At 67.1% G+C, this 55,908-nt stretch carries 51 protein-coding genes, 7 tRNA genes and 1 pseudogene (1 of these 59 only partly in view); 32 read left to right on the plus strand and 27 right to left on the minus strand.

The window, feature by feature from the left end:
- Positions 1-389: the 3' portion of a VOC family protein gene (locus ACZLIB_RS13965; protein ID WP_021204492.1), read on the plus strand. The gene continues 46 nt to the left of window position 1, outside the view; the window shows 389 of its 435 coding nt (coding positions 47-435); its start codon lies off the left edge, out of view; the stop codon is at positions 387-389.
- Positions 390-668: 279 nt separating this feature from the next.
- Complete coding sequence (locus ACZLIB_RS13970) at positions 669-1,373, plus strand: helix-turn-helix domain-containing protein (RefSeq protein WP_478467934.1); 705 nt, start codon at positions 669-671, stop codon at positions 1,371-1,373.
- A gap of 9 nt (positions 1,374-1,382) precedes the next feature.
- Here the strand turns inward: ACZLIB_RS13970 and ACZLIB_RS13975 are convergent, their stop codons facing one another.
- Positions 1,383-2,273: a sterol desaturase family protein gene (locus tag ACZLIB_RS13975; RefSeq protein ID WP_478467936.1), complete on the minus strand. Its 891-nt coding sequence runs from the start codon at positions 2,271-2,273 to the stop codon at positions 1,383-1,385.
- Between the two features lie 135 nt (positions 2,274-2,408).
- Between ACZLIB_RS13975 and ACZLIB_RS13980 the strand changes: the two genes are divergently transcribed.
- From ACZLIB_RS13980 to ACZLIB_RS14010, 7 genes are all read left to right on the plus strand, one after another.
- On the plus strand, positions 2,409-3,359 hold the full coding sequence (locus tag ACZLIB_RS13980) for a LysR family transcriptional regulator (protein ID WP_180862776.1): 951 nt from the start codon (positions 2,409-2,411) through the stop codon (positions 3,357-3,359).
- Between the two features lie 92 nt (positions 3,360-3,451).
- Positions 3,452-4,102: a DsbA family oxidoreductase gene (locus tag ACZLIB_RS13985; RefSeq protein ID WP_121503545.1), complete on the plus strand. Its 651-nt coding sequence runs from the start codon at positions 3,452-3,454 to the stop codon at positions 4,100-4,102.
- 35 nt (positions 4,103-4,137) lie between these two features.
- The gene (locus ACZLIB_RS13990) at positions 4,138-5,145 is read left to right on the plus strand and encodes a cyclase family protein (RefSeq protein ID WP_121503546.1); all 1,008 of its coding nucleotides are present in this window, start codon (positions 4,138-4,140) and stop codon (positions 5,143-5,145) included.
- Between the two features lie 296 nt (positions 5,146-5,441).
- Positions 5,442-6,056 (plus strand): translesion DNA synthesis-associated protein ImuA, encoded by a 615-nt coding sequence (imuA, locus tag ACZLIB_RS13995; protein WP_065724547.1) that lies wholly within the window; start codon positions 5,442-5,444, stop codon positions 6,054-6,056.
- A 9-nt stretch (positions 6,057-6,065) separates the two neighbouring features.
- The gene (locus ACZLIB_RS14000; protein ID WP_329914901.1) at positions 6,066-7,475 is read left to right on the plus strand and encodes a Y-family DNA polymerase; all 1,410 of its coding nucleotides are present in this window, start codon (positions 6,066-6,068) and stop codon (positions 7,473-7,475) included.
- Positions 7,476-7,481: 6 nt separating this feature from the next.
- Positions 7,482-10,592, plus strand: a complete 3,111-nt coding sequence (locus ACZLIB_RS14005; protein ID WP_478467938.1) for an error-prone DNA polymerase — start codon at positions 7,482-7,484, stop codon at positions 10,590-10,592.
- An 81-nt stretch (positions 10,593-10,673) separates the two neighbouring features.
- Positions 10,674-11,180 (plus strand): hypothetical protein, encoded by a 507-nt coding sequence (locus ACZLIB_RS14010; RefSeq protein ID WP_006373615.1) that lies wholly within the window; start codon positions 10,674-10,676, stop codon positions 11,178-11,180.
- 134 nt (positions 11,181-11,314) lie between these two features.
- Here the strand turns inward: ACZLIB_RS14010 and ptsJ are convergent, their stop codons facing one another.
- A complete protein-coding gene (gene ptsJ / locus ACZLIB_RS14015; RefSeq protein ID WP_478467939.1) occupies positions 11,315-12,601 on the minus strand; it encodes a MocR-like B6 salvage transcription factor PtsJ in 1,287 nt (428 codons plus the stop codon).
- Positions 12,602-12,677: 76 nt separating this feature from the next.
- Here ptsJ and ACZLIB_RS14020 point away from each other — a divergent pair, with 76 nt between their 5' ends.
- The 9 genes from ACZLIB_RS14020 (at position 12,678) to ACZLIB_RS14060 (ending at position 20,560) form a co-directional block, all read left to right on the plus strand.
- Positions 12,678-13,451 carry a YggS family pyridoxal phosphate-dependent enzyme gene (locus tag ACZLIB_RS14020; protein WP_478467941.1) on the plus strand — a complete coding sequence of 258 codons (774 nt, stop codon included), beginning with the start codon at positions 12,678-12,680 and terminating at the stop codon, positions 13,449-13,451.
- Positions 13,448-14,149: a glutamine amidotransferase gene (locus tag ACZLIB_RS14025; RefSeq protein WP_478467942.1), complete on the plus strand. Its 702-nt coding sequence runs from the start codon at positions 13,448-13,450 to the stop codon at positions 14,147-14,149. The genes ACZLIB_RS14020 and ACZLIB_RS14025 overlap by 4 nt, the downstream gene beginning before the upstream one ends.
- Complete coding sequence (locus ACZLIB_RS14030) at positions 14,146-14,370, plus strand: hypothetical protein (protein WP_032129370.1); 225 nt, start codon at positions 14,146-14,148, stop codon at positions 14,368-14,370. Before ACZLIB_RS14025 ends, ACZLIB_RS14030 begins: the two co-directional genes overlap by 4 nt.
- Before the next feature lie 98 nt (positions 14,371-14,468).
- Positions 14,469-14,975 carry a hypothetical protein gene (locus ACZLIB_RS14035; protein ID WP_049398490.1) on the plus strand — a complete coding sequence of 169 codons (507 nt, stop codon included), beginning with the start codon at positions 14,469-14,471 and terminating at the stop codon, positions 14,973-14,975.
- A gap of 123 nt (positions 14,976-15,098) precedes the next feature.
- On the plus strand, positions 15,099-15,608 hold the full coding sequence (locus ACZLIB_RS14040; protein ID WP_049398430.1) for an RNA polymerase sigma factor: 510 nt from the start codon (positions 15,099-15,101) through the stop codon (positions 15,606-15,608).
- The gene (locus ACZLIB_RS14045; protein ID WP_032129372.1) at positions 15,605-16,531 is read left to right on the plus strand and encodes a FecR family protein; all 927 of its coding nucleotides are present in this window, start codon (positions 15,605-15,607) and stop codon (positions 16,529-16,531) included. Before ACZLIB_RS14040 ends, ACZLIB_RS14045 begins: the two co-directional genes overlap by 4 nt.
- A gap of 64 nt (positions 16,532-16,595) precedes the next feature.
- Entirely contained in the window at positions 16,596-19,067 is a 2,472-nt protein-coding gene (locus ACZLIB_RS14050) for a TonB-dependent receptor (protein WP_253145304.1), read from the plus strand.
- Positions 19,054-19,854, plus strand: a complete 801-nt coding sequence (locus ACZLIB_RS14055) for a ChaN family lipoprotein (RefSeq protein WP_478467945.1) — start codon at positions 19,054-19,056, stop codon at positions 19,852-19,854. Before ACZLIB_RS14050 ends, ACZLIB_RS14055 begins: the two co-directional genes overlap by 14 nt.
- The gene (locus ACZLIB_RS14060) at positions 19,847-20,560 is read left to right on the plus strand and encodes an energy transducer TonB family protein (RefSeq protein ID WP_277778532.1); all 714 of its coding nucleotides are present in this window, start codon (positions 19,847-19,849) and stop codon (positions 20,558-20,560) included. The genes ACZLIB_RS14055 and ACZLIB_RS14060 overlap by 8 nt, the downstream gene beginning before the upstream one ends.
- Here ACZLIB_RS14060 and ACZLIB_RS14065 read toward each other — a convergent pair.
- The 8 genes and pseudogenes from ACZLIB_RS14065 to ACZLIB_RS14100 all read right to left on the minus strand — a co-directional run bounded on the left by ACZLIB_RS14065 (position 20,557) and on the right by ACZLIB_RS14100 (position 30,615).
- Positions 20,557-20,991: a RidA family protein gene (locus tag ACZLIB_RS14065; RefSeq protein ID WP_107432351.1), complete on the minus strand. Its 435-nt coding sequence runs from the start codon at positions 20,989-20,991 to the stop codon at positions 20,557-20,559. The genes ACZLIB_RS14060 and ACZLIB_RS14065 overlap by 4 nt on opposite strands.
- A gap of 180 nt (positions 20,992-21,171) precedes the next feature.
- The gene (locus ACZLIB_RS14070; RefSeq protein ID WP_478467946.1) at positions 21,172-22,074 is read right to left on the minus strand and encodes a cation diffusion facilitator family transporter; all 903 of its coding nucleotides are present in this window, start codon (positions 22,072-22,074) and stop codon (positions 21,172-21,174) included.
- Between the two features lie 28 nt (positions 22,075-22,102).
- Positions 22,103-24,391, minus strand: a complete 2,289-nt coding sequence (locus ACZLIB_RS14075) for an Orn/Lys/Arg family decarboxylase (RefSeq protein ID WP_049398423.1) — start codon at positions 24,389-24,391, stop codon at positions 22,103-22,105.
- 20 nt (positions 24,392-24,411) lie between these two features.
- Entirely contained in the window at positions 24,412-25,764 is a 1,353-nt protein-coding gene (gene adiC, locus ACZLIB_RS14080; protein ID WP_006461445.1) for an arginine/agmatine antiporter, read from the minus strand.
- A gap of 76 nt (positions 25,765-25,840) precedes the next feature.
- Positions 25,841-27,273: pseudogene (locus tag ACZLIB_RS14085) on the minus strand (DcaP family trimeric outer membrane transporter).
- A 517-nt stretch (positions 27,274-27,790) separates the two neighbouring features.
- Positions 27,791-28,633, minus strand: coding sequence for a thiol:disulfide interchange protein DsbG (dsbG, locus tag ACZLIB_RS14090; protein WP_478467948.1), 843 nt, complete (start codon positions 28,631-28,633; stop codon positions 27,791-27,793).
- Positions 28,634-28,663: 30 nt separating this feature from the next.
- Positions 28,664-29,467, minus strand: coding sequence for a TlpA disulfide reductase family protein (locus ACZLIB_RS14095; protein ID WP_032129380.1), 804 nt, complete (start codon positions 29,465-29,467; stop codon positions 28,664-28,666).
- Positions 29,468-29,547: 80 nt separating this feature from the next.
- Positions 29,548-30,615 (minus strand): GlxA family transcriptional regulator, encoded by a 1,068-nt coding sequence (locus ACZLIB_RS14100; RefSeq protein WP_032129381.1) that lies wholly within the window; start codon positions 30,613-30,615, stop codon positions 29,548-29,550.
- 186 nt (positions 30,616-30,801) lie between these two features.
- Between ACZLIB_RS14100 and ACZLIB_RS14105 the strand changes: the two genes are divergently transcribed.
- The 7 genes from ACZLIB_RS14105 to ACZLIB_RS14135 all read left to right on the plus strand — a co-directional run bounded on the left by ACZLIB_RS14105 (position 30,802) and on the right by ACZLIB_RS14135 (position 32,139).
- Entirely contained in the window at positions 30,802-31,215 is a 414-nt protein-coding gene (locus ACZLIB_RS14105; RefSeq protein WP_049461605.1) for a heavy metal-responsive transcriptional regulator, read from the plus strand.
- 89 nt (positions 31,216-31,304) lie between these two features.
- Positions 31,305-31,380 (plus strand) — tRNA-Ala (locus tag ACZLIB_RS14110).
- Positions 31,381-31,434: 54 nt separating this feature from the next.
- Positions 31,435-31,510, plus strand: a tRNA-Glu gene (locus ACZLIB_RS14115).
- Positions 31,511-31,693: 183 nt separating this feature from the next.
- A tRNA-Ala gene (locus ACZLIB_RS14120) sits at positions 31,694-31,769 on the plus strand.
- Between the two features lie 49 nt (positions 31,770-31,818).
- Positions 31,819-31,894 (plus strand) — tRNA-Glu (locus tag ACZLIB_RS14125).
- Positions 31,895-31,940: 46 nt separating this feature from the next.
- Positions 31,941-32,016: transfer RNA gene (locus ACZLIB_RS14130), tRNA-Ala, on the plus strand.
- Positions 32,017-32,063: 47 nt separating this feature from the next.
- Positions 32,064-32,139: transfer RNA gene (locus ACZLIB_RS14135), tRNA-Glu, on the plus strand.
- Between the two features lie 165 nt (positions 32,140-32,304).
- Here the strand turns inward: ACZLIB_RS14135 and ACZLIB_RS14140 are convergent.
- On the minus strand, positions 32,305-32,721 hold the full coding sequence (locus ACZLIB_RS14140; RefSeq protein WP_010484960.1) for a GNAT family N-acetyltransferase: 417 nt from the start codon (positions 32,719-32,721) through the stop codon (positions 32,305-32,307).
- A 77-nt stretch (positions 32,722-32,798) separates the two neighbouring features.
- On the opposite strand from ACZLIB_RS14140, the gene ACZLIB_RS14145 reads away from it, so the two are divergent.
- Positions 32,799-33,755, plus strand: coding sequence for an SOS response-associated peptidase family protein (locus ACZLIB_RS14145; protein WP_049399994.1), 957 nt, complete (start codon positions 32,799-32,801; stop codon positions 33,753-33,755).
- Positions 33,756-33,800: 45 nt separating this feature from the next.
- On the opposite strand, the gene ACZLIB_RS14150 is transcribed toward ACZLIB_RS14145, so the two are convergent.
- Together ACZLIB_RS14150 and ACZLIB_RS14155 are read right to left on the minus strand one after the other, a co-directional pair.
- Positions 33,801-33,998, minus strand: coding sequence for a hypothetical protein (locus ACZLIB_RS14150; RefSeq protein WP_010484956.1), 198 nt, complete (start codon positions 33,996-33,998; stop codon positions 33,801-33,803).
- A 69-nt stretch (positions 33,999-34,067) separates the two neighbouring features.
- Positions 34,068-34,448: a response regulator gene (locus tag ACZLIB_RS14155; protein WP_032129385.1), complete on the minus strand. Its 381-nt coding sequence runs from the start codon at positions 34,446-34,448 to the stop codon at positions 34,068-34,070.
- A 132-nt stretch (positions 34,449-34,580) separates the two neighbouring features.
- Here ACZLIB_RS14155 and ACZLIB_RS14160 point away from each other — a divergent pair.
- From ACZLIB_RS14160 to ACZLIB_RS14170, 3 genes are all read left to right on the plus strand, one after another.
- Positions 34,581-34,666 (plus strand) — tRNA-Leu (locus ACZLIB_RS14160).
- Positions 34,667-34,736: 70 nt separating this feature from the next.
- Positions 34,737-35,279 (plus strand): GNAT family N-acetyltransferase, encoded by a 543-nt coding sequence (locus tag ACZLIB_RS14165; protein ID WP_478467949.1) that lies wholly within the window; start codon positions 34,737-34,739, stop codon positions 35,277-35,279.
- Between the two features lie 115 nt (positions 35,280-35,394).
- Entirely contained in the window at positions 35,395-36,831 is a 1,437-nt protein-coding gene (locus ACZLIB_RS14170; RefSeq protein WP_032129387.1) for a GGDEF domain-containing protein, read from the plus strand.
- Here ACZLIB_RS14170 and ACZLIB_RS14175 read toward each other — a convergent pair.
- Both ACZLIB_RS14175 and ACZLIB_RS14180 read right to left on the minus strand, forming a co-directional pair.
- Positions 36,828-38,654, minus strand: a complete 1,827-nt coding sequence (locus ACZLIB_RS14175) for a methyl-accepting chemotaxis protein (RefSeq protein WP_478467950.1) — start codon at positions 38,652-38,654, stop codon at positions 36,828-36,830. The two genes, ACZLIB_RS14170 and ACZLIB_RS14175, sit on opposite strands and share 4 nt — an antisense overlap.
- Before the next feature lie 255 nt (positions 38,655-38,909).
- A complete protein-coding gene (locus ACZLIB_RS14180) occupies positions 38,910-39,512 on the minus strand; it encodes a GNAT family N-acetyltransferase (protein ID WP_478467952.1) in 603 nt (200 codons plus the stop codon).
- 95 nt (positions 39,513-39,607) lie between these two features.
- On the opposite strand from ACZLIB_RS14180, the gene ACZLIB_RS14185 reads away from it, so the two are divergent.
- Positions 39,608-40,696 (plus strand): DUF5694 domain-containing protein, encoded by a 1,089-nt coding sequence (locus tag ACZLIB_RS14185; RefSeq protein WP_478467954.1) that lies wholly within the window; start codon positions 39,608-39,610, stop codon positions 40,694-40,696.
- 64 nt (positions 40,697-40,760) lie between these two features.
- Positions 40,761-41,720 (plus strand): right-handed parallel beta-helix repeat-containing protein, encoded by a 960-nt coding sequence (locus tag ACZLIB_RS14190; RefSeq protein WP_257472475.1) that lies wholly within the window; start codon positions 40,761-40,763, stop codon positions 41,718-41,720.
- Here ACZLIB_RS14190 and ACZLIB_RS14195 read toward each other — a convergent pair.
- From ACZLIB_RS14195 to ACZLIB_RS14240, 10 genes are all read right to left on the minus strand, one after another.
- Complete coding sequence (locus ACZLIB_RS14195; RefSeq protein WP_257472476.1) at positions 41,694-41,978, minus strand: hypothetical protein; 285 nt, start codon at positions 41,976-41,978, stop codon at positions 41,694-41,696. The two genes, ACZLIB_RS14190 and ACZLIB_RS14195, sit on opposite strands and share 27 nt — an antisense overlap.
- Positions 41,979-42,040: 62 nt before the next feature.
- Complete coding sequence (locus ACZLIB_RS14200; RefSeq protein ID WP_164081376.1) at positions 42,041-44,230, minus strand: PAS domain S-box protein; 2,190 nt, start codon at positions 44,228-44,230, stop codon at positions 42,041-42,043.
- Positions 44,231-44,437: 207 nt separating this feature from the next.
- Entirely contained in the window at positions 44,438-46,825 is a 2,388-nt protein-coding gene (locus ACZLIB_RS14205) for a Tex family protein (protein ID WP_478467956.1), read from the minus strand.
- Between the two features lie 207 nt (positions 46,826-47,032).
- Positions 47,033-47,248 carry a hypothetical protein gene (locus ACZLIB_RS14210; RefSeq protein ID WP_005410085.1) on the minus strand — a complete coding sequence of 72 codons (216 nt, stop codon included), beginning with the start codon at positions 47,246-47,248 and terminating at the stop codon, positions 47,033-47,035.
- 833 nt (positions 47,249-48,081) lie between these two features.
- Complete coding sequence (locus ACZLIB_RS14215) at positions 48,082-48,534, minus strand: hypothetical protein (RefSeq protein ID WP_285303613.1); 453 nt, start codon at positions 48,532-48,534, stop codon at positions 48,082-48,084.
- Complete coding sequence (locus tag ACZLIB_RS14220) at positions 48,531-48,734, minus strand: PspC domain-containing protein (protein WP_006452007.1); 204 nt, start codon at positions 48,732-48,734, stop codon at positions 48,531-48,533. Before ACZLIB_RS14220 ends, ACZLIB_RS14215 begins: the two co-directional genes overlap by 4 nt.
- Positions 48,735-48,799: 65 nt before the next feature.
- Positions 48,800-49,171, minus strand: coding sequence for a YfeK family protein (locus ACZLIB_RS14225; protein WP_429000102.1), 372 nt, complete (start codon positions 49,169-49,171; stop codon positions 48,800-48,802).
- Between the two features lie 54 nt (positions 49,172-49,225).
- The gene (gene phaC / locus ACZLIB_RS14230) at positions 49,226-50,293 is read right to left on the minus strand and encodes a class III poly(R)-hydroxyalkanoic acid synthase subunit PhaC (RefSeq protein WP_478467957.1); all 1,068 of its coding nucleotides are present in this window, start codon (positions 50,291-50,293) and stop codon (positions 49,226-49,228) included.
- Complete coding sequence (phaE, locus tag ACZLIB_RS14235) at positions 50,290-51,366, minus strand: class III poly(R)-hydroxyalkanoic acid synthase subunit PhaE (protein ID WP_478467958.1); 1,077 nt, start codon at positions 51,364-51,366, stop codon at positions 50,290-50,292. The genes phaC and phaE overlap by 4 nt, the downstream gene beginning before the upstream one ends.
- A gap of 22 nt (positions 51,367-51,388) precedes the next feature.
- Entirely contained in the window at positions 51,389-52,003 is a 615-nt protein-coding gene (locus ACZLIB_RS14240) for a CDP-alcohol phosphatidyltransferase family protein (RefSeq protein WP_032130352.1), read from the minus strand.
- 344 nt (positions 52,004-52,347) lie between these two features.
- On the opposite strand from ACZLIB_RS14240, the gene ACZLIB_RS14245 reads away from it, so the two are divergent.
- Complete coding sequence (locus ACZLIB_RS14245) at positions 52,348-52,998, plus strand: class I SAM-dependent methyltransferase (RefSeq protein ID WP_478467960.1); 651 nt, start codon at positions 52,348-52,350, stop codon at positions 52,996-52,998.
- A 702-nt stretch (positions 52,999-53,700) separates the two neighbouring features.
- Here ACZLIB_RS14245 and ACZLIB_RS14250 read toward each other — a convergent pair.
- Positions 53,701-55,065: an MATE family efflux transporter gene (locus ACZLIB_RS14250; RefSeq protein WP_478467962.1), complete on the minus strand. Its 1,365-nt coding sequence runs from the start codon at positions 55,063-55,065 to the stop codon at positions 53,701-53,703.
- 118 nt (positions 55,066-55,183) lie between these two features.
- Entirely contained in the window at positions 55,184-55,813 is a 630-nt protein-coding gene (locus tag ACZLIB_RS14255) for a DUF2239 family protein (RefSeq protein WP_478467963.1), read from the minus strand.
- Between the last annotated feature and the right edge of the window lie 95 nt (positions 55,814-55,908).

The following is a 55,908-nucleotide window of genomic DNA, read 5'->3' on the forward strand; positions in this document are numbered from 1 at the left end:
ATACCTCCAGCCAGCGCGCGCCGCGCGTGCTGATCCGGGTGTTCGTGGCCCCCGGTGAGCTGGAGCGCAGCGTGGCGTTCTACGAGCAGTTGCAGGGCGTGGTGGCCGATGCCGGGTTCCCGTTTCCGGAGGCCGGCCTGCGCCTGGCGATGGTCGGTGCGTTCCTGTTGATCGAGGGCAGCGAGGCGGCGCTGGCGCCGTTCACTTCGACCACGGGGACGCTGCTGGTCGATGACGTTCGGCCCTATCACGACAAGCTGGTGGCGGCTGGCGCTGAAATCATCTTCCCGCTGCAGGTGGTACCGACCGGGGCGGCGTTCAATGCGGTGCATCCCGATGGCACCGTGGTCGAGTACGTACATCACCGGCCCGACCCGCACGGGCGGTGAGGTGACGGCCGGGCTGCGCCCGGCACCCGCAGAGGCAACGGCCAACGCTACAGCAGAATCAAATGCCGCATTCCGTGGGATGGCGGGGCACTGTGGGTCTGCGGGGACGGCGCAAGTACGTCCATGTAGCCTTGGTCGCCGCATCCATGCGGCTCACACCCCGCAAACCCACAGTGCCCCGCCTTCGACAGCTGGCTGGTGGCCAGTAGATCCACGCCATGCGTGGATGCTTTTCAAATCAACACGAGATATTCGATTCCGGTGGAGGTCCATCCACGCATGGCGTGGATCTACAATTCCTCCATGTCCTCTCCCGTCCTGCCCTGGAATGGCACGCTGCTGCTGGATGCTCACGTGGCCGTGCTGCAGGGCCACGCTGGTGGCAGCGATACGCACGCGCACTACGCCCATCAACTGTTGCTGAGCGACGGCGCGCCCTGGCAGGTCGAGGTCGATGGCGTGCAGCAGCAGGGCCAGCGGCTGTGGCTGCCCTCATTCCAGCCGCACGCAATCCTGTCGGCGCCGGAAGCGGGCTGTACGGTGTTCCTCGAGCCCGCACATGCCGATCCCGGGCAGATCGAGCAGCACCTGCACGCGCTGCCGGGCAACGCGCTGGCGCTGCACGACTGGCTGCCACGGCTGAGTCGCCCGCAACCACTGGACCGCCGCGTGCAGGCCGCGCTGTCCCGTATCGCCCAGCACCTGCCCGGGCCGGTGCCAGCCGCCGATATCGCCGAGGCGGCACATCTGTCGACCAGCCAGCTGCATCGACGCTTCCAGTCCGATCTGGCGGTGACCCTGCGCGGCTGGGTGCTGTGGCAACGGCTGCGCCGCGCACTGATGCATCATCTGCGCGGGCACAGCCTGACCGACAGCGCGCACGCGGCCGGATTCGCCGACCTGGCCCATCTGTCGCGCAGCCTGCGCCGCATGTTCGGCATCGGTGCCGCGCAGCTGCAGGGCCTGCAGCTGCACGCGGCCTGACACGCCCCATCATCCGCGCCTGCGTAGACCTTCCGGCAGCTCCGGCACCTCGCCATGCGGCAGTTCGCGGAACGGCGCCAGCAGCTGTCCGGAATAATCGCGCGGATAGTCCGGCTGGCTGCCGATGCCGAGGTCGCGTTGCTGCAGCCGATAGCCGGGCGCATCGAAGGCGGTCCCCAGCAGGTGATCCCAGACAGTCAGGAACAGGCCGAAGTTGACGTCGCCGGCGGTGCCGTAGCGCATGTGGTGGAAGCGGTGCAGCGGCGCCCAGGCCATCACCCGGCCCAGCACGCCGGGACGCATGTCCACGTTGGAATGCTGCAGCAGCAGCTGGATGGCAATGGCGAACGCCAACACCGCGGCTACCGGCATCGGCAGGCCCAACAGCAGCAGCGGCAGCACGCCGCCCACCGCTTCGGCCGCCTGGTGCAGCGGGTGTTTCATCAGACCGTTGAAGCCATACATGCGGGTCACGCTGTGATGCACCGCGTGCAACCGCCACAGCCAGCCGATGCGATGGCTGGCGTAGTGCACCAGGGTGATGCCAAGGTCGGCGCAGATGACGGCCAGCAGCACCTGCAGCGCGAATGGCCACTGCAGCGGCCAGGCCTGCCACGGAATGATGGCTGCCAGCAGTGGCACCGCCGCGATCGACAGCAGGTTCAGGCTCTCGTTGACCAGCGCATGCAGGGTGTCACGCAGGCTGTCGCCGTGATCGTGGTTGAACGCGGGGTCATACGGCCAAGCACGTTCGGCAGCGAACGAGACCGCGATGGCAACTGCCAGCAAGGCCAGCAGCCATAGCGGGTCGCCGTGGAGGTGGCCGACCCAGGCGACGGCGGCGGCAACGAAACCCAGCAGGAACAACGGGGCATACAGGCGGAGCATCCAGTGCTTCATGGGCAATCCGGAAAGTAAGGGGCCTGCATGCTGGCGCGGCGTATGGGGTGCCGGCTTGAACAAACGGCGCAACCCGTGCCCCTGGTAGATGCCCACCTTGGTGGGCACCGCACTTGCCACATCCACGCATCACGCATGGCCTGGATCTACAATGGCGCCCTCATCGCGCCCGGGACCGGCATGGATTCCTTCAACCTGATGCGTGCCTTCCGCCGCATCGTCGAACGCGGCGGGCTGGCCCGCGCCGCCGAAGACCTGGGCATGTCACCGGCCGGGCTGAGCAAGCAGCTGCGCACCCTGGAAGCGCACCTGGGCGTGGTGCTGCTGCAGCGGACCACGCGGCGCATGAGCCTGACTGAGACCGGCCACGCCTATTACCGCGAATGCTGCCGGCTGCTCGACGAGCTGGATGCATTGGAACGCGGCATCGCCGAACAGCGCGGCGACGTGGCCGGGCGCCTGCGCGTCAATGCACCGCAATCATTCGCGCTGAGCACGCTGTCGCCGCTGCTGCCACGCTTCCTGCAGCAGCATCCGCAACTGTCGCTGGACCTTGTGATGGAAGACCGCCTGCTTGATGCGGTAGGCGAAGGTTTCGATGTGTCGCTGCGGTTGCGTGCCGAGCTGGACGACTCGCGACTGGTAGCGCGCCGCCTGGCCTCGTTGCAGCAGGTGCTGTGCGCGGCTCCGTCCTACCTTCAGCAGCATCCGGCACCGCAGGCAGTGGACGATCTGCAGGCGCACAGCGTGCTGGCCTACAGCCTGTCCGACTCGCCCGGCAGCTGGCCGCTGCTCGGCCCCGACGGCCAGGTGACGATCACCCTGCCGGCGCGCGTCACCGTCAACAACAGCCTGCTGCTGCGCGACCTGCTGGTGGCCGGCATGGGCATCGGCGCCCTGCCCTCGTTCCTGGCGGCACCGGCGCTGGCCCGTGGCGAGCTGCAGCAGGTGCTGCCCGACCATCGCTATCCGCCACGTTTCGTGCATGCGGTCTATCCCACCTCGCGCCACCTGCAGCCCAAGGTGCGTGCCTTCATCGATTTCCTGCACGCCGAGCTGCCCGGCTGCGCCGGCCTGGATTCGTAACCGCCAGCGAAAACTGAGCTGCCCGCGGCGTGCTGTTTCAGACGCGCCGCGCTGCCTAATCTGCCGCCTCCCCTCTCACCGATGGCAGGCAGATGTCTTCCGTTCCTTCCCCCGCCACCGCCGCGCCGGTGGTCGATTTCTTCCACGACGTGGTCTGCGGCTGGTGCTTCGTGCTGGCCCCGCGCCTGCAGCAGGTCTCCGCCGAACTCGGCATCCAGGTGCGTCACCGCAGCTTCGTGCTGCAGGACTCGCGCGCGCAGATGGTCGAGGTGTTCGGCTCGATGGAGCGCGCCAAGGCGATCATCCTGCGCCACTGGACCGACTGCGCCGCGCATGAAGACACCGCGCGCATCGATATCGAAGGCATGCGTGCACAGGACTTCGAGTATCCGTCCGGCTGGCTCGGCGCACTGGCCTGCCAGGCCGCCGGCATGCTCGGTGGCAACGACGCCCATGGCGCGATGTTCGATGCCGTGCAGTGGGCGCACCTGCACCAGCACCGCAACATCGGCGACGCCGAAGTACTGCTGGATATCGCCGAAGCACTGGGCCACCCGCGTGGCGCCTTCGCTGACCACATGCGCAGCGACGCAGTGCGCCAGCGCGTGCAGGCCGACCGTGCCGAAGCCGCGACCCTCGGCATCCGCTCCATTCCCACCGTGATCGGCGGCAACGGCCTGCGCCTGCAGACCCTGCCGCTGCCGCAACTGCGCCAAGCCCTGGCGCACCTGGTCGCGGCCTGAGCCGCACCGTCCCCCACCCTGCAAGGAGATTCCCCATGACCTCACGTACCCTGGCCACCGCGCTGGCCCTGCTGCTGGCCGGCACCGCCGCTTCCACCACCGTATCCGCGCACGAACGCGTTCCCTCCGGCCAGCAGGTCGGCACCAGCCCCTGGGGGCCGAAGGACGAGATCGGCCGCCTCAACCTGATCACCGACGCCTCGCGCGCAGCGATCCTGTCGCGGGTCAGTGGCGGCAAGGCCTATGACCTGGCCACCGAATACTACGTCGGCATGCCCAGCTGGCAGGATGCCGGCGACCCGCACTACCAGTTCTGGATGACCCACACCCCGCGCGGCACGGTGATGGATGATCCGATGGGCGTGGGCGAGACCATGAACCTCACCCGCAGCTACACCGGCACCGCATTCTCGATGTACAGCCACACCGGCACCCACATCGATGCGCTGAACCACTTCGGCATCCACGGAAAGATCTGGAACGGCTTCGAGGCCGACAAGCACCTCGGTGACCGTGGCTGGAATGTCACCGGCATCGAGAAATTCCCGCCGCTGATCGCGCGTGGCGTGCTGATCGACGTGGCCGGCGCCAAGGGCGTGGACATGCTGCCGGACAGCTACCGCGTCACCCGCCAGGACCTGAAGGATGCGCTGGCACGCCAGCAGGTGAAGCTGCAGCAGGGCGACGTGGTGCTGATCCGCACCGGCCGCATGCGCCTGTTCGAACAGCCCAAGGCCTACATGGCCAACCCGCCGGGCATGGGCCTGGACGCGGCGCGCTTCCTGGTGGAGGACAGCGGCGCGATGATCGTCGGCGCCGACAACCTCAGCTTCGAGACCTTCCCCTCGGAGGTGTCCGACGACTACGTGCCGCTGCACACCTACCTGCTGGCCCAGCAGGGCGCGCCGATCATCGAGCTGGTGGCGCTGGACGAACTGGCCCGCGACAAGGTCTATGAGTTCGCCTTCATCGGCGGCCCGCTGAAGATCCGCGGCGGCGATGCCGCGCCGCTGCGCCCGGTGGCGCTGCCGGTGCGCCCGTAACCGGGAGTGCCCGTGCCTGTAGGTGCCGACCCTGGTCGGCACCGTTTTCCCATCCACGCATGGCGTGGATCTACTGGAGAGAACCCTGGTAGATCCACGCCATGCGTGGATGCTTTAGCCCTTCAGCAACCTGAAACCCGACCTTCCGATTTCATTAGTAATTCTACTCACAACGCGAGTAGCATGTCCGGTCTCAGCCCCTGATACCGGCCCGTCGATACTCGCGCCATGCCTGCCGTTTCCGCCCGTTCCTGCCGCTTCAAGCCAACCCGGCGCCTCCCTTGGAGGATCGGCTGATGGGTGCTGTCGTCGCCCTCGACCGGCTGCTGGACGGGCGCCAGCTGTGGCGCGGCCCAGCCCGCCAGGGGCCGGCCAGCGACCACCTGGCCAGTGGCCATCCGGCGCTGGACGCACGCCTGCCCGGCGGTGGCTGGCCGGCCAGCGGGCTGTGCGAGGTGCTGCAGGCCGCGCCCGGCGTCGGCGAGCTGGCGCTGGTCTGGCCGGCGCTGGCGAAGCTGAGCCAGCGCGACCGCCCGATCGTGCTGGTCGCCCCGCCCTACCGCCCGCATGCCCCGGCCTGGGCGGCTGCCGGGCTGGATCTGGCCCAGCTGCAGATCATCCACGCCACACCGAAACAGGCGCTGTGGGCCACCGAGCAGTGCCTGCGCTCGGCCGCCTGCGCGGCGGTGCTGTGCTGGCCACACCAGGCCGACGACCGCTCACTGCGCCGGCTGCAGGTGGCTGCCGACAGCGGCCAGTGCCTGGGCTTCGTGTTCCGCGAGGCGCAGGCAGCGCGCAACCCCTCCCCGGCCAGCCTGCGCCTGCAGCTCGACCACGGCCAGGTGCGGGTGCTGAAGTGCCGTGGCGGCCTGCCACCGGCGCAGCCGTTGCCACTGGCCATCGCCCACTGAGGCCGCGTCATGCATTGGGCCTGCCTGTTGTTGCCGCAGCTGGCACTGGACAGCGTGCTGCGCCTGCAGCCGGACCCGCAGCGGCCACTGGTGCTGCTGCAGGGGCCGGCGCAGCGTCGCGTGCTGCGTGCGGTCAGCCCGTCGGCACGCGCAGCGGGACTGCGCCCGGGCATGCTGCTGTCGGCCGCACAGGTGCTGGTGCAGGACATGTACCTGCACGACTACGACCCGAACGCCGAACAGCACACCCGGCAGCTGCTGGCCAGTTGGGCCTACGCCTACAGCTCGCAGGTCAGCCTCGATTTTCCGCACGCGCTGGTCATGGAAATCGGTGCCAGCCGTGCCCTGTTCGGTGACTGGCTGACGATCGAAAAGCGCCTGCGCAACGAACTGCATGAACTCGGTTTCCGCCACCGCCTGGTGGCCGCGCCCACGGCGCATGCCGCGCGCGTGCTGGCCAATGTCCACGACGGCCTCGGCATCGATGCGCAGCAGCTGCCAGCGGCACTGGCGCAGCTGCCGTTGCCGCGCTGCGGCCTGCCCAGCGAAGCGGTGACCGTGCTCGGTCGTTCCGGTCTGCGCACGCTGGGTGCGGTGCTCGAACTGCCGCGCGACAGCCTGGCCCGGCGCTTCTCACCCGAGGTGCTGCAGCAACTGGATGCGCTGCGCGGCCTGCCCACCGCGCCACTGCGCTACTACCAGCCACCGGACCGTTTCGATGCACGCATCGAATTCGAATACGAGATCGAATCCAGCCAGGCCCTGCTGTTCCCGCTGCGCCGCCTGCTGCTGGACCTGGCGGCCTTCCTGTGCTCGCGCGATGGCGGCGTGCAGCGCTTCGACCTGCACTTCGAGCATGACCTGCTGCCGGCCAGCGTGCTGACCATCGGCCTGCTGGCACCCGAGCGCGATCCCGCGCTGCTGTTCGAGATCGCACGCAACCGCATGGAAGCGTTCGCCCTGCCCGCTGGCAGCCGCGCACTGCGCCTGCAGGCCGAACAGCTGCCACCGTTCGTGCCCGCCGCGCGTGACCTGTTCGATACCCGGCCGGCACAGGCGATGCCCTGGAACCAGCTGCGCGAGCGCCTGCGGGCGCGGCTGGGCGATGACGCCGTGCAGCCGCTGGCGGTGCAGGCCGACCATCGCCCCGAACGCGCCAGTGGCACCCAGCCCGCGGTCAAGCCTCCGTCGTACTGGCCGCTGCGTCCGGGCTGGCTGCTGGACACGCCGCAACCGCTGCGTGATCCCCGCCTGCGCATCGTCACCGGGCCGGAGCGGATCGAATCGGGCTGGTGGGACCAGGCCGATGCGCGGCGCGATTACTACGTGGTGGAAACCGCGCATGGCCAGCGCGGCTGGGCTTTCCGTGAGCGCAATGATCCACATGCCCCGTGGATGCTGCACGGCTGGTTCGGCTGAGCCGCCATGCACAGCGAACTGCCCGGCTACGCCGAACTGCACTGTCTGTCGGCCTTCAGTTTCCAGCGTGGCGCCTCGATCGCCGAAGAACTGTTCGCGCGCGCCGCCGGCCAGGGCTACCGCGCGTTGGCGATCACCGACGAATGCTCGCTGGCCGGCATCGTGCGCGCCTGGCAGGCCGCCAAGACGCATGGCGTGGCGCTGATCGTCGGTGCCGAATTCCAGGTCGAGGACGGCCCGAAGCTGGCCCTGTTGTGCACCGACCAGGCCGCCTATGCTGGTCTCTGCCAGTTGATCACCACCTGCCGGCGGCGCGCGGCCAAGGGCGAATACCGCTGCCTGCGCGAGGACCTGCTCGGCCTGCCCGACGGCCTGCTGTGCCTGTGGCTGGACCGGCAACCGGCCGCCATCGATCTGGAACTGCTGCGCACCGGCTTCGATGATCGCCTGTGGCTGGCGGTGGAGCTGCACCATGAGCACGACGACGCGCGTCGCCTGCAGCAGCTGCAGGCCTTCGGCGAACGCCACCACCTGCCGCTGGTGGCCAGTGGTGATGTGCACATGCACGTGCGCCGCCGCCGCGCCCTGCAGGACACACTGACCGCCATCCGCCACCGCTGCAGCGTGGCCGAGGCCGGCTGGCGCCTGTTTCCCAACGGCGAGCGCCACCTGCGCCCGCGTACCGCGCTGGCCCAGCTGTATCCGCCCGAACTGCTGGCCGAGACCCTGCGCATCGCCGAGCGTTGCCACTTCACGCTGGAGCAGCTGCAGTACACCTATCCACGCGAACTGGTGCCGGAGGGCCACGACCCGGACAGCTGGCTGCGCGTGCTGGTCGAGCGTGGCATCCCGTGGCGCTGGAAAGGCGGCATCGAACCAGCGCAACGCACGCAGATCGAGCACGAACTGGCGTTGATCAGGCAGAAGAACTACGCCTCCTACTTCCTCACCGTGCAGGACATCGTGCGCTTCGCACGCAGCCAGGACATCCTCTGCCAGGGGCGCGGCTCGGCGGCCAACTCCGCGGTGTGCTTCGTACTGGGCGTGACCGAGATCGACCCGGCACGCAGCAACCTGCTGTTCGAGCGCTTCATCTCCGCCGAACGCGACGAACCACCGGATATCGACATCGACTTCGAACACGAGCGCCGCGAGGAAGTGCTGCAGTACGTGTTCAAGCGCTATGGCCGCGAGCGCGCTGCGTTGACCGCGGTGGCGATCAGCTATCGTGGCCGCAGCGCGATCCGCGACGTGGCCCGTGCGCTTGGCCTGCCGATGGACCAGGTCAACGAACTGGGCGCGGCGATGGACCACTGGGGCGGCCATGTGCCGCTGCCGGAGACCCTGCGCGAGCGCGGCTTCGATCCGGAAACCCCACTGATGCGGCGGCTGCTGGCGCTGACCGCCGAACTGATCGACTTCCCGCGCCACCTGTCGCAGCACCCGGGCGGCTTCGTGATTTCCGAGCATCCGCTGTCAACCCTGGTGCCGGTGGAGAACGCGGCGATGGCCGACCGCACCGTCATCCAGTGGGACAAGGACGATCTGGATGCCACTGGCCTGATGAAGGTCGACTGCCTGGCGCTGGGCATGCTCACCGCCATCCGCAAATGCCTGGCGATGCTGCAGCAGCATGGCCTGCACGAAGGACGCATGGATGCGATTCCTCCCAAGGATACGAAGACCTACGACATGATCTGCGCCGCCGACACCATCGGCGTATTCCAGATCGAGTCGCGCGCGCAGATGGCGATGCTGCCGCGCCTGCAGCCGCGCACCTTCTACGACCTGGTGATCGAAGTGGCGATCGTGCGCCCTGGCCCGATCCAGGGTGACATGGTGCACCCCTACCTGGAACGGCGAAGGATCCTGCGCGAGCAGGGTCCTGACGCGTTGAACGATCCAGACAATCCACTCTATCCAGCGCGGCTGGAACGCGTGTTCGCGCGCACCCTCGGCGTGCCACTGTTCCAGGAACAGGTCATGCAGTTGGCGGTGGAAGCGGCCGGCTACACGCCGGGCCAGGCCGATGCCCTGCGCCGCTCGATGGCGGCGTGGAAGCGCCGTGGCGGCCTGGAACCGCATCGCGAGAAGCTGCTGGCCGGCATGCTCAAGAACGGCTTCAGCCGCGAGTACGGCGAGCACCTGTTCGAACAGATCAAGGGCTTCGGTGACTACGGTTTTCCGGAAAGTCACGCCGCCAGTTTCGCCCTGCTGACCTATAACAGTTGCTGGCTGAAGTGCCATCACCCGGCCGCGTTCACCGCCAGCCTGATCAACAGCCAGCCATTGGGTTTCTACAGCCCCGACCAGCTGCTGCAGGATGCGCGCCGGCATGGCATCCGCGTGTTGCCGGTGGACGTGCGCCACAGCGACTGGGACTGCACGCTGGATTTCAGCAAGGGGCCGGCCGCGATCCGGCTCGGCCTGCGCCTGGTCGATGGCTGCAACGAGCCCGCCGTGCAGGCCATCATGCGTGAACGTGCGCGGCGCCCGTTCGACGATGTGGGTGACCTGTGCCAGCGTACCGCTCTGGACCGCCGCCAGCAGGGCCTGCTGGCCGATGCCGGGGCGCTGCGTGGGCTCAGCGGCCATCGCCATCGTGCGCGCTGGGATATCTCCGGCGTGGAAAACCGGCTGCCGCTGTTCGACCAGGCCCGCGCCACCACCGAAGCCCGCGTGCCACTGCCCCTGCCCAGCGCCTGGGAAGACATGCAGGCCGATTACCGCAGCACCGGCACCACGCTGGGCCGCCATCCGATCTCGTTCCTGCGCGCGCAACTGCGCAGCCGTGGCTGCCTGGATGCCGCACAACTGGCTGCCCACGGCCATGGCCGGCGCGTGCGCATCGCCGGCCTGGTGCGCATGCGCCAGCGCCCGCAGACCGCCAGTGGCGTCACCTTCCTCACCCTTGAAGACGAGACCGGCATGGTCAACGCCGTGGTCTGGCGGCACCTGGCCGATCGCCAGCACCGGGTGCTGGTCGATACCCAGCTGATGCAGATCGATGGCCGCCTGGAACGCGTCGATGGCGTGCAGCACGTCATCGTGCAGCGCATGCACTGCCTGGATGAACTGCTGCAGGGACTGCGCAGCCACAGTCGCGATTTCCACTGACGATACACAACGTCACACAACGAACTGGCCATTGCCGGTCCGCATCCGCTATCGTCGGCACATCCAAGGAAGGACGACCCGATGTCCCGTGCGCTGCTGCTGACCACCCTGGTGGTCTCGACCCTCGCCCTGCTTGTTTCCGGCTGGACCGCCTGGAGCCTGCATCGCAGCCAATCGCCACAGCGCATCATCGAGGCACGCGGGCTGATCATCCACGATGCAAGCGGCCAGCCGCGGGTGATCCTCGGCGCACCGGTTCCCGATCCGCTCAGCCAGGGCCGTACCCAGGGGCCGCGCGCCACTGCCTTGTCCGGCCTGATCCTGCTCGGCCCCGACGGCTCCGAACGCGGCGGCTACGGCACCAGCGACCGCGGCGGCGAAGCCCTGCTGACCCTGGACGATGCCACCGGCACCACCGAAGTGTTCAAGGTCGTCGCCAATCCGGACCGTGGCGCCAGCCTGATGGTCAAGCACCAGAACAACACCGGCGCCATGCTCACCTCCTGGCAGGGCAAGCCGGAGCTGATGTTCGTCGATGACAGCGGCCAGTCCTACTACGTGCGCCCGGGCGCCAACGCCGCGCCTTGATCTGCTTCTGCAGCGTCGAACCATGCTCGACTACCGGTCATGTAGAGTCGAGCCATGCTCGACTGCTTCTACCAACAACAGCCGAGCATGGCTCGGCTCTACAAAGGCGAAGCAAAGCCGAGCATGGCCCGACGCTACAAACCACACACCGCCGCCAGGTCATCGGCCAGCTGCCGCAGCTGCGCCGGTCCCAGCGCCGAACACGTAATGCGCAGACCATGGCCCGGTGCCGCCACCGCGAACACTTCGCCGGCGCGCACATGCCATCCGCGCGAGGCCAGTGCCAGCACCTGTGGGTGGCTGTCGGCCGGCAACGGCAGCCACAGGTTCAATCCTTCCATCGGCTGCGGCGTCGGCATGCCATGCGCGCGCAGCAGCTCCTGTAGCGACTGCAGGCGCTGCTGGTAGCGCTCACCCGCCGAGGCGATCTTCGCCCGCTGCGTTGCCGACGCCAGCACCGAAGTCGCTGCATCCTGCAGCAGGTGGCTGACCCAGCCGGTGCCGGACGCCAATCGCAGCCGCAACCGCGATGCGGTCTCCTCATCGCAGGCCAGCCAGGCCAGCCGCAGGTCCGGACCCAGCGGCTTGGACAACGAACGCAGCAGCGCCCAGCGCCGGCCATCCAGCGGCAGCACTGAGTGATAGGCCTGCTGCGAGAGCAGTGCGTAGTGATCGTCGATCAGCACCGCCACCTGCGGGTAGGCCGCCAGCAACTGCCGCAACGCCCGTGCCCGCTTCGCATCCAGGCTGGCCCCGGTCGGGTTGTGCGCGCGCGGGGTCAGCAGCACCGCGCGTGCGCCGGCCTCCAGTGCCGCACGCAGCGAATCGACCTGCATGCCATGCGCGTCCACCGCCACCGGCAACGGCGCGTGGCCCACAGCATTGAGCACATTGAGGCTGCCGAGGAAGCATGGATCCTCCACCGCGATGCGGTCTCCTGGCAGCAACCACGCCGCCAGCAGGCGCTCGATGCCATCAACCGCGCCATGGGTCAGCTCCAGCGCATAGCCCTCTGGGCAGTCCGCATCCAGCGAGGCGCGCGCCAGCGCCTGCAACCTCGGGTCGACCGTGCCTACGCCGTACAAACGCGGCGCGGCCGGGGCCAGGCGCAGGTTCGGCAGCAGGCGCGGATCCGGATTGCCACCGGCCAGGTCCTGCAGCGCCAGCCCGGGCGTACTGCCCTCGCGCGCCAGCGTCGGCGGCAATCCGCGCACCACCGTGCCACGGCGGCCCGCCGTGCTGGCCAGGCCCGCCGCATCCAGGCGCTTGTAGGCAGCGGCCACGGTGTTGCGGTTCACGCCCAGTTGCTCGGCCAGTTCACGCACCGGCGGCAGCACGCTGCCGGCCGGCAGGCGGCCCTTGCCGATGCCGTCGCGGATGCTGTCGAAGATCGACTCAGCGCTATGCCCGGTGATTTTCATTTTGTCCTATGCCAAAATATATCTTGTCCTGTGCCAGTGTATCCCACCCTGGCCATCCTGCATTGGAGGTGCCCGCATGCCCCTTGCCGCTGCCGACTGGCCCGTCGCCCAGTCCGTTGAACAGATCGCCGCCAACCTGGTCACGGTGCGCCAACGCATCGCCGATGCCTGCGCGCGCGCCGTCCGGGACCCGGCCAGCGTGCGCCTGCTGCCGGTCAGCAAGACCGTCGATGACGCCCGCATCCGCATGGCGGTGGCCGCCGGTTGCCACGAACTGGGCGAGAACAAGGTGCAGGAGGCGCAGCGCAAAGCCGAAACGATGGCCGACCTGGGCGTGCACTGGTCGGTGATCGGCCATCTGCAGACCAACAAGGCGCGCTACGTAGCGCGCTTTGCCAGCGAGTTCCAGGCGCTGGACAGCCTGCGCGTGGCCGAGGCCCTGCAGCAGCGCCTGCAACTGGAAGACCGCACGCTGGATGTGTTCGTGCAGGTCAACACCTCGGCCGAGCCGAGCAAGTACGGACTGGAACCCGACGCGGTCGAGGCCTTCGTCCAGCAGCTGCCGGCCTTCGATCGCCTGCGTGTGCGCGGCCTGATGACCCTGGCCATCTTCACCCCCGACGTCGAGCGCGTGCGCGCCTGCTTCGTGCGCCTGCGCGAACTGCGCGACCAGCTGCAACGCACCGCCCCGCCCGGCCTTGACCTGTCGCAGCTGTCGATGGGCATGTCCGGTGATTTCGAAGTGGCCATCGAGGAAGGTGCCACCGTGGTCCGCGTCGGCCAGGCCATCTTCGGCGCCCGCGCCACCCCGGACAGCTTCTACTGGCCGAACAGCGGAGCCCCGGCATGAAGCACGCGGTTGTCCTGCAACACGTCGCCTTCGAAGACCTCGGCACCCTGCAGCCTTTGCTGTTGGCACAAGGCTGGCAGCTGCAGGTGCTGCAGGCCGGCGTCGATGCGCTCGATCCGGCCGAAGTGGCCGACCTGCTGGTGGTGCTGGGCGGCCCCATCAGTGCCAATGACACAAAGACCTATCCCTTCGTCACCGACAGCATCGCCCTGCTGCAGCGCCGGCTGCAGCAGCAGCGGCCAACCCTGGGCATCTGCCTGGGTGCACAACTGATGGCCCGTGCACTCGGTGCCAGTGTCGCTCCCAGTGGAGGCAAGGAGATCGGCTTTGCGCCACTGCTGCTGACCGATGAAGGCCAGCGCTCGCCGCTGCAGGCCCTGCAGGGCATTCCCGTGCTGCATTGGCATGGTGAGGCCTTCGAACTTCCGGCCGGCGCACGCCGCCTGGCCAGCACGCCGGCCTGCCGTCACCAGGCCTTCGCCATCGGCCATCACGCGCTGGCCCTGCAATGCCATCCGGAACTGGACGCGCGCCAGTTCGAGCGTTGGCTGATTGGTCACACGCTGGAGCTGGCCCAGGCCGGCATCGATCCGAATGATCTGCGCGCGCAGGCGCGTCGCTATGGCGCACCACTGGCCGCGGCCGCCACCGCGATGTTCGACCATTGGCTGCAGGACCTGCCGGAGACACCGCGATGAACTATCGATTGCAGATCCACCGCGATGGCGTCTATTGGGGCCACTTCGACTGCAGCGGCCCTGATGCCCTGCAGCGCATGGACGCCATCGCCGCACAACTGCCTGCGGATCAGGGCTTCCAGCTGAAACGGCAGAAAGGTGTTGGCGAAGAGCGCATCCTGTCCAGCAATGCCGACGGCCTGCGCGTACTGGCTTCGCAGATCCAGTACCGCGATCTCTGACGATCGTCACGGTAGTGCCGGCCGCTGGCCGGTACTCGAATCTGCCGGCCAGCGGCCGGCACTACCCCGGCTGTTCGGCCGCGTGCGAAGCTTCACCGATGCTGACCCTGCAACGCGGCAACCACCACGGACTGCTCATCGCCCCGCGCTGGCCCTCTACCCGCATCCAACTGGAAGAAGAGGTACTGCAACGCCTGCTCGACGCGCAGGCAATGCTGCCTGTGGGGCTGCGGCTACTGCTCACCCGTGGCTTCGAACCCAGCCACAGCCGTCTCGGTGGCTTCCGCCGCCTGGTGCGTCGGCTCGGCATCACCCTCTTCCGTGCCTGTTATCCGCAGCGCCGGGATGAAGTCGACGCCATCTTCGGCGCCAACGGCCACGACATCGATGGCCGTCATGTCGATGTCTCACTGGTACTGCACGGCGAGCGGCTGCGGCTGCTGCCCCTGGGCGTGTTCACCCCGCCGCGCTGGCAGCACCGCCGCGTCGCCCGGTATGCCGAGCCAGTCGCACGAGCGAAGCGCAGCCTGCAGCACTGCGGATTCGTGCTGCATCACAATCCCACCGAAGCCCTGCAGATCCACTGCGATTATCGTCCCCGCTGACGCCGCGGTGGCTCATGCGGACTGCGCTCGCACCAAAGATGCAAATGATTCTCTTTTGCTGTAAGGTGCAGCCGCTGCCCTTGCCGCCGCGGGCTGTTCCCTTTCCCAGTTGTCGCCCGCCCCGTGTCCACGCCTGTCGAACCGACGGATGTCGCGCAGCTGTGCGCGGCCCATTACCGGCCGCTGCACGCCCATGTCCGCCGCAAACTCCCGCAACGCAGCGACGCCGATGACGTCGTCCAGGAAACCTGGCTGCGTGTCGTCAAGGTCGCCGCCAGTGGCCTGCTGAGCAATGGCCGCGCGTACCTGTACCGTGTTGCCCACAACCTGATTGCCGACCATTACCGGCAACGCCAGCGCCGTCGCGAAGAAGCGCTGGATGACACGCAGTTGCATGCCATCGCCGATCCTGCGCCGCTGCCCGAGCAGCGACTGCTCGACGCCGAACAGCTGCGCCACCTCGACGCGATCATCGCCGCGCTGCCACCGCGCTCGCGCCAGGTGTTCCTGCTGGCGCGGGTTGAACAGTTGGCGCTGGCCGAGATCGGGCGCCAGCTCGGCATCAGCCGGCAGACCGCGCACAGCCATCTGCTGCGCGCACTGGTCGCCCTGCAGCAGGTGCCCGGCGCATGAGCCTGGACGCGATCGCGCGCGAAGCTGCACGCTGGTGGCTGGACGGGCACGACGGTGGCCGCGACGAGAACGCGTTCGAGCAGTGGTACCAGGCCGACCCTCGCCATGCTGCGCAGTACCAGCATCTGCAACACCTGTGGCAGGCCGGTGCGACGCTGCCCAGCCTGCAGCGGCAACAGCAGCGCAGGCAACGCCGTCGCCTGCGCGAAGCTGGCATTGCGGTTCTGTTGCTGTGCGCGCTGGGTCTCTACAGCCGCCATGTGTCGCCGCCTGTAGCGCAGGTCCTGCGAACGGCCGCTGGCGAGATCCGCGAGGAGACCCTTCGGGATGGCTCGCATGTCCTGCTGTCACCCGGCAGCGAAGTGAAGGTGCGCATCGATGGGCAGCGCCGCCAGCTCCAGCTGCAGCGCGGCCAGGCCTGGTTCCAGGTCGCCGCCGATGCCGACCGGCCCTTCCAGGTGCATACCCCACAGGGCACCGTCACTGCACTGGGGACCGCATTCGATCTTGCCGTGCAGGGCAACAGCAGCGTGGTCACCGTTACCGAGCATCGCGTGCGCGTGGACAGCGGCAACGTCAGCATGCTGGCTGACCACGGCGAACAGCTGCGCTTCGATGGGCAGGCAACAGCCCATGCAACAACGACCGCCCCCGGAGCATTGGCCTGGCGCGAGCGGCGCCTGCATTGGGTCTCGGCCCCACTGGCCGACGTCACGCAGGGCCTGGACCGCTGGCATGGCGGGCACACGTGGGTCGTCGGCGAGCAGCTGCGCCAGCAGCCGGTCACCCTGCTTGGCAGTGCCGACGGTGCGGCCGGCAACCGCGACCAGTTGGCCACTCAGTTGCAGGTGCGCGTGCTGCGCCTCGGCGCGGGCATACAGGTGTGGCTGCCGCCACGCAGGGAACAGCGTGATGGACCCTGACATCCGGCCTGCGGCTGCGTCTACCCAGGATGACGACGCTCTGCGTCAGCCCCTGGAGCCCCCGATGCTGTGCCCCCGCCCCCTTGTCCTCGCCCTGTCGCTGGCCTGTACCAGTGCCCTTCCGCTGCTACCCGGCAGTGCCCACGCACAGACCGCCACCCGTACCTACAATCTGCCCGCACAACCGCTGGCGGCCGCGCTGGACGCCTACAGCCGGCTGACCGGCGTCGATCTGGTGATCGGCGCAGCGCTGCCCGCGGGCCATTCGGCGCCTGCGCTGCGCGGTGACTTCGACGATGCGCAGGCCCTGTCGCGCCTGTTGGCAGGCAGCGGCCTGCGCCCGCGCTTCGTCGATGCGCGTCGTGCCGCCCTGGAGCCGGCGCCGGCTGAACGCGCCGATGGCAGCCGTCGCACTGGCCCGCTGCGGGTGCAGGGTACTACCGCACACGGTCAGGCACCGGGTGCCGGCGCCAGTCAATATGTACCGGCCACCCGCGATGGCTTTGCGCCCCCGGTGGGCAGCGAGCGCGTGGCGATGGCCGAACGCCAGGAAGGCAACAGCCTGCTGCGCTCGATGCCCGGCACCCACAGCTTCCATTCGCGCAGCCAGCCGGGCCTGCAGGTCAACATCCGCGGCATGACCGGTGCCGGCCGGGTCAACACCATGATCGACGGTGTCACCCAGACCTTCCGCAACAATGCCGGGCACGGCTCGGGCGGCCCGTTCGCCTATGTCGATCCCTTCCTGCTGGCCGGTGTGGACGTGCAGCGCGGTGCGGTCGCCGGTGGTGATGGCGCCGGCACGCTGGCCGGCAGTGCCAACTTCCGCACGCTGGACATCGACGATCTGCTCGGCGAGGGGCGCGACTGGGGCCTGCGTGCGGGCTACCGCCACGGCAACAACGGCTACGGCAGTGGCCGTACCTTCGCCGGTGCCTGGCGCCACAGCGAAGAGGGTGGCGACCGCCAGTTCGGCCTGCTGGCCGCCGCCAGCAGCAGCCGCAGCAGCGAATACGCGACCGCACGCGGGCAGAAGAACAACGCCGACCCGGGCAGCCAGCAGCCCAGCAGCTGGCTGTTGAAGGCGCGCCTGCAGCCCAGCGACCAGCATCGGCTGGACCTGAGCCACATGCGTTACGAAAACGACTTCTACCACAACTATCCGTGGCAGATTTCCGCGCGCAACCAGCGCGCCAGTTACCACTACACACCCTATTCGCCGTGGATCGACCTGCGTGCGACCTTCGCCAGCAACAAGACCCGGCTGTTCTACCCGCCGGTGGAGGACTCCAGCTACATCGGCCGCCGCACCCACAGCAGCCTTAGCAGCTGGACCGTGGACAACACCAGCCGCTTCGACATCGGTGCACTGCAGGCGCGCTGGAACACCGGCATCAAGCACCAATCGGACATCTATGTGGCCGATACGCCCATCCTGCGCGGTGCCAACCCGCAGGGTCGCAGCCAGCTGGACAGTGTGTTCAGCACGCTGGAGCTGCAGTACGACATCTATGCCCTGACCGCAGGACTGCGCCAGGACCGCTTCGGCATCCGTGGTCACATCCCGGTGTGCTCGGATGTGCCCGGCCAGTGCGCGGAGATCAATGGCGGCGACATCGACGTGCGTCGCACAGAGCGCGCACTCAGCCCGAGCCTGGCGGTTTCACTGCAGGCCACCGACTGGCTGCAGCTGTTCGCCGAGGTCTCGCGCACGTCGCGGCCGCCGCGCGTGCAGGAAATGTTCTTCGAGAAGATCCCGCTGGAGGACGCCAGCGTCGCCGACGGCATCGGCGCCAATCCGTTCCTGCGCCGCGAGCGCTCGCGCAACCTGCAGTTCGGCGCCAACCTCAGCACCGACTCGCTGCTGGTCGACGGTGACCTGGCACAACTGCGGGTCACCCGCTTCGACAACCGCATCCGCGACTACATCAAGCCGCAGTACCTGCTGATCGTGCATCCGCCGGAAGTGGAACCGTTCGTGGTGCCGATCGACAGCGATCCGCAGCTCAATGCCTGGACCGATGTGCTGGACGCCGACGACTTCAGCGCCACCACGCGCTGGATGAACCACCCCGGCGTGGTGCGCATGCGCGGCATCGAACTGGAAGCCCATTACGCCAGCGAGCACTACCACGCCACGCTGAGCTGGACCCGCTCGCGCACCAGCGCGCCGGCCATCGAGTTCGTCAACCTGGAAGACATCACCGCCCTGCCCGACCGCTACTGGACGCTGGACGTGGGCGGCCGCTGGTGGCAGCAGCGCGTGCAGGCCGGCCTGCGCGCCGAGTACTCCGGTCCGACCGAGGAAGGCTACGACTTCTTCCAGACCCGCAAGACCGGCGGCACCGGCGTGCTGCTGGACTTCTACGCCAGCTTCAAGCCGCAGGCCAACACCACGCTGTGGCTGAACATCGAAAACCTGCAGAACAAGGCCTATGACAACAATGCCTCGATCGACAGCATCTTCAGTCCGATCCTGGACCGCGGCAACGGCCGTGGCCGCACCGTCTCGATGGGCGTCAATGTGGCGTTCTAGCCGCCACTGGCTGCCGCTGTGCCTGCTCGCGCTCGCGTCGATGGCCAGCGCGCAGCCGATGCCCGGCAAGGTGCTGGACCTCGCCAGCGGCCAGACCCTGGACGAAGCTGCGTTCGTGAAGCGCGCAGCGAACGCTCCGCGACTGCTGCTGGGCGAACGCCACGACCTGGCCGGTGACCACGCTGCCCAGCGCTGGCTGCTGCACGCGCTGCAGCAGCAGCGTCTACAAGGCGCGCTGGTGCTGGAGATGATTGCCAGCGAACGCCAGCCGCGCCTGCAGCGGGTGCAGCGCTGGCTGGCCAAGGGCAACCATGCCGACGGTGCACGCCTGCAGGAGCTGCTGGGCTGGGATACACGATGGCCGTGGACCGCCTACGGCGGGCTGGTGCAGGACGCCACCGCTGCCGGCATCCCCTTGTTCGGCGGCAATCTCGCGCGCGTCGAGGTCAACGCCCACCTGGCGTCCGCTGATGCAGTGCGGTTCCCGGTGCCCGCCGCCCGCCAACGCCTGTCGGATGTGGTTCTGGCCCAGCACGCAGACGCGGCACCGATGCTGGAAGGGATGCTGGCCGTGCAACAGGCCCGCGACACGCGCATGGCACAGGTGCTGACCGCAGCACCTGCACCCGCGCTGCTGGTAGCCGGTCGCTGGCATGTGCTGCGCGGCACCGGGGTGCCGGGCTACCTGCCACCGGATACGCCTGCGCTGGTGATCGCATTGGCCTCGCCGGGTGAAACCGTCGGTGCTGCTGATGCCGATCTGCTGTGGGTGCTGGACGATGAGTGAGCGCGGCCAACACTGGCAGGCGATCGTGATCACCGTCGTCCTGCACCTGCTGCCCCTGCTGCTGTTGGTGCACTGGGTTGCAATGCCGCCGATGCTGCCACCGCCGGAGCAGGACATGCGCATCAGCCTGCGCCTGCTGGCACCGGCCACGCCGCCACAGCCCGTAGAGGAGCGCCAGGCCGATACCCCCAGCCAGGCGCAGCAGGCGCGTGCATCGCAACCGACAAAGTCGCCGCCACCACCGAAGCCCACCGCCGCGCGCGAGGGCGAGTTGGCCGCCAGCGAAACGGGCGGGACGGGTCGAAAGCCGCTGCCGGTCGCCCCGCCTGCGGCCGCGACCGATGCAAGTCCCGCACCGGCATCGATCACGGCCGCGCCGCCCGCTCCAGACGCGCCACCGGCGGACTTCCAGGCCGGCGCCGCCAGCGACCAGTGGGAAGCCCGCCTGATGGCGCGGCTGGAGCGTTACCGCTATTACCCTGCCGCCGCGCGCTCGCGCCGGCAGCAGGGCACTGCCTGGGTCAGGGCCAGCATCGACCGCGAAGGTCGCCTGCTGGCGCTGCGGCTGGAGCAGTCCAGTGGCCAGCCGATGCTCGATGACGCTGCGCTGCAGACCTTCCGTCGCGCGCAGCCGCTGCCGCCCATTCCCGATGAACTGAAGGCACCGCAGGAACTGGTGGTGCCGGTGGAGTACTACCTGCGCTAGGCGGCGTAGGCCTCCGCCTCGATCTCGAACAGCATGCCGTCCAACGCCAGTCGCGGCACCGGGATCAGCGTGCAGGTGGGCGCCGCGCGGTTCGGCCAGCGCCGTCGCACCTGGTGGGCAATGATGCCCAGCCGGTCCTCATCGTGGCCGACCACCAGGATGCGCAGCCGCGCCACATCGGCCAGACTTGCCTGCGCCGATCGCAGCGCGGTCTGCAGGTTGTCCAGCGCCTGCCCGACCTGTTCTTCGAAGCTGGGCGAGAGGCGGCCCTGGGCATCCTCGCCGCCCTGCCCTGCGACATGGATCACCCGTGCCGGCAGGCGCACCACCGCCACGTGTGAGTAGCCGTTGGCCGAAGGATCGTAGAGGCCCGGTGGATTGAACAGTTCCAGCAGGCCATGGCTGAGGTCCGGTGTGGTCAGCAGGTTCATGCCGCGCGCCTCGTGGGGGATGCCGGCAGTCTGTGACCTCAACTCCGGTTGAGGTCAAATGGGTCCTGTGCAACAGAGTAGTCCGCCATGCGCAACGATCGCGCGTTCCCGTGGACTCGAGCCTGCTCGACTTCCACCGACCAGAAGCAGTCGAGCAAGCTCGACTCTACAGAAGCGTGGTCACGTCCACGCTGGGTCTGCGGTGAAATCAATGGTCAACCAGAACGTGCTGCCCCGCGCATCCAGCCGCACCGCAATCTCGTCACGCATCGCATCGACCTCGCCCACTGAACCCAGCGGCGTGGCCGGGTCGGCCAGCACGTGGATCTCGATGAAGCGCATCCGCCCCATCTTCGCCACATGGCTGGTGAAACCGGCATAGCCACGCTCGGCGACGAACGCCTGCATCACCCGCTGCACGCGCCGGTCCAGATCATCCGGTGCCACCTGCAGCACTTCGCGCATGGCCTTCCAGGCACTCCGCGCCGGCACCGGCAACACCGCCAGGCTGATCAACGCCAGCACGATCGAATCCAGGTACGGCACCCAGTGGTGCCACTCACCACCGTGCAGGACCAGCGCCAACACGAAGGCCAGCACCACCGCCAGGCTCATCAACCCACCCAGCAGCCAGCCCCGTACATCCAGCCACAACAGCGCGGAGCGCAGATGCCGCGCCCGCTGCGCGACGAACGCCGCCATCGCCAGGTTGCTGGCACTCAGCAATGCCGCCCACCACAGCGCGGGCCCGAACTTCACTTCGTGCCCGCCCGTGGTCAAACCGATCACGGCGTTGGCCAGCGCGTACACGCAGGCCAGCGACAGGATCACCCCGCCCAGCGCCTCGACCATCGGCTCCAGATGCCAGTAGCCGTACTGGAAGCGCGGGCTCTGCTCCCGCGCCACCAGCCGCAGCACCGACAACGACACCAGGGTCAGGGCGACATCGACCAGGCTGTACACGCCGTCGAACAGGATGGCCTGCGATCCCACCAGCAGGCCACCGATGAAGCCGACCGCGCTCACCGCCAGGGTGACCCCGATCGAGAACTTCAGGATGCGTTGCTCGCGCGCGGTATCCATCGTTCGCCGAACGGCCGACCGTTGCCGGTCAGGCCTTCAGCACCTCCACCTTGTACGAAACCGCATCACCCTCCTGCTCGATGATGAGCCCGTGCACGTCCGACTCGAAGCCCGGGAAACGCGCATTCTGCTCGCGGGCGATGCGCAGCGACTGGATGATCGGCTCGTCGCTGTCACCGAAACGCTCACCCGGCATGATGGTCGGGATGCCCGGCGGGTACGGCACCAGCATGGTCGCCGCAATGCGGCCACTGATCTGCTCGATGTCGACCCGCTCGATCTCGCCCTTGACCAGGTGGTTGTAGGCATCGGCCGGGGTCATCACCGGCGTCGGCAGATCCACGTACATCTCGCGCATCACCTTGGCCACGGCGAATTCCTGGTTGAACGCATGCAGCGCGTCGCACAGGTCACGTAGGCCCCAGCCGGCGTAGGCATTCGGATAGTCGGCGACCAGCGTCGGCAGTGCCTGGCTCAGCGGCGCATTGCGATCGTAGAGCTCCTTGAACGCCATCAGCTCGGTGACCAGGGTGCTCCACTTGCCCTTGGTGATGCCCATCGAGAACAGGAACAGCACCGAGTACAGGTTGGTCTTCTCCACGGTGATGCCGCGGCCCCACAGGAACTTGCTCAGCACCGCCGCCGGGATGCCCAGCTTGCCCATGCTGCCGTCCATCGCCAGGCCCGGCGTCAGCAGGGTCACCTTGATCGGATCGATCAGCACATAGTCATCGACCAGGTTCTCGAAACCGTGCCAGTGCGCATCCGGCTGCAGGTACCACTCCTCGCGCTTGGCCACCAGCGGCGCCGGTGTATCGCCCTTGTCCAGGCTGCGCTCGACCTGGGTCGGCTGCCACACGCTGAACCACCAGTCGTCGCGACCGAGGTCGTCGCGCACGTGCAGCATCGCGCGGCGGAAGGCGATGGCCTCGTCGTGCATTTCCTGTACCAGCGAGCGGCCCGCGTCGCCTTCCATCATCTTCGAGGCCACGTCACAGGCCGCGATCACCCCGTAGTGCGGGCTGGTCGAGGTGTGCATCATGAACGACTCGTTGAAGCGCTCGGCATCCAGGTTGCGCTGCGCCGAGTTGCGCACGTGGATCATCGACGCCTGCGAGAACGCGGCCAGCAGCTTGTGGGTGGAATGCGTGGTGAAGATGATCGCATCCTGCTCGCGCGGCTTGCCCTTGGCCATGCCGTAGTGGTTCTCGTAGAACGGATGGAACGCAGCATAGGCGTACCACGCTTCGTCGAAATGCAGGAAGTCGACCGCGCTGCCGATCTCGTCGGCGATCTTCTCGGCGTTGTAGCACAGGCCGTCGTAGGTCGAGTTGGTGACCACCGCGATGCGCGGCTTGGAGCCGGCCTTGTAGGCCTGGCTGGCCAGCGGGTTGGCAGCGATGCGCTGCTGCAGCGACTCCGGCGTGAACTGGTCCAGGCTGATCGGGCCGATGATGCCGTGCGCGTTGCGGCTGGGTGTGAAGTACACCGGCACCGCACCGGTCATGATCAGCGCGTGCAGCAGCGACTTGTGGCAGTTGCGATCGACGAACACCACGTCACCGCGCGCCACCGTGCCATGCCAGACGATCTTGTTGGCGGTGGAGGTGCCATTGGTGACGAAGAAGGTATGGTCGGCACCGAAGTTGCGTGCGGCCTCGTTCTCGGCGTCCTTGATCGGGCCGGTGTGATCGAGCAGCGAACCCAGTTCCGGCACCGAGATCGACAGATCGCTGCGCAGGGTGTTCTCGCCGTAGAACTGATGGAATGCACGGCCGACCGGCGACTTGGTGAACGCCACGCCGCCGGCATGGCCCGGGGTGTGCCAGGAGTAGTTCGACTCGGCTGCATGGTGGATCAACGCCTTGAAGAACGGCGGCAGCAGGTTCTTCATGTAGTCTTCGGCCGCGCGCATCACCTGCCGCGAGATGAAGCTCTTGGTATCTTCGAACAGGAAGATGAAACCGTGGATGTACTTGAGCAGCTTGCTCGGCACCTTCTCGATGGTGCGGCGCTCGCCGTACAGGAACACCGGCAGGTTGGCGCGCCGCGCGCTCTGCTCGCGCAGGAAGGCAGTCAGGCGCTGGAACTCGCCATCCACCTCTTCGCTGCCGTCGATCGAGATCAGCACCGCCGAGGCCGCCACGTAGGTGCGGGCACCGGCACGGGCATCATCCAGGTTCAGGCCGCACAGCACGCGCTGGTCGTTGCTGCGCAGCTCTTCCACCAGGGCGCGGATCAGGATGCCGCCGATGCGCGGCGACTCGTAGTCGTTGTCGATGACAATGACCGGATAGTCCAGGGACTTGAAGTACACGTTGATTCTCCTTGTCGAACTCAGGAACGCTGGGCGCCGGCACTGATCGCCGATGCCTCGCGGGCGCGCTGCCGCTGCTGGCGGCGCTCCTCGCTGAAGAAGGGATAGAACACGGTGATGAACAGCACGAACAGGAAGGCGTACTGCACGATGGTTCCCGACGAGCCGTAGATCGCCCACAGGCAGTACACGACGGTCAGGCTGGTCAGGGTCCAGAACGCACCGGTGTGAACCAGGGTGTGCGAACGCTCGACCACGAAGTAGCAGGCCACGCACGAGTAGATGTAGGGCAGCAGGGTCAGCACCACCGCCGCCGACGTGATCACGTCGAACTGGGCCGACGCGGTTTCCGAGGTGGAGGTGACCAGCACCGCCAGGGTCATCAGCACCGCCACGATCAGCACGCCCTTGACCGGCACGTCGTCCTTGTTGGTCTTGCTGAAGATGCTCGGGAACAGGCCATCATCGGAGGCCGCCTTGGCACTCTGTGCGGTCAGCAGGATCCAGCCGCCCAGCGAACCGGCAGCGCCGATGAAGGCACACAGGCTCACCAGCGCGCCACCCCAGCCACCGACGGCCTTGGCGGCAGCCAGTGCAAACGGTGCATCAGAAGTCTGCAGCTCGCCATTGGGCACCATGCCCATGATCACCGACGAACTGGCGATGTAGGCGATGGCAGCCAGGAACACGCCCGCCAGGGTGGCGCGGGCCACGTTCTTTTCCGGATTCTCCACCACGCCGGCAGTCACCGAAGCGGATTCGACGCCGATGAAGGCCCACAGGGTCAGTGCCGCGGCACTGGAGATCGCGCCGAAGTTGGATTCACCGGACACGTTGTAGGCGCCCTTGAAGATGTCGGCATCGAAGAAGAACCAGCCGAAGATGGCGATACCCAGGATCGGCACCAGCGCGAAGCTGGTGGTGACCGTCTGCACGCGGCTGACGAAGGCCGGGCCGATCATGTTGGCGAAGCTCAGCGCCCACACCAGCACAAGCACCGCGATGCAGCGCACCAGCGGCTCGGACAGGATCGGGAAGAAGTAACTGAAGTAGCCCACCGCCGCGATAGGGATGGCGACGTTGCCGATCCAGTTGGCGAACCAGTAGATGGTATTGGTCTGGAAGCCCATGTAGGGCCCGAACCAGTCACGCGCATAGGCATAGGGACCGCCGGCCTTCGGTGCCAGCTTGCCCAGCTTGGCGAATACGAAGGCCAGCAGCAGCGCACCGGCGGTGGTGATCAGCCAGCCCCAGATCGAGGCGGTGCCGATCTTGGCCAGACTGGACGGCAACAGGAACACGCCTGAGCCCATCATGTTGCCGGCGACGAGGAAGGTGGCTCCGACCACCCCGATTTTCTTTGCTTCTGCCATGACAATCTCCTGTACTGGCATGAGCCCGGTACAACCGGGCGTGGGGACGGTTACGCTGGCGTACGACCGCTGGCGCTTATTTGATGAAGTTGTATTGCAGGCTGCCCTGCACCCGGACCGTGTCGCCGCGCGCGCCCCCTGCTGTTCCAGGCGGCCGTACAGCAGCTCCATGCCCATCGTCCACGACGGCGCCGGGCTCCAGATCAGGTTGAACACGCCGTAGCGGCTCTGACGGAATGCGTCGGCCGCCAGTGCGGCATTCCGCTCCAGGGTCAGCTGGCCGAAGATCAGGTTCGAACGCCACAGCTCGGACCAGTAGTGGGTGTAGCCAACGAACCCACCGTGCAGGTCCAGCGCATCAAGGCGGCCATCGGCACCGACCACCGCGTCCAGCCCGGAGCCGGTCAGGTCGGCGGTGTAACGGCTGAGGCCGCGCCCGCCGAGGGCACCGAACAGCAGCAGGTCGCGCTCGCCTACCGAGGCCGAACCGCTGAGTTGCAGGCCACCGGCCATACGCCGGTCGCGCTCGCCATCGCCGTCATAGGCCAGGCTGCGTGCCACCGCACCCAGCTGCAGGTGGCCCCAGTCGCGCTCCATGCGCGCGGTCACCGTCACGTCGGGCAGGCGGTTCACTGCGGCTCGCTCATCGCTGGCGCCGGCCAGTTCGGTCTTCGGATCTTCGGCGGCGACGGTCAGGGTGTTGCCCTTGCCCATCGCAAAGCTGTGGTGGATGCCTGCCACCAGCAGGTAGCCGGCACCGCCGGGACCTGCGAAGTCCAATGTATCGGGCAGGCTGTCCGGATCCATGAAGCTGGAGTAGCCGTAACCGGCATAGGTATTGCCGAGCTGGCCATAGGCATGGCGCAGCCGGAATTCGTAGCCGTCACTACTGCCGAAGAAGTCGTTCTCCAGGTAGAAGCGCAGGTTGCCGTGCGTGGTCGGACGTCGCGCCTCAAAACTGAAGCGGGTCTGCTTGGCATGGATGTTGAAGTTCGAGACATCACGATGACTGCCACCGACCGGCATCGACGAGGGAATGAACTGATCCTCATCCCCCGCTGCACGCGAATCGGCGATGGCATCCAGCTTGGCGTAGCCGCCGATACGGATCACCGTGTCAGTACCCGGAATGGCGAAGAAGCCCTTCAGATCCGGATCGGTCGGGCCGGCCGCACTGTCCGGTCGCGACGCGGCGGTGGACGGATCGGCCACCGATTCGCGCTGCGGCAGCACCGGCTGTGCCACGCCCGGTACCTGGGTGGGGTGCAGCAGGTTGGCAGTGCTGGCAGGCGCGACCACGGCGGCGGGTGCCTGTGCTGTAGCAGGCGCAACGGTTGCGTCGCGCTGCTCAAGGCGGTCCAAGCGCTGCTGCATGCCCTCCAGCGCCTGCCGCATGGCCGCAATCTCACGACGCAGCGCCTGCGCGTCCTCCTTGTCATCCACCTGTGCATACGCCGGCGTGATCGCCAGTGCTGTCACACAGGCCAGGCTCAGTACCGCCACGCGCATTGCATCCTCCCTGGACGACCCCTGTTCGCAGCACGCAGACGGGACGCACGCATGCGCCACTCCGGCCTCGTGCTGCCGTTGCTGGAAATGCGGATACTGCGTCGACGACACCGGCCAGCCTGCGCATGGCAGGCAACAGGACGATGACACTGCCCTGCCCGCACCGATGTCGACGCCATCAAGGCCGCGCTGCCAGAGAGGTGGCGACCGCAGCGGTCTGGGTAACAAGCACAGAGTGAGAGTGTCGTGAATGGCTGTGCCAGCCGACCCTGATCAGGGCGTGGCGAGCGCGGCATCCATCGCGCATTGACGCTGTATTCCATGCGTCACAGGCTAATCCGCCTGTCGTTTTTGGCCTTGATTGGAATCAAGGCGGGATGCTTGATGTCAGTCACGATTCAGACGTGACGATGAACCACTGTTGCGCGGGCCCGCAACCGCAATGCCCGCCATGGAATGCGACAGGCCCGCATGCTGCCATGCGGGCCTGCGCAATGTTTCATGGGGCTGGCGCCACTCAGCGCGGGCCAAGCACCGTCTGCAGATCGGCACCCTGCGGCAGACCCGCACGACGCTGCACCTGGCCCTGTGCGTCCTGGAACAGGATGCCCGGTGTGCCCTGGAAGCCCATCTCGATCATCAGCACCTGATTGGCGTCGAGCTTGCCAGCGATCTCGCGGCTGATGTTCGGCAGCGCCTTGATGCCACCGCGATCAAAATCGTGCTCGTTCTGCAGCAGCGCCGCACTCGGGTCACGCGCGGCAAGGATCGCCGCGGCCTTGGCCGGGCTGTCCTCGCGGATCACGCCGACCATGATGTGACGCAGCTGCACCTTGCCGGCATCGACCCACGGCCGTGCCGCGTCCCAGAACTTGTGGCAGTACGGGCAGTTGGCATCGCTGAAGGTGTAGACCACGCGCGGCGCATCGGCCTTGCCATCACGCACCCAGGCGCTGGCTTCCAGCTTGGTCCACATCTTGGCCGACATCGGCGAAGCCACCAGCTTTTCAACGGCCTCAGCGGCTACATCGTTGCCCTCCGCATCGAACAGGCTGCCGACCAGTACGTGCTTGCCGTCAGCAGTGACATAGGCCGCTGCCGGCTGCTGGCCGCCGACCACGCCGGCGAAGCCCCGCAGGCCACCGGGGGCATCGAATTCTGCGACGACCTCGAAACCATGCTTCTCGATGCCCTTCAGCACCGCAGGGCGATCGCCCTTGTTGGCCGTGGCTGTGGCGCTCGCTGCCGGTGCCGCGGCGGTCTTGCCCGGTGGCGTCTGTGCCTGGCTGCAGGCGGCCAATGCCAGCAGGACCGGCAGCAACAGCACCGCCGGGGCGGTGCGCAGGGAAGTCGACAACATGGGAACTCCGTAGTGAGATGCCCGCGCAGGCTACCGCAGCCGGCGCAGTTTGTGTTCAAGACCGGCTGCCGTCAGTTCGCCCAGGTGCAGTTCACGCAGGCGCCCTTCGGCATCGAAGAACAGGGTCGAGGGATAGGCCTGCACGCCCAGCACCGTGGATGCCGCAGCGTCATCATCGAGCAAAACGTTGTGCAGCAGGAGCCGTTCGCGCGCAACGAAACCCTGGACCTCCTCAAGGGTTTCACCCTGGTTGAGGAACACGAACTGCACATCCGCATGCGCCTGCTGCGCCGCAGCCAGGACCGGCATCTCGCGCCGGCAGGGCCCGCACCAGGTCGCCCAGAGATTCAGCACCAGCGGTTTTCCCCGGAACTGCTGCAGATCAACCCTGCCCCCCTGCAGATCAGCAACCTGCAGTACCGGCAAGGGCATCTGACGCTCCTGCCATGCGGACAGCAGCTGACTGCCGCCCGCCCATAGCAGCACACCCGCCAACGCCGCGCCCAGCACCGGGGCGCGCAACGCCCGCCATGGGCGCACCCGCCACAGCCCCCATGCCGACCCCGCAACCAGGACAACCACCAGGTGGTAGCCACCATCGGCAATCTGCAGAATGCTCCACGGCGCCTCGCGATACAGCGCGAAGTTCAAGGCCACGAAGCTGATGCGACCACACAGCAGGCCCACCAGCAGCATGTCCAGAACCATGCTGGGTGCAGAAGGCAGCGGCATGCCGTCCTTCCTGCGTGGCCACAGACGCGCCACGGCCATGGCAATCACTACGCACACGAGAATCAACACCACCGGCATCGGCACCGGCCCAACGCTCGACATCAGACCACCTGTTCAATCGTCCACTGACTGCATGGTCGAAGTGTCGCGCTCCGGTTGCAAGCGCGACGATGCCGCCGACATCAGGCCGCGCTGCGCCCCAGTTGCATCACCGACGGCGATTGCAGCCCGCGCAGGCTGCCTGCCACCGACGGCATCAAGGGCCGCTCGCGACGCTTGCTGCTGACGTGACGCCGATAGTTGGCCGGCGTCATGCCAACGATGCGCAGGAACAACCGGCGGAAAGCACTCTGATCAGCGTAGCCGACACCCCACGCCACCTCATCGATACCCGCCCCCTGCTGCAGCAGGGTCTGCGCCTTGGCGATGCGCAGCCGTTGGCAGTATTCGATCGGCCGCAGGCCGGTGGCCTTGAGGAACCGCCGCTGCAGTGTGCGCGGCTCCAGCCCGGAGACCTCGCAGATCGCGGCAAGGGTGGCGCCGCGTGCCGCCGTGGTGTGCAGCCAGCGCTGTGCCTTCAGCACATCACGATCGCCATGTGCGAAGTTGGCGCTGAAGCGCTCCAGGTCCTGCTGGATCGTGGCGGGCACGGTGATGCCCAGTTGCTGTGCGACCGCACTGGCCACGCCCTGCCCGTGCAGCCGGTACAACAATCGCAGGCCAAGGAAGCGCCAGGCCTGGGCCCCGCCGACCGTCAGCAGGTCACCGTCATCCACCAGCGCCCGCTCGCTCGGCACCCAGCTCGCGGCCTGCGCCTGCAGGCCTGGATGGCGCCCGAGATCGGGACCACTGACCGTACGTCCGGCCAGCAACCCGGCACGTGCCAGCACGCTGACGCCATCACTGGCGGCGGCCAGCAGACTGCCGCCGTCATAGTGCGCACGCAGCCAGTCCAGCAGGACCTCGTCCGCGCGCAGGCACGCGCCGGCACTGATCTGGCCGGGAACCGCGATCACAGCCGGGATGGCCGCATCGAGCATTTCCGCACCCGCAATACGATGCACCCCTGTCTGGCTGGCCGGCACGATCCAGCGGGTGACCAGCACCCGCTTGAACGGCCGACGCTGCTGCTGGGCAAGGCGATTGGCAACGTGCGCCATTTCAGCCAGTACGGAGGCGGCAGACGGATCACCTCCCGGGTATTCAACCACCGCGATCTCGACGAATCCTTCGTTCCTGAATCCTTCCACAGACCACCTCCTCGGTTCGTTGCAGGCCATCGAACGGCCGGTTCAGGCGAAGGGTAGGAACTGGTCCATCGGCGGGGCTATGAAGAAAGTTGCAAAGTGCGCTGAATGCGCGCACCCGGGCCAAGCCTTGACTCTCGACCAGACTCCAGGCTTCACAATGGTCGGCAGCCCCTGCAGGAATCCGCCATGAACATTGGACAACTGGCCCGCCAGGCGGGCGTACCGATCGATACGGTGCGCTACTACGAACGACAGCAGCTGCTGCCGACCGCGGCCCGCTCGGCGGGTGGCTACCGCATCTTCGGCGAGCAGGACCTGCGCCGGCTGCGATTCATCCGCCGCGCCAAGGCGCTGGGCTTCAGCCTGGAAGAGATCGGCGAGCTGCTCGCATTGAGCGATCGCCATTCGCAGGACATGGGCAGCGTGCGCGACACCGCGCAGGCGCGCCTGCAGGACATCGCACAGCGGATGGCGGAGCTGCAACGCATGCACACTGCACTTTCGCTGCTGGTCGACGCCTGCCCAGGCCACGGCGCGCTGGACCAGTGCCCGATCCTGGCGGCACTGACCGACGACACTGCACAGGCGAAAGGCGACTGACATCGGCTTCGCAACGCACGTGAAGAAAAGTGCAACAAATGCTTGCCAACCCCCTGGGGCAAGGCTATTATTTCGCTCCTCAGCGACGTGGGGCCATAGCTCAGCTGGGAGAGCGCCTGCATGGCATGCAGGAGGTCAGCGGTTCGATCCCGCTTGGCTCCACCAATCTTTCGGCATTAGGCCGTCGAAAGGTCGCTAAAGAACATTGATGAGAATTGCGTCCCCATCGTCTAGAGGCCTAGGACATCACCCTTTCACGGTGGCGACCGGGGTTCGAATCCCCGTGGGGACGCCACTCATCACGAACAACGAGGACCCGGCCGATAACCGGGTCTTTTTTGTTCACCGCCTACCGGCATTCAGGTTGTGGCGTTGCGGTTCCCCTGCCCTCGTGGTCGCGGTTGAACCGGAACGAAAAAAGCTCAAAAAAGCTTCCACAAACGTGAACACGCAGGTATGATAGGCGGCTCGGTAACACGGGGCCATAGCTCAGCTGGGAGAGCGCCTGCATGGCATGCAGGAGGTCAGCGGTTCGATCCCGCTTGGCTCCACCACTTTCGACATTAGGCCGTCGAAAGTTCTACAACTTGAAGTTTTTCGTGCGTCCCCATCGTCTAGAGGCCTAGGACATCACCCTTTCACGGTGGCGACCGGGGTTCGAATCCCCGTGGGGACGCCAGTTTCAAAACGGACTCTGCTCCCGGCAGATCATCCGGAGTTTCATTGGGGCCATAGCTCAGCTGGGAGAGCGCCTGCATGGCATGCAGGAGGTCAGCGGTTCGATCCCGCTTGGCTCCACCACTTCGACATTAGGCCGTCGAAGGATCTACAACTTGAAGTTTTCGTGCGTCCCCATCGTCTAGAGGCCTAGGACATCACCCTTTCACGGTGGCGACCGGGGTTCGAATCCCCGTGGGGACGCCAATTCTTTAAAACCCCGGCTTCGGCCGGGGTTTTTCTTTGCCTGTGATTCCTGGGAAGGCCCTATCCACGCATGGCGCGGATCTACTGCAGGGCCGGGATGGATCCGGCGGCCGGTTGGCCCAGTAGATCCACGCCATGCGTGGATGGCTTCAACTCGGCCACACCTCAGAACCGGCGATACATCCCGATCGATGCAGGTGCGGTGGGTGCGAAACCAAACTGCGCGTACAACCGGTGCGCTTCACCATCCGCCAGAAGGCTGACGTATGCCGACGGCGGCAGGTTCGCCTGCATCCAGCCCTCCAGGCGACGCATCACTTCCTTGCCCAGGCCCTGCCCCTGCAGGCGCGGCAACACAGCGATATCGCAGACCTGCAGGTGGCAGCCCCCATCGCCGACGATGCGCCCCATCGCCACCAGCTCGTTACCCTGGTAGGCACACACGCCATACAGGGTATTGGGCAGCGCGCGTGCCGCCGCCTCCTGGCTCTTGGCACTGAGGCCCGCCAGCACACGCAACTGGCAATAGTCTTCGACCGTGGGCACGGCGTCGCGGAACTGGCAGGCGACGGAATCATTCATGCGCTATCTCCCTGTAGGTCGGGCTATCCTGCCTCATCCATGTCGCAGCTGCTGCGACCCACGCCCGCAGAGTTCCCATGTGCTATTCCGCCCTCATCCGCGCCGACTACGCCAAGCTGGTGCGCGAGTTCGGCGCCATCCTGTCGCTGGAAGAATTCGCGGAGCTGTACGCGCACGATCCTGGCAAGAAGCGCCCCAGAACTCCCAAGGCGATGGATGACGGCTTCGCCGGCGCGCGCACCGAGCAGGGCCGCGACATCGTCGCGAAAATCCAGCAGTGGCATGCGCAGGAACGCCAGGATCTGGAAGCGGAGCTGGCCCGCCAGCGCGAGCGACGCGATATTGCCAATGCCACGCTGGCGACCCGCCCCACCCAGAAGGCACGCAACGACCTGCGCGTGGCCGGCAACCGCATCGATCGTGCGCAGGCTCGGCTGGAAGACCTGCACCGGGTGCAGTTGCTGCCGCGCGACAACCGCATTTTCCCCGGTACCTACGCACCGGTGATGGTCAGCGAGGGCGGCAAACGCGTGATCAAGCCGATGCGCTACCAGTGCCGGCTGCCGGACAAGCCTGCGCGCAACGACGTGCTATATCCGGGCACCTACAACGCGCGGCGCGACAGCCTGGAAGGCTATTGGCGCGGTGCGTTCGGGCTGCGCCACGGCGTGGTGGTGGTGCAGGCGTTCTATGAGCACGTGCCACGCCATGCCATCGCCGGCCGTACGCTGGGTGCCGATGAAAAGGATCAGGACGTGGTGCTGGAGTTCCGGCCCGATCCCCCGCGCGACCTGCTGCTGGCCTGCCTGTGGGCGGAATGGGAAGGACCGGAAGGTCGCCTCCTGTCATTTGCCACGATCACCGACACGCCTCCGCACGACGTCGCCGCTGCGGGCCATGACCGCGGCGTCGTTCCCATCCGCAAGGAACACCTCGATGCCTGGCTCAATCCCGATCCGGATGACCTGGCGCGGCAGTACCGCATCCTCGACGACCGCGAGGAGATCCGCTACGTATACGAAGAAGCGGGCTGAACACCGCGCACAGATGAAAAACCCCGCCTGGGCGGGGTTCATGGATCAGGGATTGCCGCCGCACATCGCCTCTTCGCAGAAGGCCTGTTCCTGCAGGCATTGTTCGACCTCTCCACCCCGCGCGATGCAGCTCTTGTAGAGCTGGAAACAGGGCTGGCCACACCACGCGGCAGAGGCCGTACCACCGAAGACCGCCATCGAAAGGACACCCGCAGCAACCATGCGCTTGATCCACTTCTTCATGCCACTCTCCTTGCAGGCCTGAGCATTCAGGCCCGGGCAGGATACGCCCACCGCTTCAGCACGCGCCAATCAGGCGCTGGCGCTGGCGCGGCCCACTGCGCGTACCAGCGCCTGGCTCAGATCTGCCGAGAGATAGGGCTTGACCAGCAGCACGCCGGCCAGCATCGGCTCGGGCAGCTGCTCGGCCTGCATCCCGGTGGCCAGCACGAACGGCACCCCGCGCGCCGACAGTGCCGCAGCCACCGGCTCGCTGGTCTCATTGCGCGCCAGGCGGTAATCGAGCAGGGCCACGTCCGGGGTCGACGCCTGCAGCAGGCGCAGCGCTTCAGCCACGCTCGCGGCCAGCCCCACCACCGTCGCACCGGCATGCACCAGCTGCATCTGCAGCAGTGCGGCACTCATCTCGTCGTTCTCGACCACCAGCACCCTCAGGTCCTGCAACACTGTCATCGGCTACCGCTCCTGGAGGCATTCAAGCCGCCGCAGTATAGCCATGACAGGGCCGAAGCCGACAGGAGGCGCCCCGATCGGCCTCCCCACTATGAAAGCCGTGCCGACCTCGGTTACACTCGCACGCTGCCTGCCGGTGTGGCGGAATGGTATACGCAGCTGACTCAAAATCAGCCGGGGGTGACCCCATGAAGGTTCGAGTCCTTTCACCGGCACCACTGCATCAAAGGCCAGGTCCCCGACCTGGCCTTTTGCATTTTCAGGACCGGAGCGCCGACACTGGCGACGATGCCAACGCCCGCCCTGCCCACGCTCCCCGCCACCCTGCCCGCACGGCTGCGTCCACTGCACGTGGATGATGCTGCCGCCTGGGCCAGTTATCTCTCGCTGCCGGGCGTGACCGAGCACACCAGCTGGGGCGACGTTTCCGAAAGGGCACTGCGTTGCCAGATCGCCGGTTACCTGCCCACGGCAACGGACCAGCGCTGGGCGCTGGTGGGCGCCGACAGCCAGCTGATCGGCACCGTTGGCCTGAACGGAATCGACCTGTCGCATGGCCGCGGCGAACTTGCCTATGATCTCGATCCGCGCTGGCAGGGTCAGGGACTGGCCACGCACGCAGCACGCGCGGTGCTCGAATGGGGCCATGCCGCACTCGCTCTGGTCCGAATCCAGGCGACTGTCCTGGACAGCAACGTCCGCTCGATCGCCGTGCTGGAACGCCTCGGCATGCAGCGCGAAGGCCTGCTGCGCGCTTACCGGCGGGTTCGAGGACAGCCCCGTGACTTCTGGATGTACGCCCGCGTCGAAGGCTCCGCGTCACCATGCTGAAACACAACTGCGACTTCCGGCAAGCTTCGAAATAGACGCAGCGCACACTTTTCTTGCAAGCCACACGTGCTTCTGCCTATCGTGATCCCAGCCGGAGCTGGGGGCGGGGGAATGCATGACGTTGCGTGCGGCACTGTTTTTTCTGGTCACGCACGCGCTCGTCATTGCCTTTGTTGGCCCGCAGGACCCGGTCGGCTCCTACCTGATGCTGATCACTGCCCCGTTGCTGGCTGCACTGGCCTGCGTGCGGCGTGCACGTGACAGCCGCCAGGCGGCCTGCAAATGGCGGACGCTGGGCGCTGCCGTGGGCCTGTTCTCGCTGGCCCTGCTCGCCCTGCTGTACCGCAATGTGGCCGGCCTCGATCCTGCGCAGATGACCGTGTCTTCGCTGATCCTGTACGTGTTCTACCGCATACCCCTGACCTACGTGGCCGCCAGCCCGGGCGGCGGCAACCGCTGCATCCGCGCGGTGGACCTGCTGATCATCGCGCTGCTGTGGCTGCTGTACTTCGGGCACACGCGGGCGATGGCGCATTTCAACGCCGCATTGTGGACGCAGTGCCTGAACGCCATGAGCAACCTACAGAACAGCCTGGTGTTCTGCTTCGCGCTGATCCGCTTCCTGGCCGAGGACAATCCCGACCGCCGCGATTTCTTCCGGACACTTGCGATCTACGCGCTGGGCTATTTCCTGCTGGCGTTCTACATCAACACCTACCAGCCGCAGCTGCCTGACGGCAACTGGGGGGACCTGCTGATCAGCGGACTGTTCGTGGTGCTGGCCGTCATGGCCGCCAGCAAGCGCCGCTATCCGGCGGTGGAGGTATCGCGCAGCCTGCGCCGCATCGTCGACGCGGGCGTGCCGTTGATGCTGCCCTTGCTGCTGATGATGGTGGCGCTGCTGGTCGCGCGCCTGCAGCCCACCCTGGCCACGGTGGGCTTCATTGGTGCCATGCTCGGTTATGCCCTGCGCAGCGTGCTGAGCCAGGTGGAGATCCAGCGCCAGCGCGATGAGCTGGAAACGCTGGCGCGGCGCGATCCGCTGACTGGGCTGGGCAACCGCCGCAGCTTCGACGAATCTCTTGGCAATGCCCGTGGCCGCGCACGCCGCCAGGGACTCGGGCTGGCGGTACTGATGATCGACATCGACCACTTCAAACGGCTCAATGACACCTATGGCCATCCGGAGGGCGATCGTCGCCTGCAGTCGGTCGCCGCCATTCTTGATGGCTGCCTGCAACGAGGTGACGATCTGCTGGCGCGCTATGGCGGCGAAGAGTTCATCGCCGCCCTGCCCTCGCCCGATGCCGCCCACGCACTGGGCCTGGGCGAACGGCTGCGCGCTTCGGTTGAAGCCGCAGCCCTGCCCGCCCCCGAGGCCACCGTCACCATCAGCATCGGCGTGGCCTGGCAGGCACCCGGCGAAGACCGCGATCCGCGCGACCTGGTCGAACGCGCCGACCAGGCCCTGTATCGCGCCAAGCATGCCGGTCGCAACTGCGTACGCGGCGACACCGATAGCAAGGAAGACCCGTCCGGTCGCCGCGCCTAGACCGCGTGCAGCCCCGCTGTTCCGTGCCGGTGCCCGGCCCCGCCCTGCACGCGGAAACTGGCCACGGTCTGCAGCAGCTGCGCCGACTGCTCTTCCATGCTGCGCGCCGCCGCCGACGCCTCCTCGACCAGGGCCGCGTTCTGCTGGGTGCCCTGATCGATCAGGTCGACCGCATGATTCATCTGCTGGATATCGTCGCTCTGCTGCTGCGAGGCCGTGCTGATTTCAGTCATCAGGTCACTGACCCGGCGCACGTTGGTCACGATTTCATCCATGGTACGGCCCGCGCTCTCAACCTGCGCCGTGCCGGCGCCCACATTGGCAACCGACTCATCGATCAGGTGCTTGATCTCCTTGGCTGCGCTGGCCGAACGCTGCGACAGCTCGCGGATCTCAGTGGCGACCACGGCAAAGCCGCGGCCATGTTCACCGGCACGCGCAGCCTCCACCGCTGCGTTCAGCGCGAGAATGTTGGTCTGGAAGGCGATGCCGTCGATCACTCCGATGATGTCGACGATGCGCCGCGACGAGGCATTGATCACCGCCATCGTCTCGACCACTTCATGCACCACAGTGCCGCCTCGAGCGGCGACGTCGGCCGCTCCACCGGCCAGCTCGCTGGCCTGGCGCGCGTTGGTGGCCGTGCGCTGCACGGTCTCGGCCAGGCCTTTCATCGACACAGCGGTTTCCTCCAGCGAGGCCGCCTGCTGCTCGGTACGCTGCGAGAGGTCGCTGTTGCCCTGTGCGATTTCGGTCGCGCCGACTGCGATGGTGTCCGCGGCGAACTTGATCTGGCCGATGATCGCGGCCATCGCCTCGACCAGCGAATTCACGCCTTCGCACAGTTCGGCGATCGACCCGTTCTTGTCGGCGGTGGCCACGCGCTGGGTCAGATCGCCCTGCTTGGCGGCAGCCACCACCTCGCGGGTCTGCGCCACGGCGCGCTGCATGGCCTGGTTCTCGTGCACCTGCGCGGTGATGTCTGTGGCGTACTTGACGACCTTGAACGGCTTGCCATTGAGGTCCAGGATCGGGTTGTAGGATGCTTGGATCCAGACCTCGCGCCCGCCCTTGCCCAGGCGCCGATACTGGCCGGCATCATATTCGCCGCGCCCGAGCTTCTCCCAGAACTGGCGATACTCGACGCTGCTGCGATGCTCAGGCTCGACAAACAACGAATGGTGCTGCCCGCGCACTTCGTCCAGGCTGTAGCCGGTAGCGGCCAGGAAATTGTCATTGGCCGACAGGATGCGGCCATCCATGCTGAACTCGATCACCGCCTGCGATTTGGCGATCGCGGCCAGTTGCCCCGCCGAGTCGGCCGCCTGCAGCTTCTGCGCGGTGATGTCGGTCGCGAACTTGACCACCTTGTACGGCCGCCCCTGGCGGTCCAGCACCGGGTTGTACGAAGCCTGGATCCAGATCTCGCGCTGACCTTTGCCGAAGCGGCGGTACTGTCCGGCGTCATATTCGCCACGCCCCAGGCGCACCCAGAAGTCGCGGTATTCCGCGCTGCGCGCCTGCTCGGGGTCGACGAACAGGGAGTGATGCTTGCCCTGGATCTCCTCCAGCCGGTAACCCATCGCCTGCAGGAAATTGTCATTGGCCCGCAGGATGGTGCCGTCGAGCGCGAACTCGATGACGGCCTGCACGCGATGCAGCGCGGCCACCTGCGCTTCCAGCTCGGTGCGGTCGGTCATCGCCGCCTCTGTGCTGGTGCGTTGCTGCGGCGCCAGCACGCCAAGCAGCGCACGCCACGGCGACCAACGGGTATGCAGCTCGGCCGGCGCCTGCGCGCCTGCCGTGAAGCCTGGAATGAGCATTGTCTGATCCTCGGTGTCCGGTAAGCGGTTGTGACCCGACGGGCGGGATGCCCGGCGGCAACATCAGTTGCCAGGGACTACAGGTGCCAACGGGCACCTCTCGAGCGACTGCCAAGAACGTCTGCTGCGGGTGCGATCGGCATCTGGAAGCGGCGGAACACACTGCGCGGACCGCCCGTCGGGGGCAGCCTGGGGTCCTGCGGCGGGTGACTGGAGCGGGATCCAGAGGGAGTATCGGCGACGCCGTCGGCCGCTTTAGCGGGATTCCGCGACGTCCGTCGCAACTCTGTGCATTGCAGCGGGAATGCGGTAGACGATTGCCGTGTACTTCACGCCCTGCTCACGTGCCACAGCCTGCCCACCAAGGGACTCAGCCAATGCACGGCTGGACCGGTTCCGTTCCGCCACCGGGTAGCGGAACGCAGCACAGCGCAGGCGCCCGGAGGCCGCCGACCACACCGCCGCCACTGCCTCGCGGCCATAGCCGTGCCCATGCATCACTTCTGCGATCCAGATGCCCAGTTCGGGTTCTGCTTCACGGGCTCGATGCAGGCCTGCCAGGCCAAGGAATACCCCATCCCCGCGCCTGCGGATCACCAACGTGATGTCGGTCCCGTCGGCGATGGTAAGCAGCCACGCCCGCCAGACGGCAGCAAACGCCTCCTTCGAGGGTGGCGGCTCAAACGCCATATAGCGGGTCAGCCCGGGTGTGATTGCCACAAATGCCTCGTCGGCGTCACCGGGCGTGAATGGCCGGAGGTGCAGCCGCGGACTGTCGATGGTCCAGTCGTCCAATGTCATCTTCTGCATCGCCTGGGCATTGCGTGCAGCATCGCTCAGCAGAAGGATGCAGCTCAAGGCAGAAAGGTTTACATGACCAATGCGGGATTCCCCAGCAGGAGAAAATGACCAGCATGAAGGTCCCGCAGGATGCTTATCGACATGGAGATCGCATGTTCCCTCGCTTTGCCAGCCTTCTCTTCCTGGCCCTGTGCAGCAGCAGCGCGCTGGCCAACGACGTCGCCTATCGACCCGCCTTCCACCCCGACCAGCTGAAGGGACCACCCGCAGGACGCCCGAACGAAGTGCTGGTGCTGGGCAGCCCGCACCTGTCCAGCCTGCCGGAGACCTTCACGCCGGCGATGCTGGAACCTCTGCTGCAGCGCCTGGAAGCCTGGCGGCCCACCGCGATCGCGGTGGAGAACCTGTCCGGCCTGCAGTGTGACTTCATGCGCCGCAATCCGGCCCGATACGCGGAGAGCGTAGCGGACTACTGCGTCGATCCGGCACCGGCGCAGGCCGCCACCGGCCTGGACGTGCCCAGCGCCAACGTGGAGATGGAACGCCTGCTTGCGGATTGGCCGAAGGCGCCAACCGCTGCCCAGCGGCGCCGATTGGCCGCCGTGTTCCTGGCCGCGGGCGAAAGCAGCTCGGCAGTCGTCCAATGGCTGCGGCTGCCCAGGGAAGAGCGACGTGCTTCGGACAGCCTGTCACCGGAACTGGTGCAGTTCCTCGACACGCGCATGGCCCGCCGCAACGAGGCCGGACTGGTGGCCGGCGTACTTGCGGCACGCCTGGGGCTGGAGCGCCTGTGGTCGGTCGACGACCACACTGCAGATTCGCCAACACCGGAATCGCAGCAGAAGGCCTACGCTGCCGCCATACGCGGTGCCTGGGACAATTCCTTCGTCAAAGCGCGCAGGGCGGCCGATGAACGACTGGAGGCCAATCTTGCTCAACCGGATGGATTGCTCGCAATGTATCGCGCCTACAACGCCCCCGCAGCCGCGATGGTGGCCTTCAACAGCGATTTCGGCGCGACCCTCGTCGAGCCCTCGCCGGAAGGCTTCGGCCGCAACTACGTGGGCTACTGGGAAACCCGCAACCTGCGCATGGTCGCCAACATGCGCGACATCCTGGGCCAGCATCCAGGCACCCGCATGCTGACCATCGTCGGTGCCTCGCACAAGGGCTACTACGAGGCTTACCTCAACCTGATGCATGACGTGCAGCTGGTCAGTTCGGATGAAGTACTGCGTTGACGTCAAGCCGGTCGGCTGCGGTATCTTGGATGCAACTTCAACCACTCCACGGAAGGAACCCATAATGAAACAACGCATTTCCGCCGTACTCTTTGCCATAGGCCTGGCCGGTGCTGCACAGGCCTCGGCATGCGATCTCACTCTCGACAGTGGTGGTGACCTTGCTGCCGCAGTGACCGCCGCACCTGGCAAGAAAATCTGCCTGCGGCCTGGCGCCTACGTCACTGGGCCTGCACCACTGGAAGTTCCCTCCGGCACGACCATCGAGGGATTGGGTGCGAGCATGGCCGACGTCGTGATCTCCGCCCATGGCTCCCCACAGAAGGCAATCGGGCTCGGCAGCGGCACCATGCTGCACAACTTCACATTGTCCACCGGTGCAGGCGGAAACTTCGGTGTACTGGCCTATCATCAGGACCGCATCATCATCTGGAGCCTCGATATCGTCGGCTTCCAGATCAGCACTGGTGTCGTGGGCGGGAAAGGTGTGGATATATGGGACACCTTCATGCGTGCCAACGGCATAGCGGGCAACAATGTGGCAGACCCGAATCTGTGGATCACCGATTCCCGCGACGTCACCATCCTCTATGGGCAGCTGACCGGACGCAAGGATGGCCCGGGGGGCGATGGCGAGATGGCCATCTACAACTCGAGCAACGTCATGATTGATGGCGCCCGCGTCATCGACTCCGGCGCCAGCGCCATCTATCTGGTGAACTGCGTCGACTGCACCATCAAGAACTCGGTGATCGAACGCCCTGGTGAATGGGGTATTGACGTCGTACAGGGTTCACAGCGCTTTTTTGCAGAAAACAATGCTGTAAGCGGTGCGAACTATGGTGGAGCGGTGTTTGAGACATCGGGCGGTACCACGGCAACATTCCGCTCCAACCGGTTCATTCAGAATCGTCGCTTGGGTGTTGGAAACTGCAACGGCATCAATGCAAAGGGTGGTGTTGCAGGCGTTCTATCGACAGGTAACATCTCTTTCCCTTCAGGTGATCTCTGCGTCTTTCCGTGAAGCATGGGCCTGAGCATCAAAAGCATGAGGCGGTACTTCCTTCCTGCCCGTCCGCCACAGCACGATGCTGGCGGCACCGATACAGGACAGCGTGAACACCAGCAGGGCGACCGCGCCGCCCTGCAGTACCGGCAGCAGGGCCTGCGCGTGAAGGTCGCCGCGCAGCTGTTCCGCACGCAGGCAGGCGGCCAGCGCGAGGCACCAGCCAACCATCGCCGGGGCGTAGGCCCGCATCGCAACCGGGTTCCAGACCTTCATGGGATCACCTGCATGAGTGGATGTGCGCGCAGTATTCGCGCACGCCCTCTCACAGGCTGAGATCAGCCTTCGGCGGCTTCGGAATCATCGCCGGGCAGCTCACTGGCCTCGCCCTGCACCTGTACGTTGTTGCGACCCATTGCCTTGGCCCGGTAACACTGGGCATCAGCCGCTGCCACGGCCTGGTCCACGCTCATCCCACCCGCCAATGGCGCGATACCGATGCTGGCACCCACATGCAGGCGGTCCCGGTCCCACGGAATCGACAGCGATGCCAGGGTGTGCAGCAGTTCACCGCCGATGCGCGCGGCACGACGCGGCGTGCAGCCGGACAGGATCACTGCGAATTCGTCGCCGCCCAGACGCGCCACTACGTCCGAATCGCGCACACCGTGGCGCAGCACGCTGGCCACCGCCCACAGCACGGCATCGCCGGCCAGATGGCCCCAGGTGTCGTTGACCGGCTTGAAGCGGTCCAGGTCGATGTACATCAACGACGCGGCCTGGCCAGTTCGCTCGACGCGGGTGATCGCCTGCTGCAGATGCACCTCGAAACCGCGACGGTTGCTCAGCTCGGTGAGCGGATCGATCTCGGCCAGATGGCGCGCTTCGCGCTGGCGCGCGCGCTGCTGGGTGTCATCACGCAGTACCCACACTGCACCGCGTACATGACCTTCATCATCGCGCAGCCAGGCACGGGTCAGGTCGACCGGGATCGTGGCCGTGCCCAGGCGCAGCAGAAGATCGGCGTGCAGGTCCACCGCATTGCTTTCCGGATCCAGCAGGACCGACACATCCAGTACCGAGCCGGGCGCATATTCGGTGGTCAGTGCCAGCACGTCCTGCACCTTGTGCCCGGCCAGCGACAGCGCGCCATCACCCGCCAGGGTGCGTACTGCGGCGGCATTGGCGTAGTCGATACGGCCATCCAGGCTGACACTGAGCACCAGGTCGGCAACCGCATCAAGCGTGATACGGCTGCGCTGCTCGCTCTCGAACAGGCGCTGCTCGCTGCTGCGCTGGGCGCTGATGTCCTGGATCTGCGACACGAAATGCAGCGGTTCACCGTGCTCGGTGCGCACCAGCGACACCGACAGCCGCGCCCAGATCACCTTGCCGTCGCGATCGAGATAGCGCTTTTCCAGGTGGTAGTGGCTGCGCCGCCCGGCCAGCAGATCCTGCACCAGGGCCAGGTCGGTCTGCAGGTCATCGGGGTGGGTCAGGCGCTGGAAATCAACCTGCAGCAGTTCTTCGCGGGGGTAGCCCAGGATCCGGCACAGTGCGTCATTGACGTCCAGCCAGCGTCCTTCCAGCGACACCAGCGCCATGCCCAGCGCCGCCGACGTGAACGCACCGGCGAATTTCTCTGCCGACAGGCGTGCTTCGGCGCGCGCCTGCAGGATCTCGGTGATGTCGATGGACATGCCGACATAGCCGATCCGCGCGCCGCCGGCACCATCCATGCGGCTGATCGACAAGCGCACCTGGCGTGGCTGGCCATCCTTGCGCCGCAGTGTCCACTGCCGTGAATAGGTCTGCTCATCGGCGCGGGCGCTGAGTGCTTCAAACGCGCCCGGCAGGCTTCCGTCCGCAGCCGCCAGCGGACGCAGCCAGGCCGCCAGCTCGTCCGGATCGTGGAAATCACCCAGTCGCCGCTGGCCGACCACTTCTTCCGCGCTGTAACCCAGCAGGCGTTCCGCGCCGGTATTGAACAGGGTGATGGTGCCTTCGGTATCGGTCGCGATCACCGCCACCTCATCGGACGCGTCGACCACGGCCTGCAATCGCTGCCGGCTCTCGGCCGCATCCTGCCGCGCCTGCTGCAGCTCGGTCACGTCGGCGTGCGCACCGGCCATCCACAGCGGTCGTCCCTGCCCGTCCCATTCGAACACGCGGCCACGGTCGTGGATCCACATCCACTGGCCGTTCTTGTGGCGCATGCGCAACAGGCAGACGTAGTTGTCGCTGCGGCCTTCGAAATGGTCCTCGAGCGCCGCGTCGGACAGGGCGATATCGTCGGGATGGACCAGCGTCAGGAAGGTCTTCTGGCACACCGGCTCCAGCTCTTCCAGGCGATAGCCGACAATCTCCGCCCAGCGCGCATTGACCCGCATTTCGCCGGTCTGCACGTTCCATTCCCAGGTACCGGCAGCGGTGCCGTCGATGATCATGGCCAGGCGCCGGCGCTCCTCTGCCAGTTCCTGCAGGCGCCGCTCGAGCAGACCGTTGCCGTTGTTTCCCTGGCCCGCCATCAATCCGGTCCCCGGCCCGCACAGGCGGGCAGCAGCCGCAGCACAACGCTGCAGCCCTCAACGAAGACAACGGGTCCTGCTGGCGTCATGGCCCTCCCCAGCGACAGCGGGGAGGCCAAACGCCCCCCTCAGGCGCAAGTGTGCGCAATCACGGGGAAAATCGACAAGTCCCCCGCCACGAATCAAGCGTGACGGGGGACACGGTCCTCAACTGCGCTTGGCGCGGGCGAAGGCCTCGGCCAGGGCGTTGTTGGCCGGGGGCGCGGACTGAGCGGGACGGCCGCCATTGCCCTGGCCCCGGTTTGGCCCGCGGTTCTGGCCGCCTGCGTCGCGGCGCGGCCCCTGCCCCTGGCCGCGGTCATCACGCTGGCCCGGGCGGCTGGTGGCCTGCCCGGGGGTGTCGTCCAGGCGCCGGGTCAGGGCGATGCGCTTGCGCGCCACGTCCACCTCCAGCACCTTGACCTTGACGATATCGCCGGCCTTGACCACGTCGCGCGGGTCCTTCACGAAGGTATCGGAGAGCGCCGAGATGTGGATCAGGCCGTCCTGGTGCACGCCGATATCGACAAAGGCGCCAAAGGCCGCCACGTTGCTGACCACGCCTTCCAGCACCATGCCCTCGCGCAGGTCCTTGATGTCCTCGACGCCCTCGGCGAAGCGCGCCGCCTTGAACTCCGGACGCGGATCGCGGCCCGGCTTCTCCAGTTCCTTCAGGATGTCGCGCACGGTCGGCACGCCGAAGGTGGCATCTGTGAACTGCTCGGCCTTCAGGCCACGCAGGAAGCTGCCGTCACCGATCAGCGCCTTGATCGGGCGCGCGGTGCTGGCCACGATGCGCTCAACCACCGGATAGGCTTCGGGGTGCACCGCCGAGGCGTCCAGCGGCTGGTCACCATCGGCGATACGCAGGAAGCCGGCGCACTGCTCGAAGGTCTTCTCGCCCAGGCGCGCGACCTTCAGCAGGTCCTTGCGACGCTTGAACGGGCCATTGTCGTCACGATGGCGCACGATGTTCTCGGCCACCGTGGACGACAGGCCGGACACGCGCGACAGCAGCGCGGCCGAAGCGGTGTTCACGTACACGCCCACGGCATTCACGCAGTCCTCGACCCGCGCATCCAGCGCCCGTGCCAGGCGGTACTGGTCCACGTCGTGCTGGTACTGGCCGACACCGATCGCCTTGGGTTCGATCTTGACCAGTTCGGCCAGCGGATCCTGCAGGCGGCGCGCGATGGACACCGCGCCACGCAGCGACACGTCCAGCCCCGGGAATTCCTTGGCCGCGAACTCGGACGCCGAGTACACCGACGCGCCCGCCTCGCTGACCACCACCTTCTGCAGCTTCGGGTTGGCGGCAGCCTTGATCGCTTCGCCGGCCAGCTTGTCGGTTTCGCGGCTGGCGGTGCCGTTGCCGATCGCGATCAGTTCCACGTTGTGCTTGGCGCACAGCTGCTTGATCGTCTGCAGCGACTGCTCCCACTGGCGGCGCGGCTCGTGCGGGTAGATGGTGTCGGTCGCGACCAGCTTGCCGGTGGCATCGACCACGGCAATCTTGCAGCCGGTGCGGATGCCCGGATCCAGCCCGAGTACGGTCTTCGGGCCCGCCGGCGCGGCCAGCAGCAGGTCCTTCAGGTTGTCGCCGAACACTGCGATGGCTTCGGCCTCGGCCTTTTCGCGAGCCTGGTTGAACAGGTCCAGCAGCAGATGGGTGTGCAGCTTGGCACGCCAGGTCAGGCGGCAGGCATCCAGCAGCCAGCGGTCGGCGCCGCGGCCCTGATCGGCGATGCCGGCCTTGCGCGCCACGCGTCCTTCGGCGTACTGGTGGCCGGCCTCGGCCTCGTTGCCCGGGTCCAGCTCCAGGAACAGGATCTCCTCGCGGCGCGCACGGAACAGCGCCAGCAAGCGGTGCGAGGGAATCTTCGCCAGCGCCTCGGCGTGTTCGAAATAGTCACGGTACTTGGCGCCTTCGGTTTCCTTGCCCTCGGCCACGCGGGCACGGATCACGCCGGTCTCGCCCAGCCAGGTGCGCAGCTCACCGACCAGCGCGGCGTCTTCGCCCCAGCGCTCCATCAGGATCGCGCGGGCGCCTTCCAGCGCGGCCTTGGTGTCGGCCACGCCCTTGTCGGTGTCGACAAAGGCGGCCGCAAAGACCTGCGGGTCCTGCGTCGGGTCAGCCAGCAGGCCATCGGCCAGCGGCTCCAGGCCGGCCTCGCGGGCGATCTGGGCGCGGGTCCGGCGCTTGGGCTTGTACGGCAGGTACAGGTCTTCCAGCCGGCTCTTGGTGTCGGCGGCCAGGATGTCGTTGCGCAGGTCGTCGCTGAGCTTGCCCTGCTCACCGATGCTGGCCAACACCGCCGCGCGACGGTCTTCCAGTTCGCGCAGGTAGGTCAGGCGCACTTCCAGGTTGCGCAGCTGGGTGTCGTCCAGGCCCCCGGTCACTTCCTTGCGGTAGCGCGCGATGAACGGAACGCTGGCGCCCTCGTCGAGCAGGCCGACGGCGGCACGTACCTGGGCGGACTGGGCACCGATCTCGTCGGCGATGGTCTGGGCGATCTGCTGGGCGAGCGCGCTCTGGGCGTTCTTGGCGTCGTGCATTGCTTCAGGTCTGTGCCGCGTTACGGGAAGACCCCATTCTGGCAATCCACGACGGAGCCGGACAAGGCATTGACAGGGGGCGAGGTTCAGCAGCGAGGCCGGAGTGGACGCCGGCATCCTGGCGAAAAGAGGGCTCGGACTGGCCCTGGGCTGGGATGCCGGCGCGGGCGCGCGATGGTGGGCGCGCCCTGCCGCGTGTTGCGGAGGTCAGCGGTAGTGGCGGGCGGCGCGCTGCATGACGATCTCGTCACGCATGCCTTCCAGGGCCATCAGGCGGACCTTGCCGACACCCTGCAGTTCCATGAACCGCTCCGTGTAGAACTCCGGCCCCAGCGCGGTGTCGGCGCGGGATTTGCTGAAGCCGTAGGGCACCACGCCCTTCTCGCCATCCTTGCTACCACCGACATAAAGAACGATTGCCATGTGATGTATTCCTCCAAATTGCTACTGCGTACTGCACTCGATGAGCGATGCTGCGAGCTCATCGAGGGAGAGCTTACCGCGTCGAACCTGACTGGAACGTCACGAAGGCTAATGACGATCGGTTGCATGCAGATGACTGCGGGATCGCAGCAGAATGCTTACGGATCTTTAACTTCCGACTAACGAATCGGGGGTTTCCAGCCAACGGCGCAGCCCCTCGTGGGTGGTTTGGGATGATCGCGGAAAGCCGGTTTCCTGTGGGCTGGCCGGGTGGGTGGGGCTGGCGGGGACGCCGTGAACCCGTCCCTGGGGGCTTAGCCGCGGCATCCATGCCGCGGATACCCCGCCAGCCCCACCCACCCGGCCGCTGACAGATTTCTGCTGCGTCTACCACCCACGGAGAAGAAAAAAAGATCAAAAGCAAAAGCAGCCTGGCTGGCCGCTTTTTGTAGAGCCGAGCCCACGCTCGGCTGCTTTCAGACCAGTCCGCGAAGCCGACCGCAGGCTCGGCTCGCGAGCAAGCGCAGCGCGCGACCCGCTTCTGCTGTTCTTTTTCTTCTCCGTGGCTGGACGCGCACGGAAACTGTCAGAGGCCGGGTGGGGTGGGTTCGCGGGACCGTTGGCGCCATGGGCCCGAGGCATGCCTCGGGCGGGTTGGGCAGGACGCCCAACCCCGGTCTTGCCGTGTGCGCAGGACAGCGCACACGAGCAAGGCGCCATCGAGCCCCCAGGGACGGGTTTACGGCGTGTCCCGCGAACCCACCCCGCCCGGCCCAATCACATGAAACGTATTCCGCGACCAAGCCACGAGGGGCTGCGCCGTTGGCTGGAACCTACGGCCACCAGCCACGCCCGAACCGGGCGAAATGATCGGCCGCGCGCTCGAACGGGTTGCGCGCACTCACCCCGCCACACAGCAGGTACACCGGCAGGTACAGCGGCCCCAGCACCATGTACTGGTAGACGTGCGCGCGTTCGTGGTCATCCAGCCGGATCAGCGGCTCCACGCCCCACCCCGCCTGATGCGCATAGGTGCGACAGGAAATGCCCAGGTCATGGCCGGTATGCAGGATCACGTTGCCCAGGGTGATCGCCCCGCCTGGTCCCCACGGCCAGCGATCGAACACCAACGCGCTGTCACGGCCGCTCCAGCGCAGCGTCGCCCCGCCAAGCATGCCGGCCAGGCCGCCGATCACGCCGAGCAGGGAATTGGGGGACGTCCACACCGCGCCCAGCACCTGCAGCGCGCGCAGCCAGACCGGCCAGGGCGTCACGGGAGTCTTCAATCGGCCTCGTTGGGAATCAGCAGCCACAGGATCAGGTAGACCAGGATGCCGGGGAAGGCCGCCGAGCCGATCGAGACCAGCACGAACACGATCCGTACCAGGGTGGCATTCCAGCCGAAGCGATGGGCAATGCCGCCCATCACGCCGGCAATCATGCGGTCGTTCAATGAACGCGACAGCGTGCGCGGCGTGGTGTTCATGGCGGTTCTCCTGGGCTACGGGAAAAAGCAGTCGAGCAAGGCTCGACTCTACACCGCTCCTATGTCTACGGAGCGCGGTGGCGCAGGGCCTGCAGGCGCGCGCCGAACCAGGCGGCTGCAGTCTGTTCAGGCTGCCCCGGGCACTGGATGCGATAGGGCTTGCCGCTCATGCTGCTCTGGCTGGCGGCGCGCTCGATGAACTGCTCGGCGCTGTCCACCATGTTCTTCTTCAGCAGATAATCATACTTGCGCTGCAGGTGCGACCGCGCATCGCTGCCGTCGTACCAGCTGCCATTGCGCTGGAACCGGCACTGGGAGCCGTCCAGGCTGGAGATCAGCTGGGCGATCTCCCGGCGTGCATCCGTACTGGGTGCGGCGTGGGCAACAGGTGCTGCCAGCAGCAGCGTGGCAAGCAGCAGCGTGAACCGTTGCGACATCATTATTCTCCAAGGCAGTCGAGCAAGCTCGACTCTACAAAAGCGAAGCAAGCCTTACACGTCGCGCGCTTTCAGCCAGCCATCGATCGTGGCCGGGACTTCGCGCTGCGCGCGACCGGACACGTAGATGCCGATATGGCCGCCACGGAAACTGGACTCGGTGTAGTCCTCGGTGCCCAGGCGCCCACGCATTGCGCGCGAGGCATCCGGCGGCACCAGATGGTCCTGCTCGGCGTAGATGTTCAGTACCGGCAGGGTCACCTTCGACAGATCCACCGCCTCTTCGCCGATCCGCACCGTGCCGTTCACCAGCCCGTTGCCCTGGTAGAACTGCTTGATGAAGTCGCGGAACGCCTCGCCCGCCAGGTCCGGTGAATCGAAGATCCACTTCTCCATGCGCAGGAAATCCTCCAGCGCGGCCTTGTCATCGAGAATGTCGAGCAGGCCCACGTACTTCTGCACGTTCAGGCGGAACGGCTTGAGCATCAGGTAACTGGCATTCATCAGGTCGGCCGGGATGTTGCCCAGCGTGTCGACCAGCAGGTCCACATCCACCTGCCGCGCCCAGTGCGAGAGCATGTTGTCGGCGGTGTGGAAATCGACCGGGGTGACCATGGTGATCAGCTTGCCCAGCTTCTGCCGGCGCAGCGCGGCGTAGCACAGCGCGAACACGCCGCCCTGGCAGATGCCGAGCAGGTCGACCGGTCCACCACCGCGCGCGCGCAGCGCATCGACCGCGCCATCGATGTAGCGCAGCAGGTAGTCCTCCAGGGTCTGGAAGCGCTCCGAGCGATCCGGGTAGCCCCAGTCCAGCACGTAGACGTCCTGCCCCAGCGCCAGCAGCTTCTGCACCAGCGAACGGTCGGCCTGCAGGTCGACCATGTACGGCCGGTTGACCAGCGCGTAGACGATCAGCAGCGGCGTGCGCCGGGTCGGTGACTGTTCGCCGACGAAGCGGTACAGCACCACCTTGCCGTCGCGCCAGACTTCCTCGCGCGCGGTCACGCCGTAGTCCACGTCTTCCACCTGCGGCAGCAGCTTCAGCCCTTCCATCAGCTTGCGCTGCATGGCCAGGGTTTCCTGCATCAGGTCATCAGCGTTGAAGCCCAGCGGTCCTTTCATCGGTCACGCGTCCGCGTGGAAGTACGGGGTGCTGCCTTTGGTGCAGCCTTCTTCGCAGGCGCCTTTTTCGCAGCCGCCTTCTTTGCCGGCGCGGCCTTCTTCGCGGCCTTGCGCGCGACCGGCTTCACCTTCGCCGGCGCCGGCTGTGCCACCGGATCGACCTCGCCCGTACCGGCCATGGCCACCACCTGTGCCTGCAGGCGGCGCAGGCTGCGCTCCAGCTCGGCGATGCGGCGGTGCGCGGCGTCCATCTCACTGCGGGTCGGCAGGCCGATCCGTTCACTCATCTGTTCCACCTCGCGCTGCAGGCCGGCGCGCAGGCGCATCTGAGCGTTGCCCAGCGCGGCATACACCTGCTGGAACGGTTCGGACATGGCGACCTTGGCGTAGGCCTCCTCGGCCACTTCGATCCACAGGTCGAACATTGCGCGGGCGCTGGTCAGCTGGCTGCCCGGCTGCTCGTGCTCGGCCAGGCGCTGCTCGAACAGCGCGAAGGCCTCGTCCAGTGCCTGCTTGATCTGATCGACGTAGGCGCGTGAATGCTGCTGGTATTCCTCCTGCGCCCGCAGCAGCGCCTGCCAGCGCGCCTGGTGCTCGCGGCCGGGCCCGAACGCCGGGCTCTGCAGCCACGGACCGGCCTGCAGCTGGAACTGCTGCAGCCAGGCGGCAAACTCCGGTACAGCGGCGCCAGCGTGGGTGCTGCCACGGGCGCCCTGCAGCATCCACTGCAGCATGCCGTCGCCCTGCCCCTGCACCGCCTCGCGCCAGGCTTGTGCTACGTCGGCACTGCTGGCGTCGCGGCCGGCGAAACGCGCGGCCACTTCCTGCATGGTGCCGTACCAGCTGCCCGCCTGTTCGCGGAAGCGGCGCACGGCATCTTCCGGCGCGCCCTGCCCCTGCTCGGGCAACAGCTGGCCCCACCAGTCGAACAACCGCTGCCAGCTGCCGGGATCGTCACCAGCCGGTGCGCCGGGCGTGCTCGCATGGCGCAGGGCATCGCCCCAGGCGCCGAAGTACTGCCGAGCCAGGGTTTCGAAATCACTGCTGCCGGCGTCGTGGGCCGAGCTGGTCATCGCAGGCCTCCGCAGGGCTGGCTCATGGCTTGGGAATGCGCAGGGTCTTGCTGATCATCAGCGACCCGGACAAGGCGAACAACAACACCATCGGGTGCAGCTGCCACGGGCCGATCTGCCACTGGCCGAACCAGATGTTCTGGCCGATGGCATCGGTACCGGCGGCGATCGCCAGCACAATCACTAGCACCAGGCTGGTCGGGATCGGGGTGCCCTCGAAATACGCGACCTTGCCCTCGTCGCCGGCCAGCGCCTCTGCGGTGACGTTGTAGCGCGCCAGGCGGCTGACGCCGCAGCAGACGAAATAGCTCAGCACCAGCCAGTCCCAGCCGCCCTGCATGCCGCAGGCGTAGGCCAGCGCCGCCGGGGCCACACCGAAGGAGATCACGTCGGACAGCGAGTCCAGCTCGCGGCCCAGGGTGGAGCTGGACTTGCGCCAGCGCGCGATGCGCCCGTCGAGGGCGTCGAAAATGAAAGCCAGCGGGATCAACGCCATGCCGAACAGCAGGTAGCCGCGCTCGCCGTCCTGCAGGAAGCGCATTGCGGCAAAGACCGCACCGGTGCCGCAGAAAGCATTGGCCAGGGTGAACCAGTCGGCCAGCTGGAATTCGCGCAGCATCGAGAAGTGACGTTTCATGGGGTCTCACGGAGCATCAAGGCCCACAGGTTACCGCGAGCGCCGCCACTGGCGACAGCGCTGGCAGGCCCCAGCCTTCACCGCTCCCTCACCTGTCCTCACCGGCGGTGAATTTTTCGCCACCCATCTTGACAGCCTAGGGGGGTGGCGCCTGTCGCGGCTTATCCACAAAGTTGCCCACGCGTAATCCACACCCCCTGTGGACAACCAGATCTCACCGACTGCGACGCTGGACATTTCCTCATCACCCCGAAGCGGGGTTTCCCTACTTCCCAAGCCACAAGGTCGGCGCTATGGTCACCGGCGGACCCGCCGCCGCCACGTCCGAAACTCTGCAACGGACGATGATGATGCTGGATGCTTCCACCCTGGCCGCGCAGCTGCGGCAGCCCCATGGCGAGGCCGCGCTGGCGGTGGCCGACTCGATGAACCGCAGCAATGGCGCGCTCAACCTGGCCGCGATCGGGCTGCTGGCCGTCGGCACTGGCGAACGGGTCCTGGAGATCGGCCCCGGCAATGCGGCGTTCGCGCCGCTGATGCTGCAGGCCACCGGCAGCCACTATCTGGGTATTGAGCTGTCCACTGCCATGGTCGAGGCCGGCAACCAGCGCCTGGCCAGCGCCGGGTTGGCCGAGCGTGCCGCGATGCGACACGGCGACGCCCATGCGCTGCCGGTCGCCGATGCCGCGATGGATGCCGCGCTGGCGGTCAACACCCTGTACTTCTGGCCGAACCTGGCGCCGGTGCTGGACGAGCTGGCGCGGGTGCTGCGCCGGGGCGGCCGCCTGTGCCTGGCCTTTGGCGACGCCAGCTTCATGCGAAGCCTGCCATTTGCTGCCGACTTCCAACTGCATGAGCTGGACGCGGTGGAGCTGGCGCTGCGTGTGTCGGGCTTCCGCGTCTCGGCCTGGCGCAGCCACCGGGAATCCGCAGCCGGCAATGACGGCCAGATCCGCGAAAAGCACTTCCATCTGCTGCTGGCACAGCGGCGCTGAAGTGATAGAGCCGGCCGCTGGCCGGCTGCCCCGGCCGTTCCGCGTTGCCGGCCAGCGGCCGGCACTACCCAGCCTGCACCCGGCGCCAGCGAGCGAAACAGAACACCTGCGTCAGCAGTGGTCGGCCCACCGCAGCCGCCGCAACGACTGTGATCCGACCGCGTGGTAGAGCCGGCCGCTGGCCGGCTGCCCCGACCGTTCCGCGTTGCCGGCCAGCGGCAGGCACTACCCGGCCTGCACCCGCCGCCAGCGAGCAACACAGAACTGCATCACCAGTGGTCGGCCCACCGCAGCCGCCGCAACGACGGTGATCCGACCGCGTGGTAGAGCCGGCCGCTGGCCGGCTGCCGCGGCATTCCGGATTGCCGGCCAGCGGCCGGCACTACCCAGCCTGCACCCGCCGCCAGCGAGCAACACAGAACACCTGCATCACCAGTGGCCGACCCACCGCAGCCGCCGCAACGACTGTGATCCGACCACGTGGTAGAGCCGGCCGCTGGCCGGCTGCCGCGGCATTCCGGATTGCCGGCCAGCGGCCGGCACTACCCAGCCTGCACCCGCCGCCAGCGAGCAGCACAGAACACCTGCATCACCAGTGGCCGACCCACCGCAGCCGCCGCAACGACTGTGATCCGACCGCGTGGTAGAGCCGGCCGCTGGCCGGCTGCCCCGGCATTCCGGATTGCCGGCCAGCGGCCGGCACTACCCAGCCTGCACCCGCCGCCGCCAATGCGCGAAACAGAACACCTGCATCACCAGCATCGCCAGCAACCCCAGCGGCCACGCCCACCACAGGCCGGCCAGCCCATGCCGCGCCTGCAACCACATCGCCAACGGCAGCTCCAGCAGCAGTACCGCTGCCATGCCCAGCAACGCTGGCAACATCACCGTGCCACTGCCTCGCATCACTCCGACCAGCACCGCGCTGCCTCCCATCGCCAGCACGCCCCATACCACCGTGCGCAGCTGCGATGCGGCCAATTCGCGCACCTCTGCGGCCGCCAGAATCAGCCCGGTCAGCCAGGGCGCCAGCGCCATCACCAGCAGCACCACCACGCTCAGCATCGCCAGCCCAAGCAGCACACCGGTGCGAGCGATGGCGGGCAGCCGTGCCGTACGCCCCGCACCCATCGCATGCGCCGCGAGGATGGTGGCGGTGATCCCCAGCGACATCGCCGGCAGTTGCACCCAGCTCATCAACTGGTTGACCGCACCGTAGGCGGCCGTGGCCGTGTAGCCGTAGCGGTTGATCCAGCCCAGCAACACGATTTCGGCAATGGCCAGGCTGAGCATCTGCAGCGATGACGGTACGCCGATGCGCAGCATCGCGCGGATGAGCACGCCATCGAAACGGATGGCACGCAGCAGCTCACGTCCCGGCGCCAACGGGTGCCCCATCCTCTGCCACCGCCACATAAGCCAGGCCAGGGCCAGCAGCGAGGCAAACGCCGCCGAGACTGCCGCACTGGCCGAACCCAGCTGCGGCAGGCCGGCCCAGCCGAGGATCAGCAGCGGCGTGCACAGCAGGCCGACCACCGTTGCCAGCAGCAGCGCATGCAGCGGTGTCTTCGCATCGCCCACCGCGCGGCTCACCGCAGTGGCCAGCCACAGCAGGAAGAACACCGGTGCCGTCAGCAACAGCACGCGTGCGTAGACAATGGACTCACTGAGGACCGCTGCCGGCGTGCCCAACGCCACCAGCAGTTGTGGCGCGAAGCCGCCGCCCACAGCCATCACCAGCACCGACAGCAGCAGGATCAGCGCCACCGCGCTGCCAGCCACGGCGCGTACCTGCTGCGGGCGGCCCGCGCCCCAGGCCTGGCCGATCAGCACCATCGCACCGGTCGCCAGGCCCATTACCAGGGCCAACAGCAGGAAGAAGACCGGAAAGAACGCAGCCGCTGCAGCCACTGCCTGTGTGCCGAGCAGATGGCCGAGGTAAATGTTGTCCAGCGTGCCTGCGGCCAGCTGCAGCGCATTGGTCAGCAGCATCGGCAGCAGCAGGGTCAGATAGGTGCGCCACAGCGGGGGTGCTGCCGGAGGTATCGGATGTACAGGGGTGCTCATGGGGTTCTCTGGGCAAGGCGCCGCCCTGCCCGGCGTTTCCGCCAGCAAAGCAAGCACAGGGAAAGCAGGCCGTGGCCCGCGGTCAGGTGGCGCCGTCGCTCAGCAACGGCGCGATGGCTCAGCCGTCGATGTGGTCCGCAGGATCGTCGAAGGCCAAGCGCAGAGCGTGGGCGCGCACATCCGCGGGCCAACTCCGCAACGCCGCTTCCAGGCCCGCGCGGTCATGCGCGAACAGGACACGGATCGCCTCCTCGAAACCCGGCAGGTCACCGGCGATGGTCTGCAGGAAGTGATAGGCACGCTCGCTGTCACGACGCTGGCGGTCCTTGTCAGCACCGGCACGGCTGGCCGCCTCCACCAGCCTGCGCAGCACCACTGAGGCACCGCCAGGCTGCTCGGCCAGCCACGCCCAATGGCGTGGCAACAGCGTCACTTCGCGGGCGACCACGCCCAGCTTGGGGCGGCCACGGCCACGTGGGGTTGCGGGCGCCTCTTCGGCAGTGACGTCGGCCTCCGCCTCCACGGCCGCGGGAAACGCTTCGTTTACCCGCGCCAGCAGTTCTGCGTCACTGCCGCGCGTATCGAAATCGCGAGTGCGGCCGGTGGCGTTGTCGAACACCAGCAATGGTCCGGCAGCGTTGTCGGCGCGCAGCTGCTTCAGCGCCAGCGCGGCCACTTCCGGCGTACCGGAAGCGACCAGGCGATGGCCGTCGAAACAACTGAAGGGAGGAAGTCGGGACGCAGGCATGGCAACGGCATCAGAGGCGGTGCGCGAATATTGCCCGGGTAATTCTCTCCCGTCAATATTGCCCGGGTATTAATTTACCAGAAGAGCGTGCCGAC

The sequence above is a fragment of the Stenotrophomonas sp. 220_Sma genome (genome assembly GCF_056487375.1).

Excerpts from the sequence above, each read along its gene's own strand:
- ACZLIB_RS14030 (WP_032129370.1), top strand. The coding sequence starts at position 14,146 with ATGAACTATCGATTGCAGATCCACCGCGATGGCGTCTATTGGGGCCAC.
- adiC (WP_006461445.1), bottom strand. The coding sequence starts at position 25,764 with ATGGCAGAAGCAAAGAAAATCGGGGTGGTCGGAGCCACCTTCCTCGTC.
- ACZLIB_RS14020 (WP_478467941.1), top strand. The coding sequence starts at position 12,678 with ATGCCCCTTGCCGCTGCCGACTGGCCCGTCGCCCAGTCCGTTGAACAG.
- ACZLIB_RS14000 (WP_329914901.1), top strand. The coding sequence starts at position 6,066 with ATGCATTGGGCCTGCCTGTTGTTGCCGCAGCTGGCACTGGACAGCGTG.
- ACZLIB_RS14255 (WP_478467963.1), bottom strand. The coding sequence starts at position 55,813 with ATGCCTGCGTCCCGACTTCCTCCCTTCAGTTGTTTCGACGGCCATCGC.
- ACZLIB_RS14140 (WP_010484960.1), bottom strand. The coding sequence starts at position 32,721 with ATGAATGATTCCGTCGCCTGCCAGTTCCGCGACGCCGTGCCCACGGTC.
- ACZLIB_RS14170 (WP_032129387.1), top strand. The coding sequence starts at position 35,395 with ATGACGTTGCGTGCGGCACTGTTTTTTCTGGTCACGCACGCGCTCGTC.
- dsbG (WP_478467948.1), bottom strand. The coding sequence starts at position 28,633 with ATGTTGTCGACTTCCCTGCGCACCGCCCCGGCGGTGCTGTTGCTGCCG.
- ACZLIB_RS14240 (WP_032130352.1), bottom strand. The coding sequence starts at position 52,003 with ATGAAACGTCACTTCTCGATGCTGCGCGAATTCCAGCTGGCCGACTGG.
- ACZLIB_RS14010 (WP_006373615.1), top strand. The coding sequence starts at position 10,674 with ATGTCCCGTGCGCTGCTGCTGACCACCCTGGTGGTCTCGACCCTCGCC.
- ACZLIB_RS14250 (WP_478467962.1), bottom strand. The coding sequence starts at position 55,065 with ATGAGCACCCCTGTACATCCGATACCTCCGGCAGCACCCCCGCTGTGG.
- ACZLIB_RS13985 (WP_121503545.1), top strand. The coding sequence starts at position 3,452 with ATGTCTTCCGTTCCTTCCCCCGCCACCGCCGCGCCGGTGGTCGATTTC.
- ACZLIB_RS14045 (WP_032129372.1), top strand. The coding sequence starts at position 15,605 with ATGAGCCTGGACGCGATCGCGCGCGAAGCTGCACGCTGGTGGCTGGAC.
- ACZLIB_RS14095 (WP_032129380.1), bottom strand. The coding sequence starts at position 29,467 with ATGTCGAGCGTTGGGCCGGTGCCGATGCCGGTGGTGTTGATTCTCGTG.
- ACZLIB_RS13975 (WP_478467936.1), bottom strand. The coding sequence starts at position 2,273 with ATGAAGCACTGGATGCTCCGCCTGTATGCCCCGTTGTTCCTGCTGGGT.
- ACZLIB_RS14145 (WP_049399994.1), top strand. The coding sequence starts at position 32,799 with ATGTGCTATTCCGCCCTCATCCGCGCCGACTACGCCAAGCTGGTGCGC.
- ACZLIB_RS14185 (WP_478467954.1), top strand. The coding sequence starts at position 39,608 with ATGTTCCCTCGCTTTGCCAGCCTTCTCTTCCTGGCCCTGTGCAGCAGC.
- ACZLIB_RS14195 (WP_257472476.1), bottom strand. The coding sequence starts at position 41,978 with ATGAAGGTCTGGAACCCGGTTGCGATGCGGGCCTACGCCCCGGCGATG.
- ACZLIB_RS14200 (WP_164081376.1), bottom strand. The coding sequence starts at position 44,230 with ATGGCGGGCCAGGGAAACAACGGCAACGGTCTGCTCGAGCGGCGCCTG.
- ACZLIB_RS14055 (WP_478467945.1), top strand. The coding sequence starts at position 19,054 with ATGTGGCGTTCTAGCCGCCACTGGCTGCCGCTGTGCCTGCTCGCGCTC.
- ACZLIB_RS14190 (WP_257472475.1), top strand. The coding sequence starts at position 40,761 with ATGAAACAACGCATTTCCGCCGTACTCTTTGCCATAGGCCTGGCCGGT.
- ACZLIB_RS14060 (WP_277778532.1), top strand. The coding sequence starts at position 19,847 with ATGAGTGAGCGCGGCCAACACTGGCAGGCGATCGTGATCACCGTCGTC.
- phaC (WP_478467957.1), bottom strand. The coding sequence starts at position 50,293 with ATGAAAGGACCGCTGGGCTTCAACGCTGATGACCTGATGCAGGAAACC.
- ACZLIB_RS14205 (WP_478467956.1), bottom strand. The coding sequence starts at position 46,825 with ATGCACGACGCCAAGAACGCCCAGAGCGCGCTCGCCCAGCAGATCGCC.
- ACZLIB_RS14165 (WP_478467949.1), top strand. The coding sequence starts at position 34,737 with ATGCCAACGCCCGCCCTGCCCACGCTCCCCGCCACCCTGCCCGCACGG.
- ACZLIB_RS13980 (WP_180862776.1), top strand. The coding sequence starts at position 2,409 with ATGGCCTGGATCTACAATGGCGCCCTCATCGCGCCCGGGACCGGCATG.
- ACZLIB_RS14070 (WP_478467946.1), bottom strand. The coding sequence starts at position 22,074 with ATGGATACCGCGCGCGAGCAACGCATCCTGAAGTTCTCGATCGGGGTC.
- ACZLIB_RS14005 (WP_478467938.1), top strand. The coding sequence starts at position 7,482 with ATGCACAGCGAACTGCCCGGCTACGCCGAACTGCACTGTCTGTCGGCC.
- ACZLIB_RS14245 (WP_478467960.1), top strand. The coding sequence starts at position 52,348 with ATGATGATGCTGGATGCTTCCACCCTGGCCGCGCAGCTGCGGCAGCCC.
- ACZLIB_RS14210 (WP_005410085.1), bottom strand. The coding sequence starts at position 47,248 with ATGGCAATCGTTCTTTATGTCGGTGGTAGCAAGGATGGCGAGAAGGGC.
- ACZLIB_RS14175 (WP_478467950.1), bottom strand. The coding sequence starts at position 38,654 with ATGCTCATTCCAGGCTTCACGGCAGGCGCGCAGGCGCCGGCCGAGCTG.
- ACZLIB_RS14105 (WP_049461605.1), top strand. The coding sequence starts at position 30,802 with ATGAACATTGGACAACTGGCCCGCCAGGCGGGCGTACCGATCGATACG.
- phaE (WP_478467958.1), bottom strand. The coding sequence starts at position 51,366 with ATGACCAGCTCGGCCCACGACGCCGGCAGCAGTGATTTCGAAACCCTG.
- ptsJ (WP_478467939.1), bottom strand. The coding sequence starts at position 12,601 with ATGAAAATCACCGGGCATAGCGCTGAGTCGATCTTCGACAGCATCCGC.
- ACZLIB_RS13990 (WP_121503546.1), top strand. The coding sequence starts at position 4,138 with ATGACCTCACGTACCCTGGCCACCGCGCTGGCCCTGCTGCTGGCCGGC.
- ACZLIB_RS14035 (WP_049398490.1), top strand. The coding sequence starts at position 14,469 with ATGCTGACCCTGCAACGCGGCAACCACCACGGACTGCTCATCGCCCCG.
- ACZLIB_RS14150 (WP_010484956.1), bottom strand. The coding sequence starts at position 33,998 with ATGAAGAAGTGGATCAAGCGCATGGTTGCTGCGGGTGTCCTTTCGATG.
- ACZLIB_RS14065 (WP_107432351.1), bottom strand. The coding sequence starts at position 20,991 with ATGAACCTGCTGACCACACCGGACCTCAGCCATGGCCTGCTGGAACTG.
- imuA (WP_065724547.1), top strand. The coding sequence starts at position 5,442 with ATGGGTGCTGTCGTCGCCCTCGACCGGCTGCTGGACGGGCGCCAGCTG.
- ACZLIB_RS13970 (WP_478467934.1), top strand. The coding sequence starts at position 669 with ATGGCGTGGATCTACAATTCCTCCATGTCCTCTCCCGTCCTGCCCTGG.
- ACZLIB_RS14225 (WP_429000102.1), bottom strand. The coding sequence starts at position 49,171 with ATGTCGCAACGGTTCACGCTGCTGCTTGCCACGCTGCTGCTGGCAGCA.
- ACZLIB_RS14025 (WP_478467942.1), top strand. The coding sequence starts at position 13,448 with ATGAAGCACGCGGTTGTCCTGCAACACGTCGCCTTCGAAGACCTCGGC.
- ACZLIB_RS14220 (WP_006452007.1), bottom strand. The coding sequence starts at position 48,734 with ATGAACACCACGCCGCGCACGCTGTCGCGTTCATTGAACGACCGCATG.
- ACZLIB_RS14155 (WP_032129385.1), bottom strand. The coding sequence starts at position 34,448 with ATGACAGTGTTGCAGGACCTGAGGGTGCTGGTGGTCGAGAACGACGAG.
- ACZLIB_RS14050 (WP_253145304.1), top strand. The coding sequence starts at position 16,596 with ATGCTGTGCCCCCGCCCCCTTGTCCTCGCCCTGTCGCTGGCCTGTACC.